Genomic DNA, 45,634 nt, shown 5'->3' with positions numbered 1-45,634 from the left:
CGGCGATGCCGTAACCAGGACGCCCAGTCCGCCGCCGACGGCAGGTACTGCTGGCCGTACCTCTCGAACCGGCCAACCTCCCGCGACACCGTCGACGGCGCCCGCCCTAAACACCGCGCGATCTGCCCGACCGACTCACCCGCCGCCCGCCCTAACCCGATCCGTTCCCGCTCCAACGCCGACAATCTCCCTGCCACAACCCACTCCTACCTGCAGAAACGTGGGTGTTGCATCCAAACCTTGAAATCGCCTAGGCGACCACGGGTCCACAACTTCGACAAACCGCCCGCCCGACGCGCACCTCCAGCGGGCAGCAATTCCACGCCACGAACCGACACGCCCTGCACCCGGTGCAGAATCCGGCGCGCCACGTGACCACCCGCGCCTGCCGTGGGGAGCTGGGGTGCTGTGCGCGCCGGGAATCGACACGCGCCCGTGGCCCGTGCGTGGTGTGGGGAGCTGGGGTGCTGTGCGTGCCGGGATTCGACACGCGCCCGTGGCCCGCGCCTGCCGTGGGGAGGTGGGGTGCGGTGCGTGCCGGGATTCGACACGCGCCCGTGGCCCGCGCCTGCCGTGGGGAGGTGGGGTGCGGTGCGTGCCGGGAATCGACACGCGCCCGTGGCCCGCGCCTGCCGTGGGGAGGTGGGGTGCGGTGCGTGCCGGGAATCGACACGCGCCCGTGGCCCGTGCGTGGTGTGGGGAGCTGGGGTGCTCTGCGTGTCGCGAATCGACACGGTCTCAGCGCCCCACGTGTGGGGAGGTGCGGCGCACGTCGCACCCCAGAGCCACACGCGCCACGGGCCGGCAACCCCCGGAGAGCGGACACCCGGACGATCGGAGCAACCAGGTTCTCCCGGACACCGAATGTCGCAGAGCGCGGCGGCCCGAGGTGGCAGGTGACACACCCCGGACCCCTGCCCCGAAGCTCCGAACCACTCCAGAAACACGCCCGAAATGAGGCGGTTGCCCGCGCGACCGAACCGGACATGGCCACCGTTGAGCGCCGGTCCGGCCACAGAACAGCGAAGGTTCGCCGGCCCCGCCGAACGGACGGGCGACCGCCGACTGTGCGTACGGATGATCCAAGATCTCGTCGGACCATCCGTAGGGGGCCTTGCGGGCCAACGGACCCCCCGCACGGATGATGACTCTCGGTGACGGCTGACCGACGATCGACATGGGCAGTCATCTCCCGGCCTGCCTTGTCCCGCGGACCACACACCTGGGGTGCATGGCATGTCATCGGATCAGCCGAACTCGTCGCCCGTCGCCGTCGGAATCCTCGGCACCGGGTCGTACCTTCCGGCCCGTGAAGTCACGAATGCCGAGCTTGCGACGCTGGTAAAGGACGCCGACCCGGAGTGGATCACGCGCAAGACGATGATCGAGGCGCGTCGTTTCGCGGCGCCGGAGGAAGCTGCTTCGGACCTCGCGGCGAAGGCCGCGGCGGGTGCCCTGGAGCGGGCCGGCATCACCGCCGCGGACCTGGACTACCTGATCGTCTCCACCTCGACCGGTGACGCTCCGCAACCGCCGACCTCGAGCATCGTGCAGGATCTGATCGGCGCCGAGCGGGCCGCGTGCTTCGACATCAACGTCGTCTGTGCCGGGTTCGTCTTTGGTCTGGCGCTGGCCCGCAGCCTGGTGACGGTGCAGCCGGGAGCCAAGGTCCTGGTGATCGCGTCCGATGTGTACTCCCGGATCCTCGACTTCGACGACCGCCGCACCGCCGTGCTGTTCGGTGACGGCGCGGGTGCCGCGGTGGTCGGCGCGGTGCCGGAGGGCTACGGCATCGTGGCGACCGAGCTGGTCAGCCGCGGCGCCGCGCACCGGCTCATCCGGGTCGACGCCGGCGGCAGCCGGTTGCCGGCGTCCGCGGAGACGGTCGCCAACGGCGACCACTTCTTCAAGATGGATGGGCGCGGGGTACGCAGCTTCGTCGCCGAACACGTGCCGCCGGTACTCGCCGGCATGCTGGAGCGCGCCGGGCTGCACGCCAAGGACATCGACCACTTCGTCCCGCACCAGGCCAACGGCGTGATGCTGCAGGAACTGGTGGACTCGACCCAGCTGGACGGCGCCACCACACACCTGACACTGGACCGCTTCGGCAACGTGGGCAGCGCCTCGGTGCCGGTGACCCTGGACGCCGCGGCCCGTTCCGGCGCCCTCGCCGACGGCGACCTGGTGCTGCTGGCCGGCTTCGGCGGCGGCATGGCGGTCGGCGCGTCCGTGCTGCGCTGGCACGGCTAGTCGACGCCGGCGCGGCCGGTCGATCCACACGACGCGCGCCTCGGTGGTACACCAGCGTGGTTATCAGGTGCTCGTAGCAACGCTGGTGTACCACTGGAGCGCTCCACTGGAACACCAGCGTCGAACACCAGCGTCGAAACACCAGCGCCGGTCACGCCGCGAAGCGGAACGCCCGGCGTTCACTTCGGCTGGATCAGCCACTCCCACGCCCGGCGCAGGCCGCCGCCGGTCTTGTCGTCGTCCGCCGCCCGGGCCGCCGCGTCCTCGCTCGGCTCGGGCAGCTGGTCGGCCGGCTGGGACACGATGACGCCGTGCGCGTAGATGCCGTCGACCTGGTCGCCGGTGGCGAACCGGTGGCCCTGGCCGGTCTTGATGATCAGCCCGTGGAAGACGTCCTGCGCGTCGTCGGCGAGCACGTGTGCCACGGTGCCGACGGTGCTGCCGGAGCGGTCGTAGACCGGGGTGCCGTCTTCGAGTACGAGGAACGACTGCGGTTCTCCGAGATCCGTCATGGGATGGGGTTTACCCCGGGCCGCGCGGCCGTACACGAGGTGTCAGTCGCCCGGGGGCAGGACCGCCACTTCGCGGTAGAAGCGGTCGATCTGCCGTACCGTCGCTTCGAAGTCGTCGAGGTTGAACGGCTTCGTCACGTACGCGTTGGCCCGGTGCTGGTAGCTGGAGGTGATGTCCGGTTCGGCGCCCGACGTGGTGAGGATGACCACCGGGATGGCCTTGAGCCGTTCGTCGCTCTTGATCGCGGCCAGCGTTTCGCGCCCGTCCATCCGCGGCATGTTGAGATCCAGCAGGATGAGGTCCGGCCGGTGCGCCGCCTCGTACGGGGCGGCGCGGGTCAGGTAGTCGAGCGCCTCGCGGCCGTCGGCGACCCGGCTCACCACGGTGGTGGTCTCCGAGTTCTCCAGCGCCTCCTCGATCATCAGTGCGTCGGCGTCGTCGTCATCGACGATCAGGATCTGGAGACTGCGCACCACGGGGCTCCCTCTATTTGCAGTGGAGCAAGCATAGGCCCGTGGCCCGGGTCAGGGCAGCAGGGGCAGCCGGTGGACCAGCTTGTCGATCCGGTTGCGCGGCCCGACCAGGCTCACCGCGTGGTACGCGAGGTCCGCACCGCCGGTCTCCTCGACCCGTTGCCGGTAGTCGTCGTACACCCGGGTGGCCTGCGCGGCGACCGGCATGTCGGCGACGTACACGCCCAGCGAGCCGGCGGCCCGCTCCCGTAGTGCGGCCAGGCGCTCGGCGGGTGCGCTCAGCACGGCGCAGCCGGCCCACGGCAGTCCGGGGTGGACGGCGCCGTCGGCGTCCTTGGCGTCCGGGCCGAGCAGGCCGCCGACCGACACGGACGTGGCCGCGGCGACGCAGACCGCGGCGTTGACCGCGCGGCCGGGCGGCAGTGCCTCGTCCACCACGATCACCCACTTGAGCCGCGCGGACCGGGTCGGTTCATCGGTGCGGATCTCGTCGGGCTCGAAACGTACCTGATGTGATGCGCTCATGAGCAGAAACGCTAGGCACTTCGGCGGATGCAGAGCAAGCAATCCGTATTTAATCCGGCTAGGGTGCGGTCATGGCGCATCTCGACGAACTTGATACGGCGCTCCTGCGGGAACTGCAGCAGGATGCACGGCGCACCAACCGGGACATCGCCGCCGCGGTGGGCGTCTCGCCGACCACCGCGCTGGACCGCACCCGGGCGCTGCGTGAGCGGGGCGTGATCCGGGGCGCGAGCCTCAACGTCGATCTGGCCGCGATCGGCCGTCCGGTCCAGGCGCTCATCGCGGTGCGGATCCGGCCGCCGTCGCGGCGCAACATCGAGGCGTTCCGCAACTGGGCCGCGGCGCTGCCGGACACGCTCGGGGTCTTCGTCACCACCGGGACCGAGGACTTCCTCATCCACGTCGCGGTGCCGGACAACGAGAGCCTGTACGCGTTCGTCATCGACCGGCTCACCGAGCACGCCCACGTGGCCGACGTGCGCACGTCGGTGGTGTACGAGCACCTGCGCAACGACCGGATCCGCCCGGTGACCGGGTGAGTGGCGCCACATCGGTGGGGCCGAAAGTGCCGGATCGCTGCACGTTGGCGCCGGATGCCGGCCGGGACCGGGTCCGGGCGGGACAACGCGGCTCCGACCTTCTACGACTGAGGCATGGACCGGTCCGCGGACGGCAAGCGGTGGTGGGTCCGGCTCGGTACCGGCCGGCTCGCCACTCCGGCGTTCGTGGCGGTCGCCGTGGCGGCGGTGTACCTGTGGCCGTTGGGCAGCGACGACCTGCGGACGGCCACCCCGCGGAGCCTCGACTACGCGGCCGCGATGGCCGAGGCCGGGCGGGCGGCGGACGCGGACCGCGGCAACGCCGCGGTGCTGCCGGCCTGCCGCAGCCAGGTGTTCAGCCACGGTACGCGCACCGCGAAGGCCGTCCTCCTGCTGCACGGCTACACCGGGTGCCCGAGGCAGATGTCCGGTCTGGCCCGGCGGTTCTTCGAGCGCGGCTACAACGTGTACGTCCCGCGGGCACCCCGGCACGGCGAGTCCGATCCGGGCGCGCACCGGGCGAACGACGCCGGTGAGTTGGTCGCCCATGCCAGCGCCGGCCTCGACGTGGCGGCCGGACTCGGCGCCGAGGTCGGGGTGGCCGGCCATTCCGGCGGCGGGGTCCTGGCCACCTGGCTCGCCCAGTACCGCACGGACGCGGTACGGCACGCCCTGGTCATGGCCCCGTTCTTCGCGCCGCACCCGGACCGGGCGGCGGCGTACCAGATCCGGCCGGTGACCGTCCTGTACGGGCTGCGCTGGCTGCCGGACCGGCGGGTGGCCGGCTCCGACGTCACGTACGCGGGCCTCGGGCAGTATCTGCGGATCACCGCGAACCTGCGGGACGAGCCGCGCAACGCACACCTGGCGAGCGTCGCGGTGGTCACCGCCGACGGTGACGAGGTGGTGGACCCGGCCCGGGCGGTGGCGGTCACCCAGCGCCTGAGCCGGGCGAACGACCTGAGCCTGCGGCGGCTCACGCTGCCCGGCGGGATCGGCACGGGGCACGACTTCGTGGACGGGTCCGCCCTCGGCGCCGCCGAGCTGCTGCCGCTCTTCGTCGACCTGTACGAGGGACGCCCGGCCACCCTGGGTTGACTAGGGTCGGCGGGGTGGAGATCAGGGAAGCGACCGCCGCGGACTGGCCGAGGATCTATCCGTTCTGGCGGCGCATCGTCGAGGCGGGGGAGACGTACGCCTTCCCGGAGGGACTCGGGCCGGACGAGGCGGAGCCGTGGTGGATGGAGCAGCCGCCCGGCCGCACCGTGGTGGCGGTGGACGACGGCGAGGTGCTCGGCTCGGCGAAGATGGGACCGAACCGGCCCGGCCGTGGCGCGCACATCGCCACCGCCAGTTTCATGGTGGACCGGCCCGGGCGCGGCGTGGGACGCGCCCTCGGGACGTACGTCATCGGGTGGGCGCGGGCCGGTGGGTACCACGGGATCCAGTTCAACGCCGTGGTGGAGACGAACGCGGTGGCCGTACACCTGTGGCGGTCTCTGGGTTTTCAGATCCTGGCCACGGTGCCGGAGGCGTTCCGGCACCCGGTGCACGGCCTGGTCGGGCTGCACGTGATGTATCAGAAGCTGTGACGGACAGCGCGCGGCCGGCGGGGGCGGCCGGCCGCGCGCTCTCCGAGAACTACCGGGCCGCCGCCATGATCAGGGCGGCCGGGTCGGTGCAGACCAGCTCCAGGGCGCGGGCCACCATCTGCGGGTCGTACGTGGTCGCGTGGAATGTGGCCTCCAGGTGGAGCACCCCGCCCATCTCCGACGTGGTCAGCGTGATGCCCTCCGGACCGTTCAGCGTCGGCACGCTCAGGTTGACCCGGCCCGCGGAGTCGATCGCCCACGGCAGGTCGGCGAGCGTGTCGTGGCGGCCCTGGTTGCTGAACGTCAGCCGGGGCCGCGGCTCGGCCGGTGCCTCGGTCGGGTACGGGTCCGGCATGCCGGGCGCGCCGGTCACCGACAGCTTCAGCTCGCGCAGCAGCATCATGGTGAGCATGCCGCCGGTGGCCAGTTCCGCCTTGAGCGTGGTGTGGATCGCCGCCGGGTCGGTCAGGTTGCCCGGGGCGAGCCACGGCCCGAAGCAGAAGTTGCTGCCCACGGTGACGTCCTTGCCGAGGTAGCGGCGGGCGTCGGCGAGGAACGTGGCGCCCGATTCGTCGGGCCGGAAACCCAGCTCGCGGAGCGCGGCGGTGAACGCGGCGAAGGTGATCGCCGAGGTGGTCACGCCGGGCGCGTTGCCGTCCCGCCAGACCCGCATCTTGCCCAGTACGTCGGCCGAGCGGGCGCTCACCACGGTCAGCCCGGCCGTCCACGGCCGCAGCTCACCGGTCTCGACGTGCGGGGTACGGGCCATCTTCAGCGCGTCCCGCCACCGGCCCGGCGACCGGCCGAACTGGTTCCACCACGCCTTCGGCAGCGCGAACACCCGGGGCATCGCCTCGATCCGGGCGGCCCGTTCGTCGGCGGCCGCGCGGACGAGTTCGCGCAGCAGCGTGTTGACCGGACCGGCGTCGCCGTACGCGTGCGCCACCTTCATCGCCACGTACCCGCCGCCGACCAGGATCCGCACCGGGTGGTGCGCCCGCGGCTCGGCCTGCAACTGCCGGGTCATCGCGTCGACGTCCACCGGGCCGTCGCCCAGGTCGGTGACCGCGTCCTGGACGTACGCGCCGAACGTCGGCCGGTCCATGTGCAGCCAGCGGCCGCCGGAGCGGTCCAGCCGGGACACCGCGCGGTGCGTCGGGTCGGCCTCGTGCAGGCCGATCAGCGCGTTGCGCAGGCGCTGGGCGGTGACGCCGGTCAGCGGGCCGACGGTACGGATGTACTCCAGCGGCAGCCAGGCGCGTTCGTGCAGGGTCAGCTTGGTGGCGGACATGGTTCCCTTCGGGGTCTCGGCGGACTGACGGGACGGCAGTACCACCCGCAGCACGGTCGGCGCGACCAGCACCATCTCCAGGGCCATCACCGCGACCACCCAGCCGACCAGGTCGGTGAGGTCGCCGTGGGTGCCGCCGTACCAGGCGGCGACGAGCTCGGCGATCCCGGCGAACACCGAGAAGATGCCGGCGCCGCGGACCGTGCCCTGCACCCGGGAGATGGCCAGGAAGAAGTGGTGGAAGACGAACGGGAGGTAGCTGAGCGACAGGATCGCCAGCGCGGTCGAGGCCGTGTCGGCGTACGCCTCGCCGAAGATCGACATGATCGGCCGGGCGAAGACGCCGGTGAACACGGCCACCGGCAGGCCCACCACCAGGCAGATCAGCAGGCCCATCCGGACCTTGGAGCGCAGCGCCGCCCGGTCGCCGCTGGCCACCGCGAACAGCGTGAGCGCCACGTTGCCCGGCACCATGGCGAGGAACGAGGTGACCATGAACGCGGTGTAGAACGCCGCGTTCGCCTCGGCCGACAGCACCGCGGTCACGACCAGCGGGAGCGCCGCCCGGGGCAGGTAGGTGGCCAGGTTGAGCAGGTTGTGGTCGAACGTGGCCTGGCCCCGGCCGCGCAGCAGGGACAGCCGTGGGCGGACCGAGTCGATCATGCCGCGGCGGCGCAGCGCCCGGCCGAGGATGGCCACCGACAGCACCATCCCGGCGATCCAGGTGAGCAGCAGGTGGCCGCCGGTCAGCGTGAACGGCAGCAGCGCCAGGCCGCCCAGCAGCGCCAGCTTGATGACCGAGAACCAGGCGTTGCGCATCAGCTGCATCGGCCCGGCGAGCAGGCCCACCAGCGCCTCGTCGAGCACCAGCGTCATGGCGTTCAGCGCGATGCCGAAGACCAGCAGCACGGTGGCCGCGGTGCTGCCCAGCGCGTTCTGCAGTCCCGGTATGGCCAGGTGGGCCAGCGCCACGTACACCAGGCCGCCCACCGTGGCCGCGCTGCCGGCCACCAGCAGGCAGGTGGAGATGAGTTCCCATTTCCGGCCGACCAGCCGGGGCAGGTCGGCGATCAGCATGGTGCCCATGCCGAACATGCCGATCGTGCCGATCAGCGTCATCGCCGACACCGCGGCGGATGCCTGGCCCACGGCCTCGGTGGGTGCGGTACGCGCGGCGAGCCACCAGTACGCGAAGCCGAACAGCGACGTGATGGCCGTGGTGGCCATCAGTGAGCCGGCGTTCAGGAACAGGTCCACGTGACCCTTGAGCTTCGCCAGGATTCCGGTACGGGCGGGCGCCGGTCCTCGCTCGCCGCTCTGTGGCATCGCCTCGGTCGCGGTCACACGTACCCCCCATTGATCGGACCATCAAAAGGTAGTAACGCGCCGTATTCGGGCGGTAGGGCGGAGGGTCCGAGATGCGCTCACCTTCCGGGGTGCCGGGACCGCGTCCGGACGGGCCGGGGCACCCGTTCGGCCTATCCCTGATGCGCCTGAGGTCCCGGCCGTTTTGCCTGGTCACACCGGCAACGACCGTTTCGCCCGGACACCCCGGGTGAGCTTGGTCTCAGCGCTGACGCAGTGTCACAGCCAGCCCGCACGCTTGAGGCGGCGGTGCAGGAGCACCGCGGCGACGGCCATCAGCGCGAGCACGCCGGGGTAACCGTACGTCCAGGTCAGCTCCGGCATGTGCTCGAAGTTCATGCCGTACACCCCGGCGATCGCGGTCTGCACCGCGGCGATCGCGGCCCACGAGGCGATCTTGCGCATGTCGTTGTTCTGGTCGATGGCCACCTGCGCCAGCCGCGCCTGCAGGATCGAGTTCAGCAGATCGTCGAATCCGGCCACCCGGTCCACCGCCCGGGCCAGCCGGCCGCGCACGTCGACGAAGTACGGCCGCAGCACCACCGGCAGGTCGGCCTGGTCGAGCATCCGGTGCAGCGGTTCCTGCAACGGCAGCACCGCCCGCTTGAACTCCACCATCTCGCGCTTGAGCTGGTACATCTGCGCGATGCCGGGGGAGCGGTCGGGCACGAACGCGGCCTCCTCCAGCCGTTCCAGGTCGCGTTCCACATGCCCGGCCACGTCCAGGTACCCCTCGACCATGGCGCTGCACACCGCGTACGCCACCGACCACGGCCCGGCGTCCAGCAGCGTCTTCCGCTGCTCCAGCCCCTGGCGCACGTGCCACAGCGCGCCGGGGGCACCGTGCCGCACGGTGATCACGAAGCGGTCGCCGATCAGGACCGTCACGTCACCGGTGTCCACCACCTCGGACGTCTCGGTCAGCGTCTCGTGCTCGATGTACCGCGCGGTCCGCAGCACCAGCCGGGTCACGTCGCCGATGCTCTCCGCCACCGGCCGGTGTCCGCCGACCGCGGACTGTTCCGCGGTCAGCTCGTGCAGCCGGAACTCGCGGGCCACGGCACGCATGGTGGCGGCGTCCGGCTCGTGCAGGCCGAGCCAGACGAACGCGTCGCGGTGCCGCCGCACGTGCCGGGCCGCCTCGGCGTAGTGCAGCGCGCCGGGGCGGCGCACCCCGTCGGCGTAGACCGCGCAGTCCACCACCGCGTCCGTGGCACCGCGCCGCGGCGACGGTTCCGGCCGGCCGCCGGTGCCGGTGAGGCTGTCGATGAGCCGGCCCAGGGGCCGGGTCACCAGGTCCGTCAGCGCCGGCGGGGCGCTCTGCGCCCGCCGGCGCGGTAACCATCGAAACATTCGCCCGACCTCCGGTTCCGCTCGTCCGCGGAGAAAGGTATCGGTGCCGGGCATCCGCCGCCGCCAGGCGCGCAGCGCGGTCTCAGTCCGAGCGTTGCATGGCCCGGACGCCCACCCACAGGCCGAGCGCGCCGACCCCGGCCGCCGCCAGCGCCCCGGTGAGCGTGGTCGACGCCCAGATGTCGCCGTTGAACAGCGCGCGCTGGGCGTCCACCACGTAGGTGAGCGGGTTGAACGCCGACATGGTCCGCAGCCACCCCGGCCCGCCGTCGATCGGCAGCAGCATGCCGGCCAGCAGCAACAGCGGGAACAGCAGGGTCTGCTGCACGGTCCAGAACAGCCACTCCTGGTTCTTCGCGGCCAGTGCCAGGGTGTACGACAGTGCGCCGAGGCCCAGGCAGAACACGGCCAGGATGACCATGCCGAGCACCGCGCCGGCCAGGTTGAGCCGGAACCCGAACGGCAGGCAGACCACCACGATCAGCGCGGCCTGCGCGACCATCGGCACGATCTCCTTCAGCGCCCGGCCGAGCAGCAGCGCCGGGCGCCGCAGCGGGGTGACCAGCATCCGTTCGTGCGAGCCGGTCTGGATCTCGAAGAGCAGGTTGGACCCGGTCATGGACGTCGCGAACAGGCAGGACATCACGATGATGCCGGGTACGAACCACTGCAGTGCCGAGCCGCCCGCGACGTCCGGCAGCAGCGGTGCGAACAGCCCCAGGAACACCAGCGGCTGCACCATGCTGAACACGACGGTGAACGGGTTGCGCAGCACCGGGCGCAGCTCGCGGCTGAACACGGTGTGGGTGTCGGTGACGAGCGATGTCATGACTCAGGCCTCCACGAGTTCGTCGGTGCGGGTGGACCCGGTCTCGGATCCCGGTGCGGCGCCGCCCTCGCGCAGGCTGCGGCCGGTCAGGTTGAGGAAGACGTCGTCGAGCGTGGGCCGGGTGACCTCCACCTCGGTCACCCCGACGCCGGCCGACCGGAGATCGTCGAGGATGCCCGGGACCAGCCGGGGCGCGCCCGGAACCGCGATCTCCAGCCGGGGTCCGTACCGGTGGACCCGTCCCACGGTGAGCACCGACGCCGCCCGCGCCGCGTCCGTCTCGTGGTCGAAGCCCAGCGTGATCCGGTCACCGGCGTGTTCCGCCTTCAGCCGTTCCGGGGTGTCGTCGGCGATGACCCGGCCGTGGTCCACCACGATCACCCGCTCCGCCATCGAGTCGGCCTCGTCCAGGTAGTGCGTGGTCAGCACGATCGTCGTCTCCTGCCGGGCCCGCAGCGCCAAAATGTGTTCCTGCAGGTTGGCGCGGTTCTGCGGGTCGAGGCCGGTGGACGGCTCGTCCAGGAAGAGCAGCTCCGGCGCGTGGATCAGGCCCATGGCGATGTCCAGCCGGCGGCGCTGGCCGCCGGAGAGCGTCGAGACGGTACGGTCCGCGACCTCGCCGAGCCCGAGGGAGTCGACCAGTTCGGCGGCCCGCCGGCGCGCCGCCGGAGCCCGTAGCCCGTACGCCCGCCCCTGGCTGATCAGCTCGTCCCGTCCGCGCTGGCTGTGCGCGGCACCGTTGCCCTGACCGATGTAGCCGATCCGCTGCCGGACCTGGCGCTGCTGTCGCACCACGTCGAATCCGGCCACCCGGGCGGAGCCGGCGGTGGGCGGGATCAGCGTGGTCAGCATGCGCAGCGTGGTGGACTTGCCGGCGCCGTTCGGGCCGAGCAGCGCGACCAGCTCACCGGGCGCCACGGTGAGGCTGATGCCGTCCACCGCCCGCACGTCCTTGAAGTGCTTCGTCAGCTCCTGCGTCTCAATCATGAGATTGACGGTAGAAACCGTTGCGGCCACATTCTGACCTTAATGCGGGAGAATCTGGAGTCATGGCGAACACGAGTGCCCGGATGCTGCGGTTGCTGTCCCTGCTGCAGACGCACCGCTACTGGCCCGGTGGCGAACTCGCGGACCGGCTCGAGGTCAGCCCGCGCACGCTGCGCCGCGACGTCGACCGGCTGCGCGAACTCGGCTATCCGGTCGACGCCAACCGCGGGGTGGCGGGCGGCTATCAGCTGCAGGCGGGCGCCGCGGTGCCGCCGCTGCTGCTCGACGACGAGGAGGCGGTCGCCATCGCGGTCGGACTGCGGACCGCCGCCGCCGGTGCGGTTGCCGGCTTCGAGGAGACGTCGGTGCGCGCGCTCGCCAAGGTGATCCAGCTGCTGCCCCCGCGGCTGCGCCGCCGCATCGACGCGCTGCAGGCGATGACCAGCCCCGGCGTCTTCGGCGGTGGGCCCACGCTGGACGCCGGCGTGCTCACCACCATCGCGATGGCCTGCCGCGGGGAGGAACGGCTGCGCTTCGGCTACGCACCCCGCGACGGCGCTTCCGCCGCGCGACATGTCGAGCCGCACCGGCTGGTCTCGCTCGGCCGCCGCTGGTACCTCATTGCCTGGGACCTGGACCGCGGCGACTGGCGCAGTTTCCGGGTGGACCGCCTGAGCGAGCCCGCGCTGACCGGCGCGCGTTTCCGCCCCCGCGACATCCCCGGCGGCGACCCGGTGGCCTGGATGCGGTCGCGGCTGGCCACCATCCCGAACCGGCACGACGTCGCGGTGCTGATCGAGGCCCCGGCCGCCACCGTGCAGGCGCACGTCGGGCAGTGGGGCACCGTGGAGCCCGTCGAGGGGACCGGATGCCGGCTGCGGATGAGTGTCGACGACCTGAGCTGGCCGGTGATGGTGCTGGGCGCGCTCGGCGCCGGTTTCACCGTCGAGTCACCGCCGGAACTGCGCACCGCGGCCCGGCGGGCGGGCGAGACACTGCTGGACGGCGCGACCCGGCCGGCCTGACCCCGCGCGGTTCCGCGGGAGCGCGGATCGGCGCCCCCGTGGCGCCGATCCGCACCCGTGACGCTATCGGCCGCCTACGACATTTTTCGGCGCTCCACATCGGACCCGGTCACCGGTTTCCGCCGGTCCCGGGAAAATGTCGTAGCCGGACGGCAGGATGCAGGTCATGACCACGCTCGGCGCCATCGCCCTTCCGCAGAACCCGCCGGAGACCCTGCCCGCGCTCGCCCGCGCCGCGGACGAGGCCGGCCTCGAGGAGTTCTGGATCTGGGAGGACTGCTTTCTGCACAGCGGCGTGGCCGCGGCCGCGGCGGCCCTGGCCGGCACCGGCCGGGTCCGGGTCGGCATCGGCATCCTGCCGGTCCCGTTCCGCAACGTCGCGCTCACCGCGATGGAGATCGCCACGCTCCGCCGGCTGTTCGGCGACCGGGCCATGGTCGGCGTCGGGCACGGCGTGCAGGACTGGATGGCCCAGGTGGGTGCCCGGCCGGCGTCCCCGATGACCCTCCTGCGGGAATACGTGACCGCCCTGCGCGCCCTGTTGCGCGGCGAGACGGTCACGGTCACCGGGAGGTATGTCAACCTCGACGGGGTCCGCCTGGACTGGCCGCCCGACCCGCCGCCGGAGCTGCTGATCGGCGCCACCGGGCCCAAGACGCTGCGGCTCTCCGGCGAGCTGGCCGACGGCACCATCCTCACCGCCGGCACGCCGCCCGACGGGGTGCGCGCCGCCCGCGGTCACATCGCCGCCGACGACCACCGGGTGGTGGTGTTCCTGCAGACGGCGACCGGCCCCGGCGCGGCGGCCCGGCTCACCGACGAGGTCGGGCTGGCCGGGGACGCGGCCACCATCGCGGCCGGGGTGCGGCGCTGGGCCGAGGCCGGGGCCGACGCGGTGATCCTGCAGCCGACCGAGGACGAGCCGGATCCGGCGGGTTTCCTGCGGTTCGTCGCCCAGGAGGTGCGGCCGCTGGTCGACCAGGGCGTGTCATGACGTGCGGGCCGCGGCGACTCGGACGCGGTGTCCCGGCTGCCGGGTGGGTTCGCCGCTAGGTTGTCCGGCATGCCGATTTCGCCGTACATCGCAGCATTGCGCCGGGACGTGGGCCACGGCCTGCTCCTGCTGCCCGGCGTGACCGCCGTCGTCTTCGACGACGCCGGCCGCCTGCTGCTGGGGCAGCGCGCGGACAACCGGGAATGGTCGCTGATCGCCGGCGTGATGGACCCGGGGGAGCAACCCGCCGAGACCGTGGTGCGCGAGGTGTACGAGGAGACCGCCGTGCACGTGGTCCCGGAGCGGGTCACCAGCGTGTTCACCCAGCCGCCGAGCACGTACCCCAACGGCGACCGGTGCGAGTACGTCGACATCTCCTTCCGCTGCCGCGCGACCGGCGGCGAGGCCCGGGTCAACGACGACGAGTCCCTGGCCGTGGGGTGGTTCACGCTGGACGACCTGCCGCCGATCGGCCCGCTCACCCGGCAGCGCATCGAGTGGGCGTCGGCGCCGGCCACCTGGTTCCAGCTTCCGGACGACGGTCACCGGCCCGGCCCCGGCCGGCCGTGAGCGGACCGCGCCGCGGCATCACGGCAGCGCGCGTACCCGGATGTGGTCGTCGTGCCAGTCGTTGCCGACCAGGAACCGCTTCGTGCCGGCCAGCGCGAACCCGTGCTTCTGGTAGAACCGCGCCGCCCGCCCGTTCTGCTGGTTGACCCCCAGCCAGCACCACTTCGCCCCGCCGGTCACGGCCTCCGCCAGCGTCGCCGCCATCAGGGCGCCCGCCGCCCCCGACCCGTGGCTGTCCGCGAGCAGATAGAACTTGCTCAGCTCGACGCTCGCCGTCTCGTCCACCACGGCCCGCACGTCCGGGTCCGCGATCGGCCCGGCGACGAGCATCGAGTAGCCGACCGGCACGCCGTCCGCCTCCGCGATCAGGACCGTGCGGGCCGGGTCCGCCAGGTACTCATGGAAGCGCTCCCGTGACAAATTAGCGACGATGAATTCGTCGATGTCGGCCTGCGCGGTGCTGGACGGACAGGCCAGAGCGAACGTACGAGAGGCCAGCTCATGAAGGGTTTCCGCGTCTTCCGGCTGGGCCCGGCGGGTGCTCATCGGCATGCCCGAGACGATAGCCGGGAGCCGGTTCGGGCGACCGTGTGCACCCGCAAATCGGAAACAGGCCTTAGAGTCGCTCCGTGCGAGAACTAGGCGACGTCATTCCCGTCCCGGCCGAGGTGCGGCCGGATCCGGCCGCGACCTTCACGATCCACTCCGGTACGGCGATCTGCACGCCCACCGAGTCGGTGGGGCTGCTGCTCGCCGAGGTGCTGCGCTCCGCGACCGGGCATCCGGTGCCGGTGAGCCCGACCGCCGGCGCCATCGTGCTCCAGCTCGAGGACGTGGACGGCGGTCCCGAGGCGTACGTCGTGGACGTCGCCCGGGATCTGCTCACCGTGCGGGCGAACACCGAGGCGGGCCTGTTCTCCGCGGTGCAGACGCTGCGCCAGCTCGTGCCGGTCAGCGGGACGGGCGACGTGACCGTGCCGGGCGGGCGGATCGCGGACCGGCCGCGGTTCGCGTACCGGGGCGTGATGCTCGACGTGGCCCGGCACTTCTTCACCGTCGACGAGGTGAAGTCCTACCTCGACGTGATCACCCAGTTCAAGATCAATCACCTGCACCTGCACCTCACCGACGACCAGGGGTGGCGGCTGGAGATCGCCGGCTGGCCGCGCCTCACCGAGGTGGGCGGCGGCCCCGGCACCGGCGTCGACGGCGCCGGCCCCGGCTTCTACACCCGGGAGGAGTACGCCGACCTGGTCGCGTACGCCGCCCAGCGGTACGTCACGATCGTCCCGGAGATCGACATGCCCGGGCACACCAACGCGGCGCAGGTGGCCTACCCGGAGCTGACCTGCGACGGCGTTCCGGTGGCGCCGCGCACCGACACCGAGGTCGGGTACAGCTCGCTCTGCGTCGGGCTGGACCGCACGTACGAATTCCTCGAGGACGTCATCCGCGAGGTGGCCGCGCTGACCCCGGGGCCGTTCCTGCACATCGGCGGCGACGAGGCGCAGGCCACCAGCGCGGAGGACTACCGCACCTTCATGGACCGCGTGCTGCCGCTGGTCACCAAGTACGGCAAGCGCGCGGTGGGCTGGCACGAGATGGCCTCGGTCGAGCTGCCCGGCGACGCGGTGCCGCAGTTCTGGCGCGTCGAGACGGCCGACGAGGGCACCGCCCGCGCGGTGACCCGTGGCAACCAGGTGATCATGTCGCCGGCCGACCGGGTGTACCTGGACATGAAGTACGCCGAGGACAGCCGGCTCGGCCTCGACTGGGCCGGCCGCATCGACGTGGAACGCTCCTACCGGTGGGATCCGGCGGCGCGCCTGCCCGGCGTCGGCGAGGAGGCGCTGCTCGGCGTCGAGGCGCCGCTGTGGTCTGAGACGCTGCGCAGCATGGCCGACGTGCAGACGATGACCTTCCCGCGGCTGCCCGCGATCGCCGAGATCGGCTGGTCGCCGCGCGGGGCGCGGGACTGGGAGTCGTTCCGCCACCGGCTGGCCGCCTTCGGGCCGCGCTGGACCGCGCAGGGGATCGCGTTCCATCCGTCGCCCGAGATCGACTGGCTCTAGAACTCGAAATCTTCCTTAATTCTTGTCCCGTCGGCACCGTGTCGTCGCAGCTCACCGGCCCTTTCTCGGCCTGGGCGGCGGAACCCGGCGGGTGCCCTGCCGTGGCGAGAGCCACGCCGCCACCTACGCTTTCCCCAGCTCGGGTACCGCGTGGTCGAGGTGAGGAGCGCAGCGTGGGCGGTGGTGTCAGGCCGTGGCTCTCGGCCGCGATGCTGGCCGGATTCCTGCTCGTCGCCGGACTGCAACTGGCGCTGGTCGTGGTGCCCGTCCTGCTGGTCCTCGCTCTGCTGCCGGGCACGGTCGCGTTGCGCCTCGGGCTGCCGCTGTGCATCGCGACGGTCGGCGTGATGGCGTACGCCACCTGGCGTGCCCTGCGCACCCGCCGCGCCGAGCCGGCCGGCGTGCCGGTGCCGCGCGCCGACGCCCCGCACCTCTGGTCGCTGGTGGACGCGGCGGCGGCCGCAGCCGGGGTACCCGCCCCGGACACCGTTGTCGTGGTGGTCGAGGCCACCGCCGCGCTCGCCGAACGGACCCGCCTGCTCGGCCTGGTCGGCGGGCGCCGCGATCTGTACGTCGGCCTGCCCCTGCTGCAGGCCTGGGACGACGGGCGGCTGCGCGCGGTGGTGGCGCACGAGCTGGCGCACGGTTCGCCGATGCTGGGCCGGTGGGCGCCGCTGGCGTACCGCGGGCGGGTGGCGGTGGGCCGGACCGTGCCACGGATCTCCAGGCGTAACCCGGCGGCGCCGCTGCTGCGGGCGTACGCGAACTGGTACCGCCGGGTCGACGCGCCGGTGAGCCGGGCGCAGGAGCTGGCCGCGGACCGGATCGCCGCGGACTTCGCCGGCGCCGCGTCCGCGTCCGCGGTGCTGCGCGACGGCCCGGCGCTGGAGGGGGTGCAGCGCCTGTTCTACGCGGAGTACCTGGGTCCGGGCTGGCGGGCCGGGCACGCGCCGGACGACATCTTCGGCGGCTTCCTGCGGGTGCTGGCCGCCCGGGTGGACGACCTGGCGGCGCTGCGCGCGCGGGAACCGGCCGCGCCGGCGCCGTGGGACACCCACCCGCCGGTGCCCGAGCGCCTGGCCGCCCTGGCCGCCGCCACACGGCCCGGCCCGCCGGCAACGTCCGCCGTCAGCGGCCCGGGAGCGCCGGCAACGTCCGCCGTCAGCGGCCCGGGAGCGCCGGCAACGTCCGCCGTCAGCGGCCCGGGAGCGCCGGCAACGTCCGCCGTCAGCGGCCCGGGAGCGCCGGCAACGTCCGCGGCCGGTGGGTCGGGCCCGCCGGGTGCGGCCGCAGGAGCGGGGACGGACGGGCCGCCGGACGGTTCGCGGACGGAACTCGTACCTGATCTGCCTGGTCTGGGCCGGGCGCTGCAGGCGGTCGCGTTCCCGCCGCGGGGACGGGCCGTGGTCGGCTGGGACGAGTTCTTCGGCGCCGCCCGCACCGCCGAGATGGAACGCGAGGCCGACGCGGCGCTGGGCACCCTCACCAGGGCGGCCGGCACGCCCATCGCCAACGCGGGGGACGTGCTGGTCCTGGCGGCCGACGGGCGGCTGGGCAAGGTCGCCGAGACGATCTTTCCGGGCCTGCCGCCGGACGAGACGGTGGCCCGCATCGCCGAGCTGATCACGCTGCTGCTCGCCCTGGCGGCGCTGCGCAGCGGCGCGGCCCGGTGGCGGCACAGCTGGACCGGCGCCGCGGAACTGGTGTCGCCGGACGGCGGTCACCTCGACCTCGGTGGCCCGGCGGCCCTGGCCACCGACCCGGCGACCGTCGACCAGGCGTACGCCCGGCTGACCGCGCTGGGCATCGACCCGGCCGCGGACGGCGGGGCCACCCGGACCGGGGTACGTGCCGAGGTGGTCAGCGGCGTGGTCAACCTGGTGGTTGACGGCAGCCGTACCGACCTGTTGATCTCGGACACCGGGCTGTTCCTGGTGCCGGGGCTGCCGCGGTCGCAGAACGGGTCGGCGAAGCGGCGGCTGGCCCGGTTCGCGGCGGCGGACCTGCGTCGCAACGATCCGGAGCTGGGTGGGCGGTTCGTCCCGTACGCCGAGGTGGCCGCCGCGGCGCAGACCCGGCGTACCCCGAAGTCCTGGGATCTGAGCCTGCGCGACGGCCGCACCCTGACCCTGCGCACCGCGCTGGACTCCGACGAACTGCCGGGCGGCTGGGCCGCCCTGGACAACGCGGTGGCGTTTCTCGCCCGCGGCAGATGATGCGGCGTGAGTCACCCGTTCGGACACTGAGATCACTGAACCAATCGGGCGTCTCGTCCGTGCTGGTAAAGAGACGGTCACATCTCGGACGATCGAGTCACCGGGCAGTGACTTCAGGTCACACTGGGATCAGATGTTGTTCGCTTTATCTCTGCGCTAATTGGGTAGAAGAAGCCCCAGCGAGACAGCGATCATCGTCATGACAGGGGGGAGGGGCGTCCGATGGAACGGGGACCTTTGGCGCTCTTCGGAGCCATCGTGGCGGTCGGGCTGGGCCCGGCGCTGTGGCTGGGCGCGCAGTTCGGCAACGTGACCGTGTCGCCCGGCAAGGCACCGACAGTGATCAGTGAGCAGCAGCCGGATGTCGGTGGCCGGGCCGGTGCCGCCCCCGACGAATCGGCGACCAAGCTGGAGACCAAGCCGCGGGCGGAGATCAAGCCGCTGTCCGACCGGCCGTCGCCGCGTCCGTCCCGGAGCGCCACCAGCACGGCGCCGGAGCCGGAGCCGGACCCGACGACCGAGCCGCCGGCGACGACCACGGAACCGACTCCGACCGACGAGCCGACCACGCCGCCGACCGAGAACACCACGGAGCCGGCCGACCCGACGCCCAGCGACGACGAGAGTGACCCGGTCACGGAGCAGGAACCGCCGCCGCCGGATCCCGGCACCAACGCGGCCGGGACCGGTCCGGTGCTGGCCGGCACCTGAGCGCCGGGTCAGTCCACCAGGTAACGGGCGGCCAGGCCGGACGCCGTGGCGGCGAACTGGTCGCGCAGCTCCGGCGGCCCGAGCACCTCGGCGTCGGCGCCCAGCTTCAGCAGTTCGACGTGGCCGTGCCGGATCGACTCGATCGGCACGGTGGTCTCCAGCCAGCCGTCGGCGTCCGGTTCCCCGGCGCAGGCAACGGCCACCCGGGACATCTCCGGCGGGAACAGGAACGCCATCCGGCGCAGCGCGTCCGCGGTCATCCGTACCGTGGCGGAGCCGGTGTAGACGCTGCGCTCGAACCGTTCCGTCCACTCGGCCCAGAACGTGGTGAGGTCGAAGTCCGCCGGACGCCGCACCGGCTCGTCCAGCACCACCGCCTCCAGGATGTTCGCCACCCGGTACGCGGTCACCCGGTCGTCCGTGGCGGCCACCAGATACCACCGGCCGGCTTTGAGGACCACACCCAGCGGTACGAGGGAACGACTCACCTCGCGCGGCGCCTTCCACCGGCGGTACCGCACCGACAGCCGCCGGTCGCTCCACACCGCGTCGGCGACCGTGGCGAGGTGCGGGGTGGGTTCGTCGCCGCGGAACCAGCCGGGCGCGTCGAGGTGGAACCGTTCGCGGAGCCGCCCGGCCCGGCCGGCCAGTTCGTCCGGCAGCGCGGCACGCAGTTTCAGCTCGGCCGCGGCCAGCACGGATCCGAGTCCGAGTTCGGCGGCCGGACCCGGCATCCCGGCCAGGAACAGCGAGCCGGCCTCGTCGCCGGTGAGGCCGGTCAGCCGGGTGCGGTAGCCGTCGAGCAACTGATATCCGCCGGTGGGACCACGGTCGGCGTAGATCGGCACGCCGGCCGCGCCCAGCGCCTCCACGTCGCGGTACACCGTGCGGACCGAGACCTCCAGTTCGGCGGCCAGCTGGTCCGCGGTCATCCGCCCCCTGGTCTGCAGGAGCAGGAGAAGGGAGACCAGCCGGCCGGCGCGCACACCGGAACGGTAGCGCCTGATCCTGACGGGTGAGGTCAGGAACAGGCGCCGCGTCGCGCGGTCCTTACAGGTCGAGAATGCGGTTCAGCATCTCGCGGTAGCCGCGCAGTTCCACCCGCAGCTTCTCGGTGTCGTCGTGGTCCCCGGCGAGCTTCGCCTTCTGCTCCTTGAGCGCCGCGGCCAGCCGGTCGGCCGCCTCGTCGACCAGCCCGGCCGCCTCCGCGGTGGCCTCCTTCGGGCTGTCCACGAAGCGCAACTGGACATCGCGCCAGCGGTCCCGGAACGACTGGGCGTCCGGGCCCGCGAACAACGCCGCCACGGCCGGCTCGGCCACCGAGCCGGGCTTGCCGGCCACCTCCGCCTCGGCCGCCGTGTCCGTGTCCGTGCCGGTGTCCTTGTCCGCGTCGAGCGTCTGACCGGTGGCCGGGTCGACCACCGTCGGGTCCGCGAACCCGCCCTCGTCCTTGATCGCCTCGTCGGCGGCCCGGTCCCCCGTGCCGGTCCGGTCGGCCGCGTCGGTCCGGTGGCTGTCGTCGGTCCGGTCGGCCTGGTCGGTCGCGTCGGCCTGGTCGGTCGCGGCAGCCCGGTCGGTCACGGCGGCCTGGTCGGCCGCGTCGGTCCGGTCGGCGTCGGCGTCGGTGTCCGCGTCGGTGGCGGTGGCGGTGGCGGTGTTGGCGGGGTCGGTGTCGGCGGTCCGGTCGCCCTCCGGTGCCAGCGTCCGGCCGGTGACCGGGTCGACGACCTTGGGGTCGTCGAAGTCGCCCTCGTCGCGCAGCGGGGCCGCGGACGCCGTGCCGGTGGCGCCGGTCAGCGACGTGTCCGGCGGCGTGGTGTCCTCCACGGTGTGCGCCTCGCCGCCGTCCGTGCGCGCCTCGCCCTTCACCTTCGGGTCCTCGAACGAGCCCCGGTCGTCCAGGGCGACATCGACCACGTCGTCGGGGCCGCCCCGGTGCGAACCGGCCGTGGGCAGCTTCTCGGTGTCGTCGTTCACCGCACCGTCGCCGGGCGCGACGCCGCGGTCGTCGCCGACCCCGTCGTTCGCCGCGGACTCGCGGTCGGTCGCCTGCCAGGTGTCGTTGGCCGGGTTGGCGACCGCGGAGGCGGCCACGGCGCCGCCGACGGTCGACGCGCCGAACGCGGTCGGCTGGGGACCGGGCTCGTGGAACGGCGGGGCGTCCTCGTCGGCCGGGGCGGACGACCACGGCGAGCCGGCCCGCTGCTGCGGTACCGCCACCGGCTCCGACTGCACCCGGTCCGGGTGGTCGTCGTGCGCCTGGGCCGGGTTCTCCTGTTCGGCCCTGGCCGGCACGTCGACGTCCTGGTCGTTGCTGGATTCCTTGCTCTCGTTGGAGAAGAAGCGCATGGTCAGGTCTCCTCAGCGGCTGGCGGCGTCCGGGCGGCTGCCCGGGGCGTCGGTGTCATGGTCGGTGGCGGTCGGAACCGGGTTCTCGCCGAGCAGGTCGGCGAAGAGCGCGCGGTAGTGCACCAGGGCCTGCCGGAGATCCTCGGTGCTCGCCTCGCCGCGCTCACTGCGCCGGCTGATCTCGTGAGCGTCACGGTAGTGCCCGAGCGTGCGGGCGTGCTCCACGGAGAGGTTGGCGAGTTGCTCGTCGTAGTCCCCGGTGGGGTAGCCGCGTTCGGCGATCAGGCGGGTGGTCAGTTCGTCCGCGGTGCCCACGGCCTGCTCGGGGCTGTCGACGAACTGGATCTGCACCTCTTCCCAGGCCGCCGAGTACTGCGCGCGGGACTCCGGCGACAACTCCTTGAGGGACAGCTCCGCGTGCCGCTTCTCCCGCTCGCGCAGTTCCTTCTCGGCGTCGGTGCGGTTGCCGCTGTCGGCCACCACTCGGTCGTACTCGGGTCCGAAGGTCTTCTGCAGTTTGCGGCGCCGGGAGGCGCGCACCGCGAGCAGGGCGACGGCGATGATCACCAGCAGGACGACGATGAGGACGATGACTTGCCCTGTGGACATGGGTTCCTCCTTCTTCACCGGCAGGTATGCCCACGAAGAGGTGTCCGTCAATCACGCACCGCGGCACCAGCGTAAACTGGAGTCATTCCAGAAAAGCTGCCCAAGGAGCGTCGATGACGAACTCGGAACCGAGGTCCGTGCTGACCACCCGGCAGGGCCACCCCGTGCACAACAATCAGCAGCAGCGGACCGTGGGCCCACGTGGTCCGGCGACGCTGGAGAATTACCACTTCCTGGAGAAGATCAGCCACTTCGACCGCGAGCGCATCCCGGAGCGGGTCGTGCACGCCCGCGGCTTCGTGGCACACGGTGAGTTCGAGGCGTACGGCACCATCGGCGACGAGCCGGCCAGCACGTACACCCGCGCCAAGCTGTTCCAGGAGAAGGGCCGCAAGACCCCGCTCACCGTCCGGTTCTCGACCGTCATCGGCGGCCGGGACTCCTCCGAGGCGGCGCGTGACCCGCGCGGCTTCGCGGTGAAGTTCCGCACCGAGGACGGCAACTGGGACATGGTGGGCAACAACCTGCAGGTCTTCTTCATCCGGGACGCGATCAAGTTCCCGGATGTGATCCACTCCCTCAAGCCGGACCCGGTCACGTTCCGGCAGGAGCCGAACCGGATCTTCGACTTCATGTCCAACACGCCGGAGAGCATGCACATGCTCACCTGGCTGTTCTCGCCGTACGGCATCCCGGCCAACTACCGCACCATGCGCGGCTCGGGGGTGAACACGTACCGCCTGGTGAACGCGCGGGGCGAGGGTGTGCTGGTCAAGTTCCACTGGCTCACCCAGCAGGGCGAGCACAACCTGACCGAGGCGCAGGCCGCCGAGATCCAGGGCCGGGACCTGGGTCACGCGTCCGCCGACATCTACCAGGCGATCGAGCGCGGCGACTTCCCGCGGTGGGAGCTCAACGTGCAGATCATGAGCGACGACGAGCACCCCGAACTCGACTTCGACCCGCTCGACGACACCAAGATCTGGCCGCGGGAGGACTTCCCGTACCTGCCGGTGGGCATGATGACGCTGAACCGCAACATCACCGACCACCACAACGAGAACGAGCAGATCGCGTTCGGCACCGGCGTGCTGGTCGACGGCATCGACTTCTCGGACGACAAGATGCTGGTCGGGCGCACCTTCTCGTACTCCGACACGCAGCGCTACCGGGTCGGCCCGAACTACCTGCAGCTGCCGGTCAACCGGCCCCGCGAGGACGTCGTGGTCAGCACCAACCAGGGTGGCGGCCAGATGTCGTACGGCGTGGACAACCGCGGCGCCAACCCGCACATCAACTTCGAGCCGTCCTCGGTCGCCGGCCTGCAGGAGGCCGACGAGAGCTACCGGGAGTACCGCCCGTTCGTCTCCGGCCACGTCGTGAAGGCCCCGATCGAGCGGCAGAACAACTACGCGCAGGCCGGTCGCCGGTTCCGGGAGATGGACGACTGGGAGCGCGACGACCTGATCCTCAACCTCACCACCCTGCTGGCCCAGTGTGACAAGCACATCCAGGAGAAGATGGTCTGGCACTTCTCGCAGTGTGACGAGGACTACGGCCGGCGCGTCGCCGAGGGCCTCGGGATCAGCGTCATCTGAGCATCTTGGCTGCACCCGCCCGGACCGGCCACGACCGGTGCCGGGCGGGTGCGGGCGTGCCAATCCGGGCGTCAATCAGGACAAACGATCACCATCTCGGACGGCCTCGAACTGGCTGGATGAGCTTCCGTTACGTATTCTGCCGAAGGCGCTCGCAGCCCGAACGGCCCTCCATCCCCGTGTCGGCGACCGGACGGGGTGACGGAGCGCCGGTCCCTGCCGAACCCCTCGGGCGGAGCCTGATGAGAACCCGCAACTGGTCGATCCGTTCGAAGATCGTGGCGTTGGTGGCGGTCCCGCTGACCGCGCTGCTGGCGTTGTGGGTGTTCGCCACCACGCTGACCGTCGGGCCGGCGTTCAACCTGCTGTCCGCGAACACGCTGCTCGACACGGTCGGCACTCCGGGTGAGGTGCTCGTCGCGGAGTTGCAGCGGGAACGCCGGCTGTCCGTGCAGTTCCTGTCCACCGTGAGCGCCCCGGACGCCGCCACCGGCGCCCCGCCCGCGCTGGCCACCCAGCGGACCGTCACGGACCGGGCGATCGGCGACTTCCGCCGCAGCGCCGGCGGCGGCGACGCGCAGGACGCGGCGAGCGAGACGCTCCGGGCCCGGGTCCAGCAGATCATGGCGGACCTGGACGCGCTGCCCGCGAACCGGACGTACATCGACGGGCGCCAGGTCGACCCGATCGGCACCCACGGCCTCTACAGCAACATCATCGACACCGCGTTCCAGATGTTCTCCGCCATCTCGACGTTCCGGGACGACCGGGTGGACCGGGAGGCCCGGGCGCTCAACTCGGTCGGCCGCGGCCGGGAGTACCTGGCCCGCACGGACGCCATGCTGGCCGGCGCGAACACCGCGGGACGGTTCAGCGCCGAGGTGCGTGACGAGCTGATGCAGTCGGTGGCCACGTCCCGGTTCCTGCTCAGCGAGGGCGTCGACGACCTGCCGGCCGCCGACCGGAGCGCGTACCAGCAGCTCAGCAACGGTGAGGCGTTCGACCGGCTGGGCACCCTGCAGAACACGCTGATCCGGGAGAGCCGGCCGGGCGAGCCGTCACCGGTGTCGGCCGAGGCCTGGCAGCCCGCGTACGACCGGACCGTGCAGCAGCTGCGCGCGTTCGAGCTGAACGCCGCGGACGCACTCGCCGACCGGACCGTACCGGTGGCGGTGAACATCCTGGTCCGCCTCGCCATCGCCGGCCTGCTCGGCCTGACCGCGCTGATCATCTCGGTTTTCGTGTCGGTGCGGGTCGGCCGGTCCATCGTCGGCCGGCTGCGCCGGCTGCGCGGCGAGGCGCTGGAGATGGCCGACGAACGGCTACCCACCGTGGTACGCCGGCTGCAGCGCGGCGAGCAGGTCGATGTGGACGTGGAGACCCCGCCGCTGGAGTACGGCAAGGACGAGATCGGCCAGGTCGGACACGCGTTCAACGAGGTCCAGCGCACCGCGGTGCAGTCCGCGGTCGAGGAGGCCGGGGTCCGTCGCGGCATGAACGAGGTCTTTCTGAACATCGCCCGGCGCAGTCAGACCCTGCTGCACCGCCAGCTCGCGCTGCTCGACAAGATGGAGCGCCGGGAGACCGGCCCGGACGAGCTGGAGGATCTGTACCGGGTCGACCACCTGGCCACCCGCATGCGCCGGCACGCCGAGGACCTGGTGATCCTGGCCGGCGCCGCGCCCGGGCGCGGCTGGCGCAACCCGGTACCGGTGATCGACGTGGTGCGCGGCTCGATCAGCGAGGTGGAGGACTACAAGCGGGTCGACATCCTCTCCGTCGAGGGCACGGCGGTGCTCGGCCGGGCCGTCGGTGACGTCATCCACCTGCTCGCCGAGCTGCTGGAGAACGCCGCCTCGTTCTCGCCCCCGCACACCCGGGTGCAGGTCACCGGCCAGGTGCTGCCGACCGGGTACGCGATCGAGATCGAGGACCGCGGGCTGGGCATGTCCGCCGAGGCGGTCGACGAGGCCAACCGCAAGCTGCTGGAGCCGCCCGACTTCGATCCGTCGGACAGCGCCCGGCTCGGCCTGTTCGTGGTGGCTCAGCTGGCCAACCGGCACGGCATCCGGGTCTCGCTGCGGCCGTCGGCGTACGGCGGGATCACCGCGGTCGTGCTGATCCCGGGCGAGCTGATCACCGCGGCGCCCGGCCCGGCCCCGGCCGACCAGGCGTGGGACCGGCCGACGGCGCGCGGCGGCGCGGCCGCGCTCCGCCCGGCGCCGGGCGGCGTGGAGTGGCAGGGCGGCCGGTCGCTGGGCGAGGCCCTGAGCGCGGTGACCATGGCGCTCAACGGCACCGCACCGGCATCCGGCCCGCCGGCCGACGGACCGGCCGGCGCAGCGGGCTCCGGGCGGCCCACCGCGGGCGGCGCCTTCGACCTCCCCGTAGCCGGGCCGCGGACACCGGTCGGTGGTCCGTCGCCCAGCACCGTCGCCGAGGGCCTGACCCCGGACGGCCTGGTGCAGCGCCGCCGCACCGTGCCCCGGGGCCCCGCACCGACCGGCCCCGCATCGACCGGCCCCGCATCGACCGGTCCGGCGCCGACCGGTCCGGCGCCGATTGGCCCGGCATCGACCGGCCCGGTGCCGACCGGCCCCGCTCCGGCTGGCCCGGCGCGGATTGGCCCGGCACCGACCGGCCCGGCATCGACCGCCCCGGCCATGCCGGCGCAGCGCGCCGGGGGACCGGCGGCGGCGCCGCCCGTCCCGGCGGGAGGATCGTCCGCGGAGGAGCAGCCGACCACGGCGGAGGGTCTGCCGCGCCGGGTCCGGCAGGCCAGCCTGGCGCCGCAACTCCGCGGCGGCCCGGCCGAGGACCAGCGCGAGACCCAGCCCACGCGCTCGCCGGAACAGGTGCGCAGCCTGATGAGCGCACTGCAACGCGGCACCACCCGCGGCCGGCTGGCGGCCGCGGGACTGGATCCCGACAGCAATGCGGCCGACGCGGCCTTTGCGGAGGCGGCTACCGTCAGCATTCCGGTCGTACGGGATCGAACGGACTCGACGGGCAACGACGCCCGGGACCGGCACGGCACGAGTGGTTCCGGCACCGCCGGGACCGGCGACCGCGGTGCGCAGTTCCCTGACAACGATGTGACCAGGCCCGAGAAGGACGCATAGTGGCACAGACGAACCAGACCGCGAACCTCACCTGGCTGCTCGACGACCTCGTCGAGCGGGTCCCGACGGCACGGCAGGCGGTGGTGCTGTCCGCCGACGGCCTGATGATGGGCGCCTCGCGCGGGCTGGGCCGCGACGACGCCGAGCATCTGTCCGCCATGGCCGCCGGGTTCCAGAGCCTGGCCAAGGGCGCGAGCCGGCACTTCCAGGCCGGGCCGGTGCGCCAGACCGTGGTCGAGATGGAGTCGGCGTTCTTCCTGGTCACCGCGGCCGGCCAGGGGACCTGTCTGGCGGTGCTCGCGGACAGCGACGCGGACCTCGGGGTGATCGCGTACGAGATGGCCATGCTGGTCACCCGGGTCGGCGAGTTCATGGCCGCGCCGGAACGGTCCTCGGTGTTCGGGTCCGATGCCGGCTGACCGGTTCGGGGGGCCGGACACTCCGGGCCGTCCGGAGGACCAGGCGGCGGTCACCGCCCGGGCCACGCACGACTGGCTGGACCACGACGCCGGGCCGGTGGTGCGCCCGTATGCGATGACCCAGGGCCGGGTCGCCCCGAACGGCGGCGAGTTCGACCTCGTCGCGTTCGTGGTGGCCACCATGCCGGACGCCCTGCCGTCGCCGCACCTGCTGCCGGAGCACCACGCTATCGTCGCTGCGTCGTGGGAACCGATCTCGGTGGTCGAGCTGGCGTCCAAGCTGGACCTGGCCATCGGGGTCGTCCGGGTTTTGCTCGGTGATCTACGCTCGGCAGGGCTCATTTCGTTGTACGAACCACCAGCGGCCTCGCAGCCGCACGACGTCGACGTACTCAAGGCGGTTGTCAATGGTCTCCGTGCGCTCTGACCGTGACAGTGCGGACTCGCGCATCCCGGTCGCGCTGAAGATCCTTATCGCCGGCGGCTTCGGCGCGGGCAAGACCACCATGGTCAGTTCGGTCAGTGAGATCCGGCCACTGCAGACCGAGGAGGTCCTCACCGGCGGCGAGGGCGCGGACGACACCTCCGGCGTGGAGAGCAAACGCACCACCACCGTGACCATGGACTTCGGCCGCATCACCATCACCGAGGACCTGCAGCTGTACCTGTTCGGCACGCCCGGGCAGGACCGGTTCTGGTTCCTCTGGGACGAGTTGTCGCAGGGCGCTCTCGGCGCCGTGGTGCTCGCCGACACCCGCCGGCTGGCCGACTGCTTCCCATCCATCGACTACTTCGAGCAGCGCGGTACGCCGTTCGTGGTCGCGGTGAACACGTTCGACCCGGAGCACCGGTTCGGCGCCGACGCGGTAGGCCGGGCGCTGGATCTGGATCCGGACGTGCCGGTGGTGGTTTTCGACGCCCGGCAGCCGGCCGCCGCGCGTAACGTGCTGATCGAACTGGTCGAGTACGTGGCTCGCCGGCAGCTCGCCGGGGCCGGCCGGCGATAGCACGCCGCTCCGGGGTCCCGCCGGGCCGGTGGCCTGCTTCTGGTTGGATCAGCATGTGACCGTGCAAGGGGAATACGTCTTCGTCGGGTGCTACACGGGCGAGACCGGGGGTGAGGGCGACGGCATCGCGTTGCTGCGCCGGGACCCGGCCACCGGTGCCCTGACCCGACTGGGTGTCGCGGCCCGGACGCCGTCGCCCTCGTTCCTGACCCAGCATCCGGCATTGCCCGTGCTGTACGCGGTGAACGAGCTGGACCACGGCACGGTCACCGCGTTCGCGGTCGGCGTGGACGGCTCGCTGACGCTCCTGGCGGTACGGAGCACCGGCGGTCAGCACCCGTGTCACCTGGCGGTCACCCCGGACGGCCGGCACCTGCTCGCCGCGAACTACTCCAGCGGCAGCGTGTCCGTACACCCCTTGGATCCGGACGGCGCCCCGGCCGAGCGGTCCGACCTGCTCCAGCTGGCCGGTTCCGGCCCGGACCCGGACCGGCAGCAGGGCCCGCACGCGCACATGGTGTCGCCGGACCCGAACGGGTCCGGCGTGCTGATCGTCGATCTCGGGTCGGACCGGGTGTGGCGGTGCCGGCTGGACCCGGTCTCCGGCCGCCTCACCGAGCTGGCGCCCGCGGTGGAGGCCGCGCCCGGCACCGGTCCGCGGCACCTGCTCCGGTCGGCGGGCGGCGCGCTGTTTTTGGTCGGCGAGCTGGCGGCGGACCTGACCTGGTACCGCCCGGGCCCGGACGGCTGCCTGGCCCGCGCGGGCGGTGTTCCGGTGAGCACGATCGACGGCCTGGACTGCCCGTCGGAGCTGACCACCGGCCGGGACGGGCGCTTCGTGTACGTCGCCAACCGGGGCCCGAACACGGTCTCCACGTTCGCCTGGAGCGATGACCGGGCCACGCTGATCGCCGAGGTGCCGACCGGCGGGGACTGGCCCCGGCACATGGCGCTGCTGGGAGATCACCTGTACGTAGCCAATGAACGTTCACACACCGTGACGATCTTCCGGATCGACCCCGAAACGGGCATCCCGCATCCGCAGGGCGACCCGATCGCCGAGCCGAGCCCGACCTGCGTTCTGCGCTGGCATCCGGTTGTTATGGTGAAATGACGCCGAGATCAACACTGGCCGCAGGCGAACGGTCACGTTATGTGTGCGCGATGAACAGAAATTACCAATCCGAGTAATTTTCGTCCGAACGTATATGGCATTCAGGTCTGTCGGTGCGCAGTATGGAGCGCGTGTCAGGCCGCCATCGCAGAAACTTCAACTTCAGAGGCGCAGGTGTCGTCGGAGCCGCGATGGCAATCGTCGTCGTTCTCGCCGGCACGTGGCTCGGGTATCAGCGCCTCGCCGACTCCGGTTGCACCGGCTCGGTCCGGCTGACCGTCGCCGCGGCACCCGAGGTCGCGCCCGCCGTCGAGCAGGCCGCCCAGCGCTGGATCACCGATGGTGCCAACGTCAACGGCACCTGCGTCGCGGTCAACGTCAGCGGGGTCAATCCGGCGACCATGGCCGCGGCGGTGGCCCGGGAGCACAAGGTCGGCCTCACCGGCGTCGGTTCCGCGCCGCAGTCGGTGACCGTGCCCGACGTCTGGATCGCCGACTCGTCCACCTGGCTGCTGCGGCTGCGGTCGGAGGCGTCCGGATTCGTGCCCACCGACGGCAAGTCGATCGCGCGCAGCCCGGTCGTGGTGGCCATGCCCGAGCCGGTGGCGCAGAACTTCGGCTGGCCGGACAAGAAGCTGGGCTGGAAGGACCTGCTCGCCACGATGACCAAGAGCAGCACGGTCCGGACCGGCATCGTCGACCCGACCCGGGACGCCGCCGGACTGTCCGGCCTGCTCGCCCTGGCCAGCTCGGCCGGTGCCGACGCCACCGGGCAGAAGGCCCGGGTGAGTGCGCTGCGCGCGCTGGCCACCGGCTCGTCCGCGCTGCGCGACGACCTGCTGCAGAAATTCCCGCGGTCGCTGGACGCCGCGGACATCGCGCAGAGCCTCAGTGCCGCGCCGCTGTCCGAGGAGGACGTCATCGCGTTCAACGCGGAGCGTCCCCCGATCAAGCTGGCCGCGCTCTACCTGGAGCCGCAGCCGGCGGCGCTGGACTACCCGTTCGCGGTGATGCCGGAGGTCGACCTGCAGAAGTCGGCCGCCGCCACCGGCCTGCGCCAGGCGCTGCAGCAGAGCGCGTTCAAGAGCGCGCTGGCCACGGCCGGTCTGCGGGCCGCCGACGGCACCGCCGGGAACGGCTTCAGTGCCCCGGTGGGTGCGCCGGCCGCCACCCCGGCGACCGCCGCGCCGGCCGCCTCGGAAGGCTCGCAGGGCGGCACCGCCGCGGCCGGGCTGGACGCCGGCGCGATCACCCAGGCGCTGGGCGGCTGGGCCGCGGTCACCCTGCCCGGCCGGGCGCTCGCGGTGTTCGACATCTCCGGCTCGATGAAGACCCCGGTGCCGTCCGCGGGCGGCCGGACCCGGGCACAGGTCACCCAGATCGCCGCGGCCCAGGGGCTGGCGCTGTTCGACGACAAGTGGGCGGTCGGCGTCTGGTTGTTCTCCACCGAGCTGGTCGGCAAGCGACCGTGGCGGGAGATCGTCCCGATCAGCCCGCTGACCTCGGCGCGGGCGCAGCTGCAGGCCTCCATCGGGCAGATCCGGCCCAAGGACAACGGCGACACCGGCCTGTACGACACCGCGCTGGCCGCGTACCGGAACGTGCAGGACAGCTGGGAGGGCGGCCGGGTCAACTCGGTGCTGCTCTTCACGGACGGCAAGAACGAGAACAAGGACGGCATCAACCGGACTCAGCTGGTCAACGAGCTCAAGCGGCTCAGCGACCCGAAGCGGCCGGTGCGCCTGGTGATCATCGGTATCGGTAACGAGGTCGATCGCCGGGAACTCGAGGCGATCACCGCCGCGACCAAGGACGGCGACGTGTTCATCGCCGAGGACCCCGCCCGGATCAGCGAGATCTTCCTGGAGGCGATCTCGTCCCGGTCCGGCGTGGCCCGCTGACCCCGCGAACGGTCTGACGGCCGCCGTACCCGTCCGGGTGCGGCGGCCGGTCAGCCGGGGCCGGTCCAGTCCAGGCAGACCGCCACCGCGTCGTCCTCCAGGTCCGCGTCGCCGAGGAACGTGCGCAGGTCGCCGAGCAGCGAGCGCACCGCCTGCAGCGGCGCGAGCGAACCGGAACGACGGACGAAACGGTGCAGCGCGGTGTCGCCGTACCGGCCCGGGCGGCCGGCCGCGTCGACGATGCCGTCGCTGACCACCACCATCCGGTCGCCGGCCGCCAGCCGGAACCGCTGCGGGGTGTACTCCGAGGACTCGAACATGCCGAGCGGGAACTGCGCCTCCAGCGTCTGGTCCAGCACCTCGCCCTCGTGCAGCACCATGAGCTGCGGTGAACCCGCGTCCACCGCCTGGACCGCACCGGTCGACAGGTCCAGCTCCAGCATCAGCGCCGCCACGTGCGCCTCCCCGCGGTGCTGCGCGAACACCGCCTGGTCCGCCAGCGCGGCCTGGTCGGCCAGGTCCAGCCCGGCGCGGCGGGCGTTGCGCAGGGCGTACGTGGTCAGCGAGGTGAGCAGCGCCGCGGACATGCCCTCGCCCATCCCGCCCAGCACGGTGAGGTACAGCCGCCCGTCGTGCTCGGCCCAGTCGAAGCTGTCCCCGCGCACCGCGTACGACGGTTCGAGCTGACCGGCCAGCTGGAACGCGGTGCCGATCCGGCTGCGCCCCGGGAGCAGTTCCCACTGCAGTTCGGCGGCCAGGGTGAGCCGCCGGGTACGGGCCGCGGTCATGTACCGGTCGGTGCCGGAGGCCGCCGACTGGAGTTCGTGGGCCAGCAGCGTCGCGCACTCGGCCAGCTCGGCGCGCAGGTCGGCGTCCCCGGTCACGCCGGAGCAGCGGAGCACGCCGATCCGTTCGCCGCGGGCGGTGACCGGCAGGTAGGTCACGTGTCCGGCGCGTACCTCGGCCTGATGGTCGAAGCAGCGCCACGCCGGATCGCCGGGGCGGGTCGCCGGCGAGCCGCTGAGCAGCGGCAACAGTGCCGCCAGGCGGTAGTCCACCAGCAGCAGGTCGGTTTCCGGAACGCCGTACTCCTTGTCGAGGGCCACGCCGAAGCACTCCACCACGGAGTCCGCCGGGGCACTCGTCAATGCACGACGGACCGCGATCACACGATCCGACACGTTTTCTCCCTCTTCGGCATGCTCAGCCGTACGGGTAGTCTCTGCTGCACCATGGGCGAACACCATGGGCCGGATGGGCCGGACCCAATGCGTAGCGCGGCCGTCGACGACGCCGCGCAAGCGCTGCTGGCCGCCTGGGACGCGGCCCGGGAGCAGGCCACGCCGCGTCTCTCCTCGCCGCAGCTCAACGCGCTGCTGGTGGTGGAGCGCGCGGAGGGCATCAACCTGCGCGGGCTGGCCGGGCAGCTGGGCATGATTCTGTCATCGGCCAGCCGCCTCTGTGACCGGTTGGTGGCCTCCGGGATGATCGAGCGGGTCCCCGGGCGGGCCGACCGCCGGGAGATCGCGCTGTTCCTCACCCCGTCCTCCCGGCATCTCCTCGACGACCTGCGCCGGACCCGGCGCCGGATGATCGGCGAGGTGCTGGAGCGGATGTCGCCGGCCGGGCGGGCGGCGCTGGTGCGCGGGCTGGGCGAGTTCGCCGCCGCGGCCCAGCCGCCGGACGAGGCCGAGGCGGCCCGGACCGCCTAGACCCCGTCAGGTACGCCCGGCGCCGCTGAGCCAGGTGGCGGGGTCCTCGAGGACACTCCGGATGACCGCGTCCGCCGCGCCCCGCATCGCCGCGTCCGCACCCAGCGCCGCGGCCCGCAGCGTGATCGGTGCCAGTTCCGCGGTGAGCACGTGCCGGCGCAGCTCCGCCGCGATTCCGTCGCGCAGCCACGGCACCAGCGGCGCGTAGCTGCCGCCCAGCACCAGCGTGTCGACGTCGAGCAGGTTCACCACCCCGGCCAGCGCGAGGCCGAGCGCGGACGCCGCCTCGCCCAGGGCCGGGGCGGCGGTGGCGTCGATGTCGGTGAGTTCGGTGACGCCGGCGGCGCGCAGGATCGCCTCCTGTCCGGCGTACCGCTCCAGGCAGCCGCGGGCGCCGCAGCGGCACTCCGGGCCGTCCGGGTGCACCGAGAGGTGCCCGATCTCGCCGCTCCAGCCGCGCATGCCGCGGTACAGCACGCCGTCCAGCACGATCCCGGCGCCGATCCCGATCTCACCGGAGATGTAGACGAAGCTCGGCCCGCCGGTGGTCCGCAGTTCGCTGAGCGCGGCCAGGTTCGCCTCGTTGTCCACGGTGACCGGCACGCCGAGCTGCTCGCGCAGCAGTGCCGCGGCGTCCACGTCCTGCCAGCCCAGGTTGGGCGCCACCCGGACCACGCCGTCCGGCGAGACCAGCCCGGGTACGGCCAGCGCGGCACCGGCCAGGCGCAGGTCGCCGGCGAGCGTCCGGGCGCGCCGGGCCAGGCGGGCGAGGTGGCCGAGCGCGGTCGGCGGGTCGCTGAGCCGCTGGTCGGCGTGCTCCACCAGCCGGTGCCGGACAGTGCCGCCGAGGTCCACCACGCACGCCGCCAGGTAGTCGACGTTGATTTCCATGCCCAGCCCGGCCGGTCCCTCCGAGGCCAGCGCGAGGCCGGCCGCGGGACGGCCGGCGCCGGTGCGCGGCGGCGGGTCCAGCTCGGTCAGCAGCCCGCCCGCGATGAGGTCGTCGACGAGCGCCGAGACGGTCGCCCGGGTGAGGCCGGTGGCCGCCGAGATGGACGCCCGAGACAACGGATTTGCGCTGTTCGCGACGGTTTGCAGCGCCAGCGCGAGATTATGGGCTCGCACGCTCGACTGACGCACCGGCGCAGCGGAGGAGGCCAGGATGCGTGCGGTCACGGTCTTGACAATGCCACACCGCCACCAAATAATTCAACCAATAAACAAATCGCAACTGTTACGTGGAGGTAACCGTGTCGGTACAGCCCACGCGCGAGGACAAGTTCTCCTTCGGCCTCTGGACCGTCGGTTGGGTCGGGCGCGACCCGTTCGGTGAAGCGACCCGCGCCCCGCTGGACCCGATCGAGGCCGTGCACAAGCTTTCCGAGTTCGGCGCCTATGGCATCACGTTCCACGACGACGACCTCGTCCCCTTCGGTTCGGACAACTCGACCCGCGACGGGATCATCGCCTCGTTCAAGAAGGCCCTCGAGGAGACCGGCCTGGTGGTGCCGATGGTGACCACCAACCTGTTCACCCACCCAGTGTTCAAGGACGGCGGCTTCACCAGCAACGACCGCGGTGTCCGGCGCTACGCGATGCGCAAGGTGATGCGCCAGATGGACCTGGCCGCCGACCTGGGCGCCCAGACGCTGGTGCTGTGGGGTGGCCGCGAGGGCGCCGAGTACGACGTCGCCAAGGACGTCTACAACGCGCTGGAGCGGTACCGCGAGTCGCTGAACCTGCTCGCGCAGTACTCCGAGGAGCAGGGCTACGGCCTGCGCTTCGCCATCGAGCCCAAGCCCAACGAGCCCCGCGGCGACATCCTGCTGCCCACCGCCGGCCACGCCATCGCGTTCGTGCAGGAGCTGGAGCGGCCCGAACTCTTCGGCATCAACCCCGAGGTCGGGCACGAGCAGATGTCGAACCTGAACTTCTACCAGGGCATCGCGCAGGCGCTGTGGCACAAGAAGCTGTTCCACATCGACCTGAACGGCCAGCACGGACCCAAGTTCGATCAGGACCTGGTCTTCGGCCACGGCGACCTGCTCAACGCGTTCGCGCTGGTCGACCTGCTGGAGAACGGGCCGATCGGCGGCGGACCGCTGTACGAGGGCCCGCGGCACTTCGACTACAAGCCGTCCCGCACCGAGGACTACGACGGCGTGTGGGAGTCGGCCAAGGCGAACATGCGGATGTACCTGCTGCTCAAGGAGCGCGCCCAGGCGTTCCGGGCGGACCCCGAGGTGCAGGAGGCGCTGCGCGCCAGCAAGGTGCTCGACCTGGAGACGCCCACGCTGAACCCGGGCGAGACGTACCAGGACCTGCTGGGCGACCGCAGCGCGTTCGAGGACTTCAACGCGGACGCCGCCGGCGAGCAGGGTTACCACTTCGTACGCCTGCACCAGCTCGCCATCGACCACGTCCTGCGGGCGCGGTGACCGCATGCCCCTCGTAGCCGGTATCGACTCGTCCACCCAGTCCTGCAAGGTGGTCATCCGGGACGCCGAGACCGGGAAACTGGTCCGGCAGGGACGGGCGAGTCACCCGGACGGCACCGAGGTGCATCCGGACGCCTGGTGGACCGCGCTGCAGCAGGCCATCGAGGAGGCCGGCGGCCTGGACGACGTCGCCGCCGCCTCGGTGGCCGGGCAGCAGCACGGCATGGTGGTGCTGGACGAGACCGGTGCGGTGGTACGCCCGGCGCTGTTGTGGAACGACACCCGCAGCGCCGGCGCCGCCGCCGACCTGATCGACGACCTGGGCGGCGGCGACGTGGGCCGGCAGGCCTGGGTGGACGCGGTCGGGATCGTGCCGGTGGCCAGCTTCACGTTGACCAAGCTGCGCTGGCTGGCCCGGACCGAACCGGAGAACGCCGCCCGGGTGGCCGCGGTGTGCCTGCCGCACGACTGGCTCACCTGGAAGCTCAGCGGCGCCCGCGGCCTGGACGCGCTGCGCACCGACCGCAGCGACGCCAGCGGCACGCTGTACTGGTCGGCGGCCACCGATCAGTACCGTCCCGACCTGCTGGAACTCGGCTTCGGCCGGCGGATCGTCACCCCGGAGGTGCTCGGTCCGACCGGCATCGCCGGACACCTGCCCAACGGCGCCCCGCTCGGGCCGGGGGCCGGCGACAACGCCGCGGCCGGTCTCGGTGCCGGCGCGGCCACCGGCGACGTGGTGGTCTCCATCGGTACGTCCGGCACGGTCTTCGTCGCCAGCGACGTCGCGCCGAACGACCCGACCGGGACGGTGGCCGGATTCGCGGACACCACCGGCCGGTTCCTGCCGATCGTGGTCACGCTCAACGCCGCCCGGGTCCTGGACGCCGCCAGCAAGCTGCTCGGCGTCGACCACGACGAGCTGTCCCGGCTGGCCCTGTCCGCTCCGGCGGGCGCGGACGGGCTGGTGCTGATCCCGTACCTGGAGGGCGAGCGCACGCCGAACCGGCCGAACGCCACCGGCGCCGTGCACGGCCTCACGTTGCGGACGTCGGACCCGGCGCACCTGGCCCGGGCCGCCGTCGAGGGCATGCTGTGCGCCCTCGCCGACGGCCTGGACGCCCTGGTGCAGAACGGCGCGGCGGCCAACCGGATCGTCCTGGTCGGCGGCGGCGCACGCAGCGAGGCGGTCCGCCGCATCGCTCCGGCGCTGTTCGGCCTGCCGGTCCTGGTGCCACCGCCGGGGGAGTACGTCGCGGACGGCGCCGCACGTCAGGCCGCGTGGGTGGCCATCGGCGGGGACGCGCCGCCGGCCTGGTCGGCCGAACCCCCCGAGGTGTACGAGGACACCAGCGTCCCGTTGATCCGGGGGCAGTACGCCGCGGCCCGGGACGCCGTGATCGACCGCACCGACCGCTAACCTCGACCCCGTGGCAGCCCGGGGTGGTACGGCGCATCGCGTCTACAGCGTGATCGTGTTCGTTGTCCTGGCCTCGCTGGACAACGTCGCGATCGGCCTCGTACCACCCCTGTACGGCAGCATCGGTGCCGACTTCGGCGTCGGCGAGGGCCACATCGCGCTGGCCACCACGGTGATGTTCCTGCTCAGCGCGGTCGCCGCGGTCGGCTGGGCGTACGCCGGGGACCGCACCAACCGCAAGCCGGTGCTGATCGCCGGCACGCTGCTCTGGGTGGCCGGCACCGCCTGGTCCGGCCTGGCCGGTGACTACCCGAGCTTCCTGCTGTCCCAGGTGCTCGCCGCGGTCGGGCTGGGCGGCGTCGCCTCGGTGAGCTTCGCGGTGGTCAGCGACCTGGTGTCGCCGCGCCGCCGTGGACTGGTGATGAGCTTCTGGGGACTGTCCCAGGGGGTCGGCACGATCGCCGGCACCCTGGTCGGCGGGCTGCTCGGCCACGACGACTGGCGTCGGCCGTTCCTGGTGACCGCGCTGGCCGGCCTGGTCGCCACGGCGGCCTACCTGCTGACCTACGACGTGCCGCGCGGCCACAGCCAGCCCGAGCTGGCCGGCGTCACGTACGACGAGCGGATCCACCGCGACGACCTGCCGGTGATCCTGCGCCGGCGTACCAACGTGTGGTTGATTTTGCAGGGCCTGTCCGCCCAGGTGGCGTTCGGGTCCCTGGTGTGGCTGCCGGTGCTGTTCCGGTCGCGGGCCGAGGACCAGGGCTATTCCGCGGGTACGGCGGTGCTGGTGGGCAGCGTGTTCGCCACCCTGTTCCAGCTCGGCGGCGCGCTGTCGATCCTCGGTGGACTGGTCGGCGACCGGCTGCAACGGCGTACCCCGCGGGGCCGGGCCCTGGTCTCGGCGGTCGGCGTGCTGGCCGCCGTGCCGTTCTACGTGGTGCTGTTCTTCGTGCCGATGCGGATCGACGTGCCGGACGGCGCCGGCTCGGCAGCGGTGATCCGGGCCGTGCTGACCGACGTCTTCACCGAGCCCACGGTCGGCGCCTGCCTGGCCATCGCGGTGTTCGCGCTGGCGCTGACGTCGGCGAACTCGCCGAACTGGTTCGCCATGATCGCCGACGTGAACCCGCCCGAGCACCGCGGCACCGTCTACAGCCTGGGCAATCTAGTCAACGGCGTCGGCCGGGCCGGCGGCAACGCGCTGGTCGGTGTCGTGTTCCGGGGCCTGGCGTCGGCGTTCCCGCCGCCGCTGAACTACGCCGTCGGCCTGGCCGCCTTCCAGTTCTTCTTCATCCCGACCGGCGTGATGTTCTGGCTGGCCGGGCGCACCGTGGCCGCGGACATGGCGGACACCCACGCCGCCCTGCTGGCGGCCCGCCGGTCAGCCGACCCAGACCGTGACGTCGGTGGGGACCCGGCCGTCGGCGTCCAGCGGCTCGCTGGACACCAGGACCTCGCCCCCGACCGGTAGCTCCACCGCCGCGTCGGAGAAGTTGGTCAGCACGGTGACCTCGCCGATCCGGAACGCCAGCACGTCGGCCGGCGCGTCCATCCAGCTGAGCGCGGCGCTGCCGAGTCCGCGCTCGCGGCGCAGGCGCAACGCCGTGCGGTACAGCTCGTAGGTGGAACCGGCCACCCCGCGCTGCCGGTCGAGGGCGTACTCGGCCCAGCTCGCCGGCTGCGGCAACCAGCTGGCGTCGGACGGCCCGAAGCCGTACGAGGGGGAGTCCGCCTCCCACGGGATCGGCACCCGGCAGCCGTCCCGCCCCCGCTCGGTGTGCCCGGACCGGAACCAGGCCGGGTCCTGCCGGTACTCGTCCGGCATCGTGGTGTGCTCCGGCAGCCCCAGTTCCTCGCCCTGGTAGAGGTACGCCGACCCGGGCAACGCCAGCATCTGCAGGGTGGCCGCGCGGGCCCGGCGCAGCCCCAGCGCGGTGTCCGGCTGCGGGTCGTCGACGCCGATGCCGTGCCTCCGCGCCTCGCCCACCGGATAACCCAGGCGGGTGGCGTGCCGGACCACGTCGTGGTTGGAGAGCACCCAGGTCGTGGTGGCGCCGACCGCGTCGTTGGCGGCCAGCGACTGCTCGATGACCTTGCGGAGCGGCTCGGCGGACCACGGCGTGTCCAGGTACTCGAAGTTGAACGCCTGGTGCATCTCATCCGGCCGCACATAGCGGGCCAGCCGCTCGGCCGGCTTCACCCAGGCCTCGGCGACCAGAATCCGACCACCGGGGTACGTGTCCAGCACCGACCGCCACTGCTGGTAGATCTCGTGCACCTCCTCCTGGTCCCACATCGGCGGCGGCGGTCCCTCCTGACCCAGGCCACCCAGGATGGCGCTCGGATAGTGCCAGTCGACGAGGTCCCGGTCCTTGATCAGGCCGTGCGCGACGTCCACCCGGAAGCCGTCCACGCCCCGGTCCAGCCAGAACCGCAGCACCGACTCGAACTCCGCGCGTACCTCCGGGTCGGCCCAGTTGAGGTCGGGCTGGGTCACGTCGAACAGGTGCAGGTACCACTGGCCGTCCGGCACCCGTTCCCAGGCCGGGCCGCCGAAGACACTGCGCCACGAGTTGGGCGGCTCGTCGCCACCCGGTCCGCGGCCGTCGCGGAAGATGTACCGGTCCCGTTCCCGGCTGCCCGGTGCGGCGGCCAGCGCGGCGGCGAACCAGGCGTGCGCGCTGGACGTGTGGTTGGGCACCAGGTCGACCAGCACCTTGAGGTCGAGGGCGTGTGCCTCGGCGATCATCGCGTCGGCGTCGGCCAGCGTGCCGAACCGGGGATCGACCGAGCGGTAGTCGGCGACGTCGTACCCGGCGTCGTGCTGCGGGGACGGGTAGAACGGCGACAACCAGACCGCGTCCACGCCGAGGTCGCGCAGCGCGCTCAGGCGGCCGGTGATGCCGGGCAGATCGCCCATGCCGTCGCCGTCACGGTCCGCGAAGGACCGGGGATACACCTGGTAGATGACCGCGTCGCGCCACCACTGCGAACTCTGCTCCATGCGTTTCAGGCTATCCGTCCAGGATCGCGGCAAACCTCTCCTCGGCGAGGTCCAGTTGATCCAGGATGTGCTCCCGGGCCGGCGTCGACAGCGGCGTGTCCGGACGTCCGACCAGCTCACGCAGCGCCGGCACCAGCGGGCGGTACTTGGTCGCGGACCGGAACGCCTTCTCATACGTGGTGTGGATGACACCGACCCCGTTGTCGGTGAAGTCGGACACCTTGATGACCCGGGCCCACGGATCGCGGTCCAGGCTCTCCGTGACGTGCATCCGGTACTGCTCGTCCCGGTCGCGGTCCGGGTCGTACTCCGGATTGGTCACCGACCGGACCAGTTCCGCCACCCGCGGGTTGAAGCGCCGGGCCAGCTCCGCGATCGCCCCCTCGGTCAACTCGGTGTGCGTGCCCGAGTCCCGCCCGGCCAGCTCGGCCGGGTGGTCCTCCACCGCATCGTGCAACAGCGCCGCGATCAGCACGTCCACGTCCCGCACGGCGTAGTACCGCATGATCCGGATGGCGACCCGGAGGCAGTGGTTGAGGTACGGCTCGCGCACCCGCCGGTCGTCCGCGTGCAGTGTGGCGGCCAGCTGCAGCGCCTCCTCCAGCCGCGCCCGGTCGGCCGGCGGGAAGTCCGCCAGCTCCAGCAGGAAGCGCTCGCGGAGGCCGGGCTCGCCGTACACCTCGGTGATCGCGTGCAGCGGCATCGACAACAGCATCCTGGGCGCCATGCCGATCAGGTATACCGGACCGGAGGGCGGCGTGGGTCTCGGGTCAGGAACCGGTCGCCGGCTGCAGGTCCTCCTCGACCCGGGGCCGGACCGGAATCGGGCGCGGCGACGGCCGGGTACCCGGCGCCCGGCGCATCGCCATCAGCGACGCCTGCTTGAGCGACCACGGGTGCTCGGCGTGCACCCCACGACGCGGTACGCCCGCACCGTCGGTGAACTCCTCCTCGGTCATCGCCTGCAGCGCGCTCATCGCCACCCCGATGATGGTGGCCGCGGTGATCAGCGTGATCGGCACGATCATCAGCAGCGGCCGCATCCCGTCCACGTTCCCGGGACCGAGGCCGGCCTCCACCTGCATCGCCGCCATACCGGTGTAGTGCATGCCGCACACCGCCACCGCCATCAGCACCGCCGCGCCGGTGACCGGGACCCAGCCCTCCACGGACACGGCGAACCACAGGGCCGCGGTGGCCGCCCCGATCGCGATCACCGCGGACGCGGCGACCAGCGCCGGACGGTAATGCGTGGCACCGGACACGTGCATGGCCTGCATGCCGGTGTAATGCATGGCGAGCACGCCGCTGCCGGTGAGGACGCCGGCCACCAGGGTCTTCGGCAGGCTGCGCCGCCCGTGACCGACGACCATCAGGCCCAGGCCGACGGTGACGATGGAGAGGCCGAGGCTGATCACGGTGAGCTTGATGTCGTACCGGACCGGGCTGGCCGGCACGTCGAAGCCGAGCATCGCGGTGAAATGCATGAGCCAGACGGCGCCGCCGCCGATGGCGAAGGCCGCGATGATCAGCCAGCGGTTACGCCGGCCGCGGGTCCGTGCGGACCGCGCCCGGACCGTGCAGAGCAGCCCCAGGAACGAGCCCAGGAAGGCCAACAGGAAGGCGGCCGTGGGATTGAACGGTCCATAGGTGAAGTGATGCACTTCCGCCACTGCTGGCGCACCTCGCGAACATCGTGGGACCCGCGGATGCGGATCGTTCGCAAGCATTGAGCCAGAAAACCGACGAAAGCTATCGCACCCGGTGTGCGGTCCGTGACCGTTCGTTGCCGCCGAGCGACTGTTGCCGCATGCAAAGAACCGGGGCCACCGTACCGTCACCTGCCGGGCAGATGGCGATACGGCAACCCCGGTTCGTCTCGACGGGACCGGCCGGGGGACTGGCCGGAGTGGACGATGCCGGTGGGTGCCAGCGGAGGGATCAGGTGAAGATGCTGACGCCGCCCGGGCCGACGAGCAGGCCCACGATGATCAGCACGACCCCCCAGAGGATCTGCCGCCGGAACAGCGCGAGAATGCCGGCGACCACGAGGATGACTGCGAGAATCCAGAGCACTAGGTCCATGCGAGTCAGATACCCGGAGCCGCAAAATCGGAAACACAGGTTCGCTTCGATCTTCCTGACCAGGTCGTATGTGGACCGGGCACCGCCGCACCCGCCCCGGGCGGAACACCGCGGTAGTCAACGGGCGCAGCGTGGGTGTACCAGGTGATCTCAGTAGGGCTGGCAGCCACGACCCCGCCTCGGTGGTACACCAGCGTGGTTATCGGGTGCCCATGACGACGTCGGTGTACCACTGGAGCGCTCCACTGGTACACCAACGTGGTTATCAGGTCAGCGTGACGACACTGGTGTGCCACTGAGATGTGTGCGGCACCGGTGCGTTCGGGCGGTACGGGCAACGCCGAGACGAAGGTCGCCACACAAGGAGACCGGCCCCGCTCCGTGAGCGGGGCCGGTGCCGAGTGGCTCAGGGTGTCAGGCGTTGACCAGGTTCTGGTCGGACAGCAGCTGGTACACGTTGTAGGCCTGCTTGATCACCGGGTGGGCCACGTTGCGGACCGGCACGCCGCCGGGGGTGCGTCCGCGTTCCGACCCGGCGTGGGCGTGGCCGTGCAGCGCCAGGGTGGTCGGTGCCGCGTCGATCGCCCGGCCCAGCTGGTAGCAGCCCAGGAAGGGGTAGATCTCCAGCGGCTCGCCGACCAGAGTGTCCGGCACCGGGGAGTAGTGGGTGAGCGCCACCAGGGCGTCGCAGTCGGCCACGTCCAGCAGCGCCGCCTCCAGGGTGGCCGCGATCTCTTCGGTGTGGCCGACGTACGCCTTCATCTCGCGCTCGCCGAAGTTGCTGGCGCACGCACCGGCGAAGCCGCCGCCGAAGCCTTTCACCCCGGCCACGCCGATCCGGTGGCCGTGCAGGTGCAGGACCGTCGAGTTGCCCTCGAGCACGGTGAGGCCGGCGTCGGTGAGCACCTGCGCCACGTCGTCCTGCTGGTCGCTCTGGTGATCGTGGTTGCCCAGCACCAGCACGACCGGCACGCCCAGCCCGCCGAACTCGGTGGCGAAGCACTTGGCCTCCTCGACGGTGCCGTGCCGGGTCAGGTCGCCGGCGATCAGCAGCGCGTCGGCCACGTCGGGCAGCTGGTCCAGGGCCGGCCGGTACCGGCCGACCACGTCCTTGTCGACGTGGACGTCGCCCACGGCGGCGATCCGGATCATGAAATCTCCTCCACCTCGTTGGGCGCCTGGGTCCGGGTGATGCCGATGTCGCAGGCGATCTCGACGTCCGGGAAGTGCGTGGTGATCTGCCGGCAGATCTCGTCGCGTCGCTGCGGGCTCTCCACGTCGCCGCCGAGGATCAGGATGTTGTCCCGGCGCTGCACGGTGATGCCCTGTTCGGCGATGCGGCCGTGTTCGGTCAGCAGGCGCTGGATCTCGGCTTCCAGGTCGACCTGGTTCGTCATCTCATCCCCCCACGGTCATGGTGGTTTCTCCCGCCAGCGGCACGACGTCGAGGCGGTCCAGCAGCACCAGGAACACTTCCGCGTACGGTGATTTCGTGGTCTCCCGGCGGACCCGGTCCCAGTCGATCTGTTCGCGCAGCGAGCGGGCCAGCGGCAGGCCGGTGGCGAAGTCGCAGTAGTGCTGGGTGTAGCTGAGCAGCTTGTGGATCATCAGCTGGGTCGCCGACAGCACCGGCATGTTGATCGCCTCGACCGGGCGCATGACGACGTCCTTCAGCGTGTCGTCGGTGACCGGCGACTCCACCGGGCGGTAGATGAGGTCCACCATCCGGCCCTCGTCGAACACCTTGACCAGCCAGTCCTCCGGCGGCTGTTCGACCGTGAAGCCGACCGCGGCCAGTTCCTCCAGGGCCCGTTCCTTGTCCTGCTCCCGGAGCAGGAAGTCGACGTCGTGGTCGCTGGAGTAGCCGCCGTGTGCGTACGCCGCGAAACTGCCGCCCAGAGCGAACGGGATCTCGGCCTGTTTCAACACGGAGGCGACCCGCTTCAGCGTGGTTGCCAGGCCCTCGTCCACCCGGTGCGGCATGGCTGATCTCCCTGGGTCGGTCGGCGACGGTGCGATGTGACGACTACCCTTGCGCCCGCACCTTCACACCCGCGACACCCGCTCAGGCGGGAGGATTCGCCCGCCTTACCCCTATTCTGGTACGCGGCATCGTCCGATCGCCGGAGAACCCTACGTGACGATCGGCGGTACCGTTGGTGGGTATGGTTCCCCCGTCGCAGGTCCGCCCCGCCGCCCCCGGCATGCCGCCCCGTGCGCCTCGCCGCCCGGTGCGCACCATGGCGCTGGTCGGCATCGACGGCTCCGGCAAGACGACCCAGGCACACCTGTTGGCGGACGCGCTGGTGGCCCGCGGGCTGCCGGCCGCCTACCGGCGTAACGCGGGTGGCCGGCGCTGGTTCGGCCGCCTGGCCACCGCCGTCGGCCGGCGTGACGCCGAAGATCTGCTGGGCCGCCGGCTCATGCTGTTCGTCGAGTCGGTGCTGCGCTGGCTGGCGATTCTCCGCACGCTGCTGCGCCGCGCCGTCACCCGGGAACTCACCGTCATGGACCGGTACGCGGTCTGCCAGTACGCGAGCCTGCGGGCCCGTGGCGCCGGCCCGGCCGCCGAGCGCCGCGCCCGCCTGGCCTACCGCTGGTTTCCCCGGCCGGACGTGACGGTCCTGCTGGCGGTGGACCCGGCGGTGGCCTACGACCGGATCGAGGCCCGGGGGTACGACCACGAGGACATGACCTACCTGGAGGCGGCCTCGGCGGCCTACCGCTCGCTGCCCGAGTACGCCGACTTCGTGGTGGTCGACGCCAACGGCACGCTGGCCGAGGTCGCGGTCCGCCTGCGGAACGCGGTGGAGCCGTATCTGCCGGTGGGGCCCGCGCCGCGCCGGCTGCCGGCCGCGCTCGCCCGCACCCGGGCGCTGGTGGTGGCGTTCGGCGCGCTGCTGGCCGGCATGGCCGCACTCGGCTACCAGCTGATCGAGGTGTTCTAGGCCCGCGTCGCGGGGGGTGCGGGCCGGGTGCCGGATCGGCGCGGTCAGGCCCGGCCGTAGACCGGGACGGTGGCGCCGCTGGTCGGCGCGGACGCGTCGCCGGCCAGGAACCGGATCACCCGGGCGATCTCGTCCGGCGACACCCAGCGGGACGGGTCCGCGGACGGCTGCGCGGCCCGGTTCGCCGGTGTGTCGATGATGCTCGGCAGGACCGTGTTGCAGCGCACTCCGTGCGGCCGGTACTCGGCCGCGACCGCGTTGGCGAACGCCAGCACCGCCGCCTTCGCGGTGATGTATCCGGCGGCGCCCGGGAACGGCGCCACGGCCGCCCGGGACGACACGCAGACCACCGAGCCGCCGCCGTCCATCAGGTGCGGCAGGGCCGCCGCGGTCACCAGGTAGGTGGGCCGCAGGTTCACCCGCAGCATCGCCTCGAAGTCGTCCACGCCGGTGGTGTGCACCGGTCCGCTCGCCGCGTACCCGCCGACCAGGTTGATCACCGCGCGCAGGGGCGCTCCGGGCGTACCCGCCGCGGCCGCCACCGCGGTGCGCACGTCCTCCGGGGAGGTGAGGTCCGCCTCCACGGCGACGGCTCCG

At 72.3% G+C, this 45,634-nt stretch carries 44 protein-coding genes (1 of these 44 cut by a window edge); 22 read left to right on the top strand and 22 right to left on the bottom strand.

What is annotated here, in order from left to right; genetic code table 11:
* On the bottom strand, nt 1–197 hold a 197-nt coding region (locus tag LDL48_RS28985; protein ID WP_372472214.1), incomplete at its 3' end, for a helix-turn-helix domain-containing protein.
* Nucleotides 198–1,236: 1,039 nt separating this feature from the next.
* On the opposite strand from LDL48_RS28985, the gene LDL48_RS28980 reads away from it, so the two are divergent.
* A complete protein-coding gene (locus tag LDL48_RS28980; RefSeq protein ID WP_225258399.1) occupies nt 1,237–2,253 on the top strand; it encodes a 3-oxoacyl-ACP synthase III family protein in 1,017 nt (338 codons plus the stop codon).
* Nucleotides 2,254–2,432: 179 nt separating this feature from the next.
* Here the strand turns inward: LDL48_RS28980 and LDL48_RS28975 are convergent, their stop codons facing one another.
* Genes LDL48_RS28975 through LDL48_RS28965 form a run of 3 tightly spaced genes read right to left on the bottom strand, consistent with a single transcriptional unit; the run spans nt 2,433 to nt 3,764 of the window.
* Complete coding sequence (locus tag LDL48_RS28975; RefSeq protein ID WP_225258398.1) at nt 2,433–2,765, bottom strand: PRC-barrel domain-containing protein; 333 nt, start codon at nt 2,763–2,765, stop codon at nt 2,433–2,435.
* A 42-nt stretch (nt 2,766–2,807) separates the two neighbouring features.
* Nucleotides 2,808–3,239 carry a response regulator gene (locus LDL48_RS28970; protein ID WP_225258397.1) on the bottom strand — a complete coding sequence of 144 codons (432 nt, stop codon included), beginning with the start codon at nt 3,237–3,239 and terminating at the stop codon, nt 2,808–2,810.
* Nucleotides 3,240–3,290: 51 nt separating this feature from the next.
* Nucleotides 3,291–3,764, bottom strand: a complete 474-nt coding sequence (locus tag LDL48_RS28965; RefSeq protein ID WP_225258396.1) for a DUF2000 domain-containing protein — start codon at nt 3,762–3,764, stop codon at nt 3,291–3,293.
* A gap of 71 nt (nt 3,765–3,835) precedes the next feature.
* Between LDL48_RS28965 and LDL48_RS28960 the strand changes: the two genes are divergently transcribed.
* From LDL48_RS28960 to LDL48_RS28950, 3 genes are all read left to right on the top strand, one after another.
* Nucleotides 3,836–4,303 carry an Lrp/AsnC family transcriptional regulator gene (locus LDL48_RS28960; protein WP_225258395.1) on the top strand — a complete coding sequence of 156 codons (468 nt, stop codon included), beginning with the start codon at nt 3,836–3,838 and terminating at the stop codon, nt 4,301–4,303.
* Between the two features lie 114 nt (nt 4,304–4,417).
* Nucleotides 4,418–5,401, top strand: a complete 984-nt coding sequence (locus LDL48_RS28955; RefSeq protein ID WP_225258394.1) for an alpha/beta hydrolase — start codon at nt 4,418–4,420, stop codon at nt 5,399–5,401.
* A gap of 14 nt (nt 5,402–5,415) precedes the next feature.
* The gene (locus tag LDL48_RS28950) at nt 5,416–5,895 is read left to right on the top strand and encodes a GNAT family N-acetyltransferase (protein ID WP_225258393.1); all 480 of its coding nucleotides are present in this window, start codon (nt 5,416–5,418) and stop codon (nt 5,893–5,895) included.
* A 49-nt stretch (nt 5,896–5,944) separates the two neighbouring features.
* Here the strand turns inward: LDL48_RS28950 and LDL48_RS28945 are convergent, their stop codons facing one another.
* The 4 genes from LDL48_RS28945 to LDL48_RS28930 all read right to left on the bottom strand — a co-directional run bounded on the left by LDL48_RS28945 (nt 5,945) and on the right by LDL48_RS28930 (nt 11,720).
* Nucleotides 5,945–8,530: a lipopolysaccharide biosynthesis protein gene (locus tag LDL48_RS28945; protein ID WP_225258392.1), complete on the bottom strand. Its 2,586-nt coding sequence runs from the start codon at nt 8,528–8,530 to the stop codon at nt 5,945–5,947.
* A gap of 240 nt (nt 8,531–8,770) precedes the next feature.
* The gene (locus LDL48_RS28940; RefSeq protein ID WP_225258391.1) at nt 8,771–9,904 is read right to left on the bottom strand and encodes a magnesium and cobalt transport protein CorA; all 1,134 of its coding nucleotides are present in this window, start codon (nt 9,902–9,904) and stop codon (nt 8,771–8,773) included.
* Between the two features lie 82 nt (nt 9,905–9,986).
* Nucleotides 9,987–10,733 carry an ABC transporter permease gene (locus LDL48_RS28935; RefSeq protein WP_225258390.1) on the bottom strand — a complete coding sequence of 249 codons (747 nt, stop codon included), beginning with the start codon at nt 10,731–10,733 and terminating at the stop codon, nt 9,987–9,989.
* A gap of 3 nt (nt 10,734–10,736) precedes the next feature.
* Nucleotides 10,737–11,720 (bottom strand): ABC transporter ATP-binding protein, encoded by a 984-nt coding sequence (locus tag LDL48_RS28930; protein WP_225258389.1) that lies wholly within the window; start codon nt 11,718–11,720, stop codon nt 10,737–10,739.
* Between the two features lie 62 nt (nt 11,721–11,782).
* Here LDL48_RS28930 and LDL48_RS28925 point away from each other — a divergent pair, with 62 nt between their 5' ends.
* The 3 genes from LDL48_RS28925 to LDL48_RS28915 all read left to right on the top strand — a co-directional run bounded on the left by LDL48_RS28925 (nt 11,783) and on the right by LDL48_RS28915 (nt 14,309).
* Nucleotides 11,783–12,745, top strand: a complete 963-nt coding sequence (locus LDL48_RS28925; protein WP_225258388.1) for a helix-turn-helix transcriptional regulator — start codon at nt 11,783–11,785, stop codon at nt 12,743–12,745.
* Nucleotides 12,746–12,911: 166 nt separating this feature from the next.
* Nucleotides 12,912–13,739, top strand: a complete 828-nt coding sequence (locus tag LDL48_RS28920; RefSeq protein ID WP_225258387.1) for an LLM class flavin-dependent oxidoreductase — start codon at nt 12,912–12,914, stop codon at nt 13,737–13,739.
* A 69-nt stretch (nt 13,740–13,808) separates the two neighbouring features.
* Nucleotides 13,809–14,309, top strand: a complete 501-nt coding sequence (locus LDL48_RS28915) for an NUDIX hydrolase (protein WP_225258386.1) — start codon at nt 13,809–13,811, stop codon at nt 14,307–14,309.
* An 18-nt stretch (nt 14,310–14,327) separates the two neighbouring features.
* Here the strand turns inward: LDL48_RS28915 and LDL48_RS28910 are convergent, their stop codons facing one another.
* A complete protein-coding gene (locus tag LDL48_RS28910) occupies nt 14,328–14,861 on the bottom strand; it encodes a GNAT family N-acetyltransferase (protein ID WP_225258385.1) in 534 nt (177 codons plus the stop codon).
* Between the two features lie 77 nt (nt 14,862–14,938).
* Here LDL48_RS28910 and LDL48_RS28905 point away from each other — a divergent pair, with 77 nt between their 5' ends.
* The 3 genes from LDL48_RS28905 (at nt 14,939) to LDL48_RS28895 (ending at nt 19,308) form a co-directional block, all read left to right on the top strand.
* Nucleotides 14,939–16,381 carry a beta-N-acetylhexosaminidase gene (locus LDL48_RS28905; RefSeq protein WP_225258384.1) on the top strand — a complete coding sequence of 481 codons (1,443 nt, stop codon included), beginning with the start codon at nt 14,939–14,941 and terminating at the stop codon, nt 16,379–16,381.
* A gap of 173 nt (nt 16,382–16,554) precedes the next feature.
* Entirely contained in the window at nt 16,555–18,597 is a 2,043-nt protein-coding gene (locus LDL48_RS28900) for a M48 family metallopeptidase (RefSeq protein WP_225258383.1), read from the top strand.
* A 222-nt stretch (nt 18,598–18,819) separates the two neighbouring features.
* Entirely contained in the window at nt 18,820–19,308 is a 489-nt protein-coding gene (locus LDL48_RS28895) for a hypothetical protein (RefSeq protein WP_225258382.1), read from the top strand.
* A gap of 8 nt (nt 19,309–19,316) precedes the next feature.
* On the opposite strand, the gene LDL48_RS28890 is transcribed toward LDL48_RS28895, so the two are convergent.
* The 3 genes from LDL48_RS28890 to LDL48_RS28880 all read right to left on the bottom strand — a co-directional run bounded on the left by LDL48_RS28890 (nt 19,317) and on the right by LDL48_RS28880 (nt 22,266).
* Nucleotides 19,317–20,294, bottom strand: coding sequence for a helix-turn-helix transcriptional regulator (locus LDL48_RS28890; RefSeq protein WP_225258381.1), 978 nt, complete (start codon nt 20,292–20,294; stop codon nt 19,317–19,319).
* Between the two features lie 64 nt (nt 20,295–20,358).
* Entirely contained in the window at nt 20,359–21,657 is a 1,299-nt protein-coding gene (locus LDL48_RS28885; RefSeq protein ID WP_225258380.1) for a hypothetical protein, read from the bottom strand.
* Nucleotides 21,658–21,669: 12 nt separating this feature from the next.
* The gene (locus LDL48_RS28880; protein ID WP_225258379.1) at nt 21,670–22,266 is read right to left on the bottom strand and encodes a hypothetical protein; all 597 of its coding nucleotides are present in this window, start codon (nt 22,264–22,266) and stop codon (nt 21,670–21,672) included.
* A 113-nt stretch (nt 22,267–22,379) separates the two neighbouring features.
* Between LDL48_RS28880 and LDL48_RS28875 the strand changes: the two genes are divergently transcribed.
* The 7 genes from LDL48_RS28875 to LDL48_RS28840 all read left to right on the top strand — a co-directional run bounded on the left by LDL48_RS28875 (nt 22,380) and on the right by LDL48_RS28840 (nt 31,427).
* On the top strand, nt 22,380–23,864 hold the full coding sequence (locus tag LDL48_RS28875) for a catalase (RefSeq protein ID WP_225258378.1): 1,485 nt from the start codon (nt 22,380–22,382) through the stop codon (nt 23,862–23,864).
* 242 nt (nt 23,865–24,106) lie between these two features.
* Complete coding sequence (locus tag LDL48_RS44260) at nt 24,107–26,986, top strand: sensor histidine kinase (protein WP_272493100.1); 2,880 nt, start codon at nt 24,107–24,109, stop codon at nt 26,984–26,986.
* Nucleotides 26,983–27,405, top strand: a complete 423-nt coding sequence (locus LDL48_RS28860; RefSeq protein WP_225258412.1) for a roadblock/LC7 domain-containing protein — start codon at nt 26,983–26,985, stop codon at nt 27,403–27,405. Before LDL48_RS44260 ends, LDL48_RS28860 begins: the two co-directional genes overlap by 4 nt.
* Nucleotides 27,395–27,832: a DUF742 domain-containing protein gene (locus tag LDL48_RS28855; protein WP_372472213.1), complete on the top strand. Its 438-nt coding sequence runs from the start codon at nt 27,395–27,397 to the stop codon at nt 27,830–27,832. Before LDL48_RS28860 ends, LDL48_RS28855 begins: the two co-directional genes overlap by 11 nt.
* Nucleotides 27,813–28,412, top strand: a complete 600-nt coding sequence (locus LDL48_RS28850) for a GTP-binding protein (protein ID WP_225258377.1) — start codon at nt 27,813–27,815, stop codon at nt 28,410–28,412. Before LDL48_RS28855 ends, LDL48_RS28850 begins: the two co-directional genes overlap by 20 nt.
* Nucleotides 28,413–28,467: 55 nt before the next feature.
* Entirely contained in the window at nt 28,468–29,526 is a 1,059-nt protein-coding gene (locus tag LDL48_RS28845) for a lactonase family protein (RefSeq protein WP_225258376.1), read from the top strand.
* Between the two features lie 191 nt (nt 29,527–29,717).
* Nucleotides 29,718–31,427 carry a VWA domain-containing protein gene (locus LDL48_RS28840; protein WP_225258375.1) on the top strand — a complete coding sequence of 570 codons (1,710 nt, stop codon included), beginning with the start codon at nt 29,718–29,720 and terminating at the stop codon, nt 31,425–31,427.
* 50 nt (nt 31,428–31,477) lie between these two features.
* Here LDL48_RS28840 and LDL48_RS28835 read toward each other — a convergent pair whose 3' ends face one another.
* Nucleotides 31,478–32,608, bottom strand: a complete 1,131-nt coding sequence (locus LDL48_RS28835; protein ID WP_225258374.1) for a PP2C family protein-serine/threonine phosphatase — start codon at nt 32,606–32,608, stop codon at nt 31,478–31,480.
* A gap of 87 nt (nt 32,609–32,695) precedes the next feature.
* Here LDL48_RS28835 and LDL48_RS28830 point away from each other — a divergent pair, with 87 nt between their 5' ends.
* The gene (locus LDL48_RS28830) at nt 32,696–33,139 is read left to right on the top strand and encodes a MarR family winged helix-turn-helix transcriptional regulator (protein WP_225258373.1); all 444 of its coding nucleotides are present in this window, start codon (nt 32,696–32,698) and stop codon (nt 33,137–33,139) included.
* A gap of 6 nt (nt 33,140–33,145) precedes the next feature.
* On the opposite strand, the gene LDL48_RS28825 is transcribed toward LDL48_RS28830, so the two are convergent.
* The gene (locus tag LDL48_RS28825; RefSeq protein ID WP_225258372.1) at nt 33,146–34,315 is read right to left on the bottom strand and encodes an ROK family protein; all 1,170 of its coding nucleotides are present in this window, start codon (nt 34,313–34,315) and stop codon (nt 33,146–33,148) included.
* A gap of 74 nt (nt 34,316–34,389) precedes the next feature.
* Between LDL48_RS28825 and xylA the strand changes: the two genes are divergently transcribed.
* Genes xylA through LDL48_RS28810 form a run of 3 tightly spaced genes read left to right on the top strand, consistent with a single transcriptional unit; the run spans nt 34,390 to nt 38,471 of the window.
* Nucleotides 34,390–35,577, top strand: coding sequence for a xylose isomerase (xylA, locus tag LDL48_RS28820; protein ID WP_225258371.1), 1,188 nt, complete (start codon nt 34,390–34,392; stop codon nt 35,575–35,577).
* Between the two features lie 4 nt (nt 35,578–35,581).
* Nucleotides 35,582–36,997 carry a xylulokinase gene (gene xylB, locus LDL48_RS28815; protein WP_225258370.1) on the top strand — a complete coding sequence of 472 codons (1,416 nt, stop codon included), beginning with the start codon at nt 35,582–35,584 and terminating at the stop codon, nt 36,995–36,997.
* 10 nt (nt 36,998–37,007) lie between these two features.
* Nucleotides 37,008–38,471 carry an MFS transporter gene (locus LDL48_RS28810; RefSeq protein ID WP_225258369.1) on the top strand — a complete coding sequence of 488 codons (1,464 nt, stop codon included), beginning with the start codon at nt 37,008–37,010 and terminating at the stop codon, nt 38,469–38,471.
* On the opposite strand, the gene LDL48_RS28805 is transcribed toward LDL48_RS28810, so the two are convergent.
* The 7 genes from LDL48_RS28805 to LDL48_RS28775 form a co-directional block, all read right to left on the bottom strand.
* Nucleotides 38,382–40,004 (bottom strand): glycoside hydrolase family 13 protein, encoded by a 1,623-nt coding sequence (locus LDL48_RS28805; protein WP_225258368.1) that lies wholly within the window; start codon nt 40,002–40,004, stop codon nt 38,382–38,384. The genes LDL48_RS28810 and LDL48_RS28805 overlap by 90 nt on opposite strands.
* A 10-nt stretch (nt 40,005–40,014) precedes the next feature.
* Nucleotides 40,015–40,731 (bottom strand): HD domain-containing protein, encoded by a 717-nt coding sequence (locus tag LDL48_RS28800; protein ID WP_225258367.1) that lies wholly within the window; start codon nt 40,729–40,731, stop codon nt 40,015–40,017.
* Between the two features lie 43 nt (nt 40,732–40,774).
* Nucleotides 40,775–41,677: an MHYT domain-containing protein gene (locus tag LDL48_RS28795; RefSeq protein ID WP_225258366.1), complete on the bottom strand. Its 903-nt coding sequence runs from the start codon at nt 41,675–41,677 to the stop codon at nt 40,775–40,777.
* Between the two features lie 268 nt (nt 41,678–41,945).
* Nucleotides 41,946–42,089, bottom strand: a complete 144-nt coding sequence (locus LDL48_RS28790; RefSeq protein WP_189080889.1) for a GPGG-motif small membrane protein — start codon at nt 42,087–42,089, stop codon at nt 41,946–41,948.
* A gap of 414 nt (nt 42,090–42,503) precedes the next feature.
* Nucleotides 42,504–43,241 (bottom strand): metallophosphoesterase family protein, encoded by a 738-nt coding sequence (locus LDL48_RS28785; protein WP_225258365.1) that lies wholly within the window; start codon nt 43,239–43,241, stop codon nt 42,504–42,506.
* Entirely contained in the window at nt 43,238–43,486 is a 249-nt protein-coding gene (locus LDL48_RS28780) for a hypothetical protein (protein WP_225258364.1), read from the bottom strand. The genes LDL48_RS28785 and LDL48_RS28780 overlap by 4 nt, the downstream gene beginning before the upstream one ends.
* 1 nt (nt 43,487) lies before the next feature.
* The gene (locus tag LDL48_RS28775; protein ID WP_225258363.1) at nt 43,488–44,072 is read right to left on the bottom strand and encodes a nucleotidyltransferase family protein; all 585 of its coding nucleotides are present in this window, start codon (nt 44,070–44,072) and stop codon (nt 43,488–43,490) included.
* Between the two features lie 182 nt (nt 44,073–44,254).
* On the opposite strand from LDL48_RS28775, the gene LDL48_RS28770 reads away from it, so the two are divergent.
* A complete protein-coding gene (locus tag LDL48_RS28770) occupies nt 44,255–45,037 on the top strand; it encodes a dTMP kinase (RefSeq protein ID WP_372472211.1) in 783 nt (260 codons plus the stop codon).
* A gap of 44 nt (nt 45,038–45,081) precedes the next feature.
* Here the strand turns inward: LDL48_RS28770 and LDL48_RS28765 are convergent, their stop codons facing one another.
* Nucleotides 45,082–45,634 carry the 3' portion of an SDR family NAD(P)-dependent oxidoreductase gene (locus LDL48_RS28765; RefSeq protein ID WP_225258362.1) on the bottom strand. The gene runs 131 nt beyond the window's last position, so 553 of the gene's 684 nt are visible here — the last part of the coding sequence; the start codon falls outside the window, past its right edge; its stop codon occupies nt 45,082–45,084.

It is taken from the genome of Jidongwangia harbinensis (assembly GCF_020216025.1).
In the GTDB taxonomy this organism is placed as follows: domain Bacteria; phylum Actinomycetota; class Actinomycetes; order Mycobacteriales; family Micromonosporaceae; genus Actinoplanes; species Actinoplanes harbinensis.
The sequence above is the reverse complement of the archived record's forward strand: the minus strand, read 5'-3'. Positions and strand labels throughout refer to the sequence as shown.

Bases quoted from the DNA above. Each gene is read 5' to 3' on its own strand.
- LDL48_RS28775 (WP_225258363.1), bottom strand. From the start codon at position 44,072: ATGCCGCACCGGGTGGACGAGGGCCTGGCAACCACGCTGAAGCGGGTC.
- LDL48_RS28850 (WP_225258377.1), top strand. From the start codon at position 27,813: ATGGTCTCCGTGCGCTCTGACCGTGACAGTGCGGACTCGCGCATCCCG.
- LDL48_RS28780 (WP_225258364.1), bottom strand. From the start codon at position 43,486: ATGACGAACCAGGTCGACCTGGAAGCCGAGATCCAGCGCCTGCTGACC.
- LDL48_RS28880 (WP_225258379.1), bottom strand. From the start codon at position 22,266: ATGTCCACAGGGCAAGTCATCGTCCTCATCGTCGTCCTGCTGGTGATC.
- LDL48_RS28805 (WP_225258368.1), bottom strand. From the start codon at position 40,004: ATGGAGCAGAGTTCGCAGTGGTGGCGCGACGCGGTCATCTACCAGGTG.
- LDL48_RS28955 (WP_225258394.1), top strand. From the start codon at position 4,418: ATGGACCGGTCCGCGGACGGCAAGCGGTGGTGGGTCCGGCTCGGTACC.
- LDL48_RS28965 (WP_225258396.1), bottom strand. From the start codon at position 3,764: ATGAGCGCATCACATCAGGTACGTTTCGAGCCCGACGAGATCCGCACC.
- LDL48_RS28885 (WP_225258380.1), bottom strand. From the start codon at position 21,657: ATGCGCTTCTTCTCCAACGAGAGCAAGGAATCCAGCAACGACCAGGAC.
- LDL48_RS28895 (WP_225258382.1), top strand. From the start codon at position 18,820: ATGGAACGGGGACCTTTGGCGCTCTTCGGAGCCATCGTGGCGGTCGGG.
- LDL48_RS28785 (WP_225258365.1), bottom strand. From the start codon at position 43,241: ATGATCCGGATCGCCGCCGTGGGCGACGTCCACGTCGACAAGGACGTG.
- LDL48_RS28930 (WP_225258389.1), bottom strand. From the start codon at position 11,720: ATGATTGAGACGCAGGAGCTGACGAAGCACTTCAAGGACGTGCGGGCG.
- LDL48_RS28910 (WP_225258385.1), bottom strand. From the start codon at position 14,861: ATGCCGATGAGCACCCGCCGGGCCCAGCCGGAAGACGCGGAAACCCTT.
- LDL48_RS28800 (WP_225258367.1), bottom strand. From the start codon at position 40,731: ATGGCGCCCAGGATGCTGTTGTCGATGCCGCTGCACGCGATCACCGAG.
- LDL48_RS28790 (WP_189080889.1), bottom strand. From the start codon at position 42,089: ATGGACCTAGTGCTCTGGATTCTCGCAGTCATCCTCGTGGTCGCCGGC.
- LDL48_RS28830 (WP_225258373.1), top strand. From the start codon at position 32,696: ATGCGTAGCGCGGCCGTCGACGACGCCGCGCAAGCGCTGCTGGCCGCC.
- LDL48_RS28920 (WP_225258387.1), top strand. From the start codon at position 12,912: ATGACCACGCTCGGCGCCATCGCCCTTCCGCAGAACCCGCCGGAGACC.
- LDL48_RS28940 (WP_225258391.1), bottom strand. From the start codon at position 9,904: ATGTTTCGATGGTTACCGCGCCGGCGGGCGCAGAGCGCCCCGCCGGCG.
- xylB (WP_225258370.1), top strand. From the start codon at position 35,582: ATGCCCCTCGTAGCCGGTATCGACTCGTCCACCCAGTCCTGCAAGGTG.
- LDL48_RS28960 (WP_225258395.1), top strand. From the start codon at position 3,836: ATGGCGCATCTCGACGAACTTGATACGGCGCTCCTGCGGGAACTGCAG.
- LDL48_RS28855 (WP_372472213.1), top strand. From the start codon at position 27,395: ATGCCGGCTGACCGGTTCGGGGGGCCGGACACTCCGGGCCGTCCGGAG.
- LDL48_RS28770 (WP_372472211.1), top strand. From the start codon at position 44,255: ATGGTTCCCCCGTCGCAGGTCCGCCCCGCCGCCCCCGGCATGCCGCCC.
- LDL48_RS28915 (WP_225258386.1), top strand. From the start codon at position 13,809: ATGCCGATTTCGCCGTACATCGCAGCATTGCGCCGGGACGTGGGCCAC.
- LDL48_RS28980 (WP_225258399.1), top strand. From the start codon at position 1,237: ATGTCATCGGATCAGCCGAACTCGTCGCCCGTCGCCGTCGGAATCCTC.
- LDL48_RS28925 (WP_225258388.1), top strand. From the start codon at position 11,783: ATGGCGAACACGAGTGCCCGGATGCTGCGGTTGCTGTCCCTGCTGCAG.
- LDL48_RS44260 (WP_272493100.1), top strand. From the start codon at position 24,107: ATGAGAACCCGCAACTGGTCGATCCGTTCGAAGATCGTGGCGTTGGTG.
- LDL48_RS28975 (WP_225258398.1), bottom strand. From the start codon at position 2,765: ATGACGGATCTCGGAGAACCGCAGTCGTTCCTCGTACTCGAAGACGGC.
- LDL48_RS28875 (WP_225258378.1), top strand. From the start codon at position 22,380: ATGACGAACTCGGAACCGAGGTCCGTGCTGACCACCCGGCAGGGCCAC.
- LDL48_RS28935 (WP_225258390.1), bottom strand. From the start codon at position 10,733: ATGACATCGCTCGTCACCGACACCCACACCGTGTTCAGCCGCGAGCTG.
- LDL48_RS28840 (WP_225258375.1), top strand. From the start codon at position 29,718: ATGGCAATCGTCGTCGTTCTCGCCGGCACGTGGCTCGGGTATCAGCGC.